Origin of the sequence: Onishia taeanensis, from assembly GCF_003268885.1 — a bacterium.
Lineage (GTDB): Bacteria > Pseudomonadota > Gammaproteobacteria > Pseudomonadales > Halomonadaceae > Onishia > Onishia taeanensis_A.
In genome coordinates, this window is the sequence record NZ_QLSX01000010.1 from 1 (window position 1) to 57671 (window position 57671).

The 57671-nt window shown below is 61.9% G+C and carries 45 protein-coding genes, 4 tRNA genes and 1 pseudogene (1 of these 50 running past the window's edge); 29 read left to right on the top strand and 21 right to left on the bottom strand.

What is annotated here, in order from left to right; genetic code table 11:
* Positions 1–323: pseudogene (locus tag BCL93_RS13260) on the top strand (IS3 family transposase); the annotation flags it as partial.
* Positions 324–670: 347 nt separating this feature from the next.
* Here the strand turns inward: BCL93_RS13260 and BCL93_RS13265 are convergent.
* From BCL93_RS13265 to BCL93_RS13285, 5 genes are all read right to left on the bottom strand, one after another.
* Positions 671–1246, bottom strand: a complete 576-nt coding sequence (locus BCL93_RS13265) for an SLATT domain-containing protein (RefSeq protein WP_112055750.1) — start codon at positions 1244–1246, stop codon at positions 671–673.
* Positions 1224–2105, bottom strand: coding sequence for an SMODS domain-containing nucleotidyltransferase (locus BCL93_RS13270; RefSeq protein ID WP_112055751.1), 882 nt, complete (start codon positions 2103–2105; stop codon positions 1224–1226). Before BCL93_RS13270 ends, BCL93_RS13265 begins: the two co-directional genes overlap by 23 nt.
* Positions 2106–2190: 85 nt before the next feature.
* Complete coding sequence (locus tag BCL93_RS13275; RefSeq protein ID WP_112055752.1) at positions 2191–2751, bottom strand: hypothetical protein; 561 nt, start codon at positions 2749–2751, stop codon at positions 2191–2193.
* Positions 2752–3371: 620 nt separating this feature from the next.
* Positions 3372–5087, bottom strand: coding sequence for an AMP-binding protein (locus BCL93_RS13280; RefSeq protein WP_112055753.1), 1716 nt, complete (start codon positions 5085–5087; stop codon positions 3372–3374).
* 235 nt (positions 5088–5322) lie between these two features.
* Positions 5323–5772: a MerR family transcriptional regulator gene (locus BCL93_RS13285; RefSeq protein ID WP_112055754.1), complete on the bottom strand. Its 450-nt coding sequence runs from the start codon at positions 5770–5772 to the stop codon at positions 5323–5325.
* A 381-nt stretch (positions 5773–6153) separates the two neighbouring features.
* Here BCL93_RS13285 and BCL93_RS13290 point away from each other — a divergent pair, with 381 nt between their 5' ends.
* The 6 genes from BCL93_RS13290 to BCL93_RS13315 all read left to right on the top strand — a co-directional run bounded on the left by BCL93_RS13290 (position 6154) and on the right by BCL93_RS13315 (position 13829).
* On the top strand, positions 6154–7320 hold the full coding sequence (locus BCL93_RS13290; protein WP_112055755.1) for an acyl-CoA dehydrogenase family protein: 1167 nt from the start codon (positions 6154–6156) through the stop codon (positions 7318–7320).
* 69 nt (positions 7321–7389) lie between these two features.
* Entirely contained in the window at positions 7390–8505 is a 1116-nt protein-coding gene (locus BCL93_RS13295; protein ID WP_112055756.1) for an enoyl-CoA hydratase/isomerase family protein, read from the top strand.
* Positions 8505–9494 (top strand): 3-hydroxyisobutyrate dehydrogenase, encoded by a 990-nt coding sequence (mmsB, locus tag BCL93_RS13300; RefSeq protein WP_258396577.1) that lies wholly within the window; start codon positions 8505–8507, stop codon positions 9492–9494. The genes BCL93_RS13295 and mmsB overlap by 1 nt, the downstream gene beginning before the upstream one ends.
* 226 nt (positions 9495–9720) lie before the next feature.
* Positions 9721–11121 carry an MATE family efflux transporter gene (locus BCL93_RS13305; protein WP_112055758.1) on the top strand — a complete coding sequence of 467 codons (1401 nt, stop codon included), beginning with the start codon at positions 9721–9723 and terminating at the stop codon, positions 11119–11121.
* An 84-nt stretch (positions 11122–11205) separates the two neighbouring features.
* The gene (locus BCL93_RS13310) at positions 11206–12387 is read left to right on the top strand and encodes an acyl-CoA dehydrogenase (protein WP_112055759.1); all 1182 of its coding nucleotides are present in this window, start codon (positions 11206–11208) and stop codon (positions 12385–12387) included.
* A gap of 236 nt (positions 12388–12623) precedes the next feature.
* On the top strand, positions 12624–13829 hold the full coding sequence (locus BCL93_RS13315) for a CaiB/BaiF CoA transferase family protein (RefSeq protein WP_112055760.1): 1206 nt from the start codon (positions 12624–12626) through the stop codon (positions 13827–13829).
* Positions 13830–13878: 49 nt separating this feature from the next.
* On the opposite strand, the gene ppsR is transcribed toward BCL93_RS13315, so the two are convergent.
* Positions 13879–14712: a posphoenolpyruvate synthetase regulatory kinase/phosphorylase PpsR gene (gene ppsR, locus BCL93_RS13320; protein WP_112055761.1), complete on the bottom strand. Its 834-nt coding sequence runs from the start codon at positions 14710–14712 to the stop codon at positions 13879–13881.
* A gap of 408 nt (positions 14713–15120) precedes the next feature.
* On the opposite strand from ppsR, the gene ppsA reads away from it, so the two are divergent.
* From ppsA to BCL93_RS13340, 4 genes are all read left to right on the top strand, one after another.
* Entirely contained in the window at positions 15121–17493 is a 2373-nt protein-coding gene (gene ppsA, locus BCL93_RS13325) for a phosphoenolpyruvate synthase (protein WP_112055762.1), read from the top strand.
* A gap of 275 nt (positions 17494–17768) precedes the next feature.
* On the top strand, positions 17769–18299 hold the full coding sequence (locus BCL93_RS13330) for a (2Fe-2S)-binding protein (protein WP_112055763.1): 531 nt from the start codon (positions 17769–17771) through the stop codon (positions 18297–18299).
* On the top strand, positions 18286–20634 hold the full coding sequence (locus tag BCL93_RS13335; protein ID WP_112055764.1) for a xanthine dehydrogenase family protein molybdopterin-binding subunit: 2349 nt from the start codon (positions 18286–18288) through the stop codon (positions 20632–20634). The genes BCL93_RS13330 and BCL93_RS13335 overlap by 14 nt, the downstream gene beginning before the upstream one ends.
* An 88-nt stretch (positions 20635–20722) precedes the next feature.
* Positions 20723–21730, top strand: coding sequence for an XdhC family protein (locus BCL93_RS13340; RefSeq protein ID WP_112055765.1), 1008 nt, complete (start codon positions 20723–20725; stop codon positions 21728–21730).
* 89 nt (positions 21731–21819) lie between these two features.
* On the opposite strand, the gene BCL93_RS13345 is transcribed toward BCL93_RS13340, so the two are convergent.
* The gene (locus BCL93_RS13345; RefSeq protein WP_112055766.1) at positions 21820–22713 is read right to left on the bottom strand and encodes a glycine betaine ABC transporter substrate-binding protein; all 894 of its coding nucleotides are present in this window, start codon (positions 22711–22713) and stop codon (positions 21820–21822) included.
* 151 nt (positions 22714–22864) lie between these two features.
* Between BCL93_RS13345 and BCL93_RS13350 the strand changes: the two genes are divergently transcribed.
* Positions 22865–23434, top strand: a complete 570-nt coding sequence (locus BCL93_RS13350; protein ID WP_112055767.1) for an anti-virulence regulator CigR family protein — start codon at positions 22865–22867, stop codon at positions 23432–23434.
* 128 nt (positions 23435–23562) lie between these two features.
* Here the strand turns inward: BCL93_RS13350 and rraA are convergent, their stop codons facing one another.
* The 3 genes from rraA to acnB form a co-directional block, all read right to left on the bottom strand.
* Positions 23563–24051, bottom strand: a complete 489-nt coding sequence (gene rraA / locus BCL93_RS13355) for a ribonuclease E activity regulator RraA (protein WP_112055768.1) — start codon at positions 24049–24051, stop codon at positions 23563–23565.
* A gap of 126 nt (positions 24052–24177) precedes the next feature.
* Complete coding sequence (locus BCL93_RS13360; protein WP_112055769.1) at positions 24178–24777, bottom strand: porin family protein; 600 nt, start codon at positions 24775–24777, stop codon at positions 24178–24180.
* 334 nt (positions 24778–25111) lie between these two features.
* On the bottom strand, positions 25112–27712 hold the full coding sequence (gene acnB / locus BCL93_RS13365; RefSeq protein WP_112055770.1) for a bifunctional aconitate hydratase 2/2-methylisocitrate dehydratase: 2601 nt from the start codon (positions 27710–27712) through the stop codon (positions 25112–25114).
* 358 nt (positions 27713–28070) lie between these two features.
* On the opposite strand from acnB, the gene BCL93_RS13370 reads away from it, so the two are divergent.
* The 3 genes from BCL93_RS13370 to BCL93_RS13380 all read left to right on the top strand — a co-directional run bounded on the left by BCL93_RS13370 (position 28071) and on the right by BCL93_RS13380 (position 33459).
* Positions 28071–28505 carry a DUF1289 domain-containing protein gene (locus BCL93_RS13370; protein ID WP_112055771.1) on the top strand — a complete coding sequence of 145 codons (435 nt, stop codon included), beginning with the start codon at positions 28071–28073 and terminating at the stop codon, positions 28503–28505.
* Positions 28506–28701: 196 nt separating this feature from the next.
* Positions 28702–29340: a tRNA-(ms[2]io[6]A)-hydroxylase gene (locus BCL93_RS13375; RefSeq protein ID WP_112055772.1), complete on the top strand. Its 639-nt coding sequence runs from the start codon at positions 28702–28704 to the stop codon at positions 29338–29340.
* Between the two features lie 192 nt (positions 29341–29532).
* Positions 29533–33459 carry an AAA family ATPase gene (locus tag BCL93_RS13380; RefSeq protein ID WP_112055773.1) on the top strand — a complete coding sequence of 1309 codons (3927 nt, stop codon included), beginning with the start codon at positions 29533–29535 and terminating at the stop codon, positions 33457–33459.
* A 191-nt stretch (positions 33460–33650) separates the two neighbouring features.
* Here the strand turns inward: BCL93_RS13380 and BCL93_RS13385 are convergent, their stop codons facing one another.
* From BCL93_RS13385 to queC, 4 genes are read right to left on the bottom strand one after another with little or no spacing between them, the layout of a single operon-like run.
* Positions 33651–33956 carry a YkgJ family cysteine cluster protein gene (locus BCL93_RS13385; RefSeq protein ID WP_112055774.1) on the bottom strand — a complete coding sequence of 102 codons (306 nt, stop codon included), beginning with the start codon at positions 33954–33956 and terminating at the stop codon, positions 33651–33653.
* Positions 33953–34792, bottom strand: coding sequence for a 6-carboxytetrahydropterin synthase (locus BCL93_RS13390; RefSeq protein WP_112055775.1), 840 nt, complete (start codon positions 34790–34792; stop codon positions 33953–33955). Before BCL93_RS13390 ends, BCL93_RS13385 begins: the two co-directional genes overlap by 4 nt.
* Positions 34792–35433 carry a 7-carboxy-7-deazaguanine synthase gene (gene queE / locus BCL93_RS13395; RefSeq protein ID WP_112055776.1) on the bottom strand — a complete coding sequence of 214 codons (642 nt, stop codon included), beginning with the start codon at positions 35431–35433 and terminating at the stop codon, positions 34792–34794. Before queE ends, BCL93_RS13390 begins: the two co-directional genes overlap by 1 nt.
* Positions 35426–36196 (bottom strand): 7-cyano-7-deazaguanine synthase QueC, encoded by a 771-nt coding sequence (queC, locus tag BCL93_RS13400; protein WP_112055777.1) that lies wholly within the window; start codon positions 36194–36196, stop codon positions 35426–35428. Before queC ends, queE begins: the two co-directional genes overlap by 8 nt.
* A gap of 140 nt (positions 36197–36336) precedes the next feature.
* On the opposite strand from queC, the gene BCL93_RS13405 reads away from it, so the two are divergent.
* Both BCL93_RS13405 and BCL93_RS13410 read left to right on the top strand, forming a co-directional pair.
* Entirely contained in the window at positions 36337–38091 is a 1755-nt protein-coding gene (locus BCL93_RS13405; RefSeq protein WP_258396554.1) for a lysophospholipid acyltransferase family protein, read from the top strand.
* A gap of 249 nt (positions 38092–38340) precedes the next feature.
* Positions 38341–38751, top strand: coding sequence for an SRPBCC family protein (locus BCL93_RS13410; protein ID WP_112055778.1), 411 nt, complete (start codon positions 38341–38343; stop codon positions 38749–38751).
* Between the two features lie 49 nt (positions 38752–38800).
* Here BCL93_RS13410 and BCL93_RS13415 read toward each other — a convergent pair whose 3' ends face one another.
* The 6 genes from BCL93_RS13415 to folD form a co-directional block, all read right to left on the bottom strand.
* Positions 38801–39037, bottom strand: a complete 237-nt coding sequence (locus BCL93_RS13415) for a DUF2789 domain-containing protein (RefSeq protein WP_112055779.1) — start codon at positions 39035–39037, stop codon at positions 38801–38803.
* A gap of 224 nt (positions 39038–39261) precedes the next feature.
* On the bottom strand, positions 39262–40305 hold the full coding sequence (locus tag BCL93_RS13420) for an asparaginase (RefSeq protein ID WP_112055780.1): 1044 nt from the start codon (positions 40303–40305) through the stop codon (positions 39262–39264).
* A gap of 11 nt (positions 40306–40316) precedes the next feature.
* A complete protein-coding gene (locus BCL93_RS13425; RefSeq protein WP_112055781.1) occupies positions 40317–41276 on the bottom strand; it encodes an alpha/beta hydrolase in 960 nt (319 codons plus the stop codon).
* A 196-nt stretch (positions 41277–41472) separates the two neighbouring features.
* A complete protein-coding gene (mtnN, locus tag BCL93_RS13430) occupies positions 41473–42222 on the bottom strand; it encodes a 5'-methylthioadenosine/S-adenosylhomocysteine nucleosidase (RefSeq protein WP_112055782.1) in 750 nt (249 codons plus the stop codon).
* A 24-nt stretch (positions 42223–42246) separates the two neighbouring features.
* A complete protein-coding gene (locus BCL93_RS13435; RefSeq protein ID WP_112055783.1) occupies positions 42247–42714 on the bottom strand; it encodes an S-ribosylhomocysteine lyase in 468 nt (155 codons plus the stop codon).
* Positions 42715–42833: 119 nt separating this feature from the next.
* A complete protein-coding gene (gene folD / locus BCL93_RS13440) occupies positions 42834–43700 on the bottom strand; it encodes a bifunctional methylenetetrahydrofolate dehydrogenase/methenyltetrahydrofolate cyclohydrolase FolD (RefSeq protein WP_112055784.1) in 867 nt (288 codons plus the stop codon).
* A 220-nt stretch (positions 43701–43920) separates the two neighbouring features.
* On the opposite strand from folD, the gene BCL93_RS13445 reads away from it, so the two are divergent.
* The 10 genes from BCL93_RS13445 (at position 43921) to BCL93_RS13490 (ending at position 53277) form a co-directional block, all read left to right on the top strand.
* Positions 43921–43997: transfer RNA gene (locus tag BCL93_RS13445), tRNA-Pro, on the top strand.
* A 71-nt stretch (positions 43998–44068) separates the two neighbouring features.
* Positions 44069–44145, top strand: a tRNA-Arg gene (locus BCL93_RS13450).
* 55 nt (positions 44146–44200) lie between these two features.
* Positions 44201–44275, top strand: a tRNA-His gene (locus BCL93_RS13455).
* A 29-nt stretch (positions 44276–44304) separates the two neighbouring features.
* Positions 44305–44379: transfer RNA gene (locus BCL93_RS13460), tRNA-His, on the top strand.
* Between the two features lie 339 nt (positions 44380–44718).
* Positions 44719–46065, top strand: coding sequence for a trigger factor (tig, locus tag BCL93_RS13465; protein WP_112055785.1), 1347 nt, complete (start codon positions 44719–44721; stop codon positions 46063–46065).
* A 119-nt stretch (positions 46066–46184) separates the two neighbouring features.
* Positions 46185–46805 carry an ATP-dependent Clp endopeptidase proteolytic subunit ClpP gene (gene clpP, locus BCL93_RS13470; protein WP_112055786.1) on the top strand — a complete coding sequence of 207 codons (621 nt, stop codon included), beginning with the start codon at positions 46185–46187 and terminating at the stop codon, positions 46803–46805.
* A 77-nt stretch (positions 46806–46882) separates the two neighbouring features.
* Complete coding sequence (clpX, locus tag BCL93_RS13475) at positions 46883–48163, top strand: ATP-dependent Clp protease ATP-binding subunit ClpX (RefSeq protein WP_112055787.1); 1281 nt, start codon at positions 46883–46885, stop codon at positions 48161–48163.
* 145 nt (positions 48164–48308) lie between these two features.
* Positions 48309–50717 carry an endopeptidase La gene (gene lon, locus BCL93_RS13480; protein WP_112055788.1) on the top strand — a complete coding sequence of 803 codons (2409 nt, stop codon included), beginning with the start codon at positions 48309–48311 and terminating at the stop codon, positions 50715–50717.
* 176 nt (positions 50718–50893) lie between these two features.
* Positions 50894–51166 (top strand): nucleoid-associated protein HU-beta, encoded by a 273-nt coding sequence (gene hupB / locus BCL93_RS13485; RefSeq protein WP_092528694.1) that lies wholly within the window; start codon positions 50894–50896, stop codon positions 51164–51166.
* A 290-nt stretch (positions 51167–51456) separates the two neighbouring features.
* A complete protein-coding gene (locus BCL93_RS13490; protein ID WP_112055789.1) occupies positions 51457–53277 on the top strand; it encodes a SurA N-terminal domain-containing protein in 1821 nt (606 codons plus the stop codon).
* A gap of 141 nt (positions 53278–53418) precedes the next feature.
* On the opposite strand, the gene BCL93_RS13495 is transcribed toward BCL93_RS13490, so the two are convergent.
* Positions 53419–54558, bottom strand: coding sequence for a histone deacetylase family protein (locus tag BCL93_RS13495; RefSeq protein WP_112055790.1), 1140 nt, complete (start codon positions 54556–54558; stop codon positions 53419–53421).
* 279 nt (positions 54559–54837) lie between these two features.
* Between BCL93_RS13495 and BCL93_RS13500 the strand changes: the two genes are divergently transcribed.
* Together BCL93_RS13500 and gyrA are read left to right on the top strand one after the other, a co-directional pair.
* Positions 54838–55923, top strand: coding sequence for a CobW family GTP-binding protein (locus BCL93_RS13500; protein WP_258396555.1), 1086 nt, complete (start codon positions 54838–54840; stop codon positions 55921–55923).
* Positions 55924–56043: 120 nt separating this feature from the next.
* A protein-coding gene (gyrA, locus tag BCL93_RS13505; protein WP_112055792.1) for a DNA gyrase subunit A crosses the window boundary here: on the top strand, positions 56044–57671 show its 5' portion. It continues 1096 nt past the right edge of the window; only the first 1628 of its 2724 coding nucleotides appear in the window; the start codon lies at positions 56044–56046; its stop codon lies off the right edge, out of view.

Below are 57671 nucleotides of genomic sequence, written 5' to 3' on the forward strand. Positions count from 1 at the left end.
TGTTCCGCACCGTTAAGTACTGTCCAGCGTGGCCAGCGAAGGGCTTTTCCTCACTGGCCGTTGTGCGGGAATGGATGTTGTCGTTCGAGCACGCCTACAATGAACAACACCTTCACAGTGGCATTAACTTCGTCACGCCTGCCGACCGGCATCGTGGCACGGATACTAAGCGCTTGGCCGAGCGAAAAGGGGTTTATGAACGCGCAAAGCGCCTGAATCCCAAGCGCTGGTCTGGCGACGTTCGACGCTGGGAGGCCATCGGACAAGTATCGCTCAATCCTGGCAAGCCGCAGGAAAAAGAACGGAATCAGAAAGCTGCTTAATGGAAGCGATTTGGACAACTGGGTTGAAAACTACCGAGAGAATGAGTCTACTGTATAGCCAGAAGGCATGTAATCCTTATTTAGACCATGGTGAATGAGAGGTTGGTTTTCTCGCTGAGAAATATAATTATGACCAACCAGTTCTATTCCCCTCTCATCTAAACAGGCAATCTCTTCAATTAGCCCTTTTATTATTCTCTTTTTAATATGCTCAAACAATTTATATGTTTCCTACTTTGAATGGTCGCAGAGTATCGTGTTCAGTAGAGTGCTAACGCTTGGTTTAGCGGCGGCCTGTCAAGGCCGTCCGGTGGAGGCCCTAGGCCGAAACAAACTACAACCACTTGTTAGCACTTTTTCAGACTCTTTGGCAAAAATGCGTCAATTTCCTCATCGGAAAAAGTCATATCTTCAAGGCTCTTCAGGGCTTCTTGTGCTTTTTTATATGCTTTGAAGTTAGTGCTGGGCGCACCTAAATAAAGAGCATGTAACTCGGTTAATAAGTGATCTCTCTTTTCTCGCAACTCATCTTCACTGCCTGAATTGGAACGCAAGTCGGTCAGAAGGGAGAGATACTGCTCGCGAATCAGCCAGAGGTCAGCAGCAGCTTGACGGTGCTTCTGCGCCAATTGACCGAGGTCGTAATCTTTTGTGTACCCATTTAGAACAAGTAATGCAACCGACACTAGGCCGCCAGCAATCGCGCCAACTTCCCCAGTTCCAAAAATTATCGAAACGAAACCAGCTGTACTAAGAGCAGACAATATAATTTGTGCAATCTTTATATTTGAAAGCCGACTCAGAAGAATATCGGCGCATTTCTCATGTGTTTTATGCGAATAAACGACCCGGCCATAACACTCCCGAATTTGCTCTTCGAGGTATGCCAGCACGTTATTGCTAGCTTGGGAATTTGGTTCCAAAAATCTCTCTCCAGCTCTGTTTGGCTGACCATTCACGCTTAGGGTCTGCTGACTCGTGTTTACAAGCCTCTATTGCGATATTGCAACAACGTCTCGCTTTCCATTGGAACAAATCCTTGCCATAAACGTACTGACCACTACCGGGGGCTTTCCAGTACTCCTTTGTTTTATCCTGATTTGCCATAAAATTAAAAAAGTCGCGACACATCCAATCATAGTACACAAATGATTTATCTCTATGTTCCCAATTTTCAATAAATTGGTAGGCCAACGTGTCTATCAGCAAGCCTCCTATTGGAACATCCCATTTTCTTTTCCAAATACGCATCATCCTACAAAGCCAAATCAGGTTTTTGTTACACTGGTTGTTCCTCGCCCTGATTGCTTCAATTTCTGGTTTTGGATTGGTGGTACGCCAACGGCCCCCATTATTTGCATCAGGATAGGTGAAGCTATCATCTTTATTAACAAATGCAGGAACAACCTCGTAAGTCAGACCATCATCAAATGGAACCAGAATCACTTGACCGTCACCACGAATCTTGGTGGTAGCATAAGTTCGCTCTATGGAGCGCTTTACTTCCTGGAGCAATGCTGACTGGCCGTTTCCATTGTAATTGTTGTATCGTTCGTAGACGCTATATGGCAAACGAAATAACATATCAAGATCACTAAAGCCCCCCACGGCAGTGTTTCTACCATAGGAGCCGACATAAAGACTGTGCGAAGTGTCAGAAGCTGTATCCCAAAAATCAGTATTCAGCCTTCTTGTAATAGCTTTATACCGTCTTGATATTGAGTCCTTATTGCTGACCTTGATATTCCCACAAAATGTGCTGAACCAATCTCCTACGGCCATCTTTACTCCTTCGTGCTAACGCAGAGCTCAGCCGCGGCGAAGCCGTCGGCTGCAGCGCCTCGTTAGGCTACTGTTCATGTTGACCTTATGCCAATTCTTCATCGTAGGTCTTCCAGTACTTCTCATGGTAGGGCGAACTCTTCATTGGAGCCACCGCCCAATGGTAGCGAACCCCGCGGCCTATCATCAGCGCTGCCCGAAGCTCATCCTTCGGAACATACTCATAACTAGCCCGACGACGCTCCATCTGAACATTTTTCAAAGGAGCGCAACCGTATATTTCTTTAAACTCCTGAAGGAGGTAGGCCTCTAGATCTTGATATGCAAGACGGTTATTTCTGACTCTTGGGATGCATATACCGACCTGAAACGAGAAGTCTCTAACGAGATCAGCCAACTCACCCAGCCAGTTCTTATGCTGGATTATCCTACTTTTGAAATTGCCCTCTCCAATGTATAGAGTCGGCGAGATCCCGAGCGGATACTGAATGGCAAACAAACCGTTTACCCGAATGACGTAAACGCAACGATCGAGTTGTTCCTCCCTAAGGTCAAGCTCGACGAGCTGGGAGACGATGTCCTTGGACCATGTGTAGCCCGGCTCCCAATCTAGCCATTTCCACTTGACTGTAACCTGCGTGCTCACCCCTACCGTTCTCCTTTGCCTAACAGTGATTAGACTGCGCGCGCGTTCAAGTCAATAAACGAGCGCGCTATACTCTATATAAATCCTTGATAAAAAAGGTTTCCAAGAATGAGTAGGCTACCTATGCAGAATTCGCACGCCTGCGCGTTTTGCCGGATCCAATAATACTGTGTATTCATCCATGGTCCGAGGTGGTCGGATGTGTGTGCGCAATGCATACCACTTCCGGTGATAGGTCAGGTGGAGCGGTCATGCATCTGAAGTGCCGCAGGTATCGTCCGTTAGGTTTGAATCCTGTGGCAGGAAAAGCGGTAAGCCACCAGGCACGCTACCGCCCCTACTTGGGCATGGTGTGATGGCATCCTGCCATCCATGCAGTAGTCCTTCCCCTGGCGCGATGCTGCCGATCATTGCTTGGCTGTTACTGACTGTGAACGGTTAGCCTATTCATTAGTCGCTCTGGATGCAAAAGACGTCGCTCAATTCCACTACGCGAAGGTGAGCCGGTCGGTTTCAGCTGTCTCAAATGGAAACACCCTGAAAGCTGGGGCCCAGCTTTCAGGGTGTGATTGAGGTCTTGCGGGTAGCAGGAATTGCACGGTTCCTATTGGCAGGCGGCGTTACAGCCCCAGCTCATGGGTGGCTTCTTCGCGCATCTTGAACTTCTGGATCTTGCCGGTAACGGTCATCGGGAAGGCGTCGACGAACTTCACGTAGCGGGGAATCTTGAAGTGGGCGATCTTGCCCTGGCAGAAGCCCCTCAGGCTTTCTTCATCCAGCTCTTCGCCCTCGATGAGCTTGACCCAGGCCATCACTTCTTCGCCGTACTTGGCATCGGGTACGCCGATCACCTGCACGTCTGAGATGGCAGGGTGGGTGTAGAGGAAGTCTTCGATCTCGCGGGGATAGATGTTTTCCCCACCGCGAATGATCATGTCCTTGATGCGACCGACAATCGCCACGTAGCCGTCTTCGTCCATGGTGGCGAGATCGCCGGTGTGCATCCAGCGGCTGGCGTCGATGGATTTGGCGGTCGCTTCGGGGTTGTCCCAGTAGCCGAGCATCACGCTATAGCCGCGGGTACACAGTTCGCCGCGCTCGCCGCGTGGCACCACGGCGCCGTTGGAAGGATCGACCAGCTTGACCTCCAAGTGCGGGTGAATGGTGCCCACTGTGGTGACGCGCTTCTCGAGCGGGGCATCGGTGAGGGTCTGGAAGCTGACCGGGCTCGTTTCGGTCATGCCGTAGCAGATGGTCACGCCTTCCATGTGCATCTTGTCGATCACCTGACGCATCACTTCGATGGGGCAGATGGAGCCGGCCATGATGCCGGTGCGCAGGGTCGAGAGGTCGAACTCGGCAAAGCGCGGGTGCTCCAGTTCGGCGATGAACATCGTCGGCACGCCGAAGAGGGCGGTGGCGCGCTCGTTTTCCACGGCCGTAAGCGTCGCTTCGGCGTCGAAGCCGTCTCCGGGATAGATCATGGTCGCGCCATGGGTCATGCAGCCCAGGTTGCCCATCACCATGCCGAAGCAGTGATAGAGCGGCACCGGAATCACCAGCCGGTCGGCCTCAGAGAACCCCATGGCGCGGGCCACGAAGAAGCCGTTGTTGAGAATGTTGTGGTGGGAAAGCGTCGCGCCCTTGGGTGAGCCGGTGGTCCCAGAGGTGTACTGGATGTTGATCGGCTCATCGAACTGCAGCGCCCCCTGAACCTCGGCGAGTTGTGCCGGGCTGACCGTCTCGGCACCTTCCAGTAGGCCTTGCCAGGTAAGCATGCCGGGCAGGGCATCGGCGGTATCCAGGCAGATCACCTGCTTGAGCGCCGGCAGGTGAGGGCAGTTCAGGCCGCCTTCTTGCGGCTTGGCGAGCTCCGGGGCCAACTCGGCGATCATCTGCACGTAGTTCGAGGCCTTGAAGCGCCCCTGCAGAATCAGGGTCGCGGTGGCGGACTGGGTGAGGGCGTATTCCAGCTCGTGGGTGCGATAGCTCGGGTTCAGGTTGACCAGGATGGCGCCGATCTTGGCGGTGGCGAACTGGGTGATGGTCCATTCGGCCCGGTTGGGCGCCCAGATACCGACCCGCTCGCCCTGCACCACACCGGCGGCGAGCAGCGCGCGGGCGGCCTTGTCGACTTCGGCCTGCAGTTCCCGCCAGCTATAGCGCAGCCCCTGGTGCAGGCTTAGCAGGGCATCGCGGTCGGGTACCCGCGCGACAGTGGCATCGAAACAGTCGCCGATGGTCTGGCCCTTGAGGGGCGTGTCGCTGGTGCCACTGACATAGCTTGCTACGGGCGGGGTGGTGGGCGAATCCGGGGTGGGGCGTTGGCGTGTCATGCTGGCTCCTATGGTTATTGTGCTTTTAGGCCCTGTCCGAAAACTGGCTGCGCTCGACCATACGGCGTTAAAAATCAGCTCAAAATGCTCATTTACAGTACGTAAACTCCGCTTTTTCCCTGATTTTTGCCTTGTCTGATCTTCGCTCGCCGACTTTTCGCACAGAGCCTAGAACCGGAGCGCCGCGCCCGCCACACGGGGCGCGTTTTGCTGGTATTCCAGGCTAAGGCCCGGGTTAAGGGTCCAGGCGCTCCAGCACCGCCCGGCAGCGCGTCTCGACGTCATCGAGCTCATGCTGCATCAGGCGGATATCCTCGAGGCGTTGCTCCATATCGGCCCGTTTCTCGGCGAGAATTTCGAGCATGCGATGAAGCTGGCGGGTGTTACCGCCGGGCATGGCATCGTAGAGCTCGACGACCTCGCGAATCTCGGCCAGCGTGAAACCGAGCCGCTTGCCGCGCAGCGTCAGCTTCAGCCGCACCCGGTCCTTGTCATGATAGATGCGTCGTTGGCCCTTGCGCTCAGGCGACAGCAACCCTTCCTGCTCGTAGAAGCGGATGGTGCGGGGCGTTACCTCGAACATCTCGGCCAGCTCACCGATCGCGAAGGTTCGCTTGCGCCTCACGGCTCCCGCGGCGGCATCGGCCGGGGTTGCCTGGGACTCGGTCTGGCTGGGCTTGGGCATAGTGACGTTCCTTGGCGTTAGCGATGCTGTTGCGATGCATTGGTCGGTGACGGAATGATCGCATGAACGCCGTGGCGCTTCGACTCTCCCAGATTAGTTATGCTTGACGTTAACGTAAAGGGAATATATTGCTGTTGGCCTTAGACCAAGGGGTGGCTTGCGCCCGACCAAGCAAATGCTAGGTTGGTGGCATTGCCCGGCGAGGCCGCGGCCGCCCCGTCATTCTTGCTGTCATTCATGCTACGGAAAGCGTTATGGCCGGGCCGACGTGAATACCGACTGTTTGTACGGCGCCTTTCGTTAACGCCAACTTAGTTAACGCTGGCCCGTTTCAGACGATGTCGGGACGCCTGCCGGCCGGTGACGTCAGAGGAGATCACCATGGATTTTGCACTCACCGAGGACCAGTACGCCCTGCAGCAGGCGGCTGCGGACTTCTGCCGTGCCGAACTCGCCGACCATGCCGCCGACTGGGATGCCCGTTCGCACTTTCCGGTGGATGTCATCAAGCGTGCCGGTGAAGCCGGCTTTCTGGGCATCTATATCGATGAGGAGCGGGGCGGGCTGGGGCTCTCGCGGCTCGAGGCTTCGCTGATCTTCGAGCAGCTCGCCCAGGGCTGCATCTCGACCACTGCCTATCTGACCATTCACAACATGGCCAGTTGGATGATCGCCAACTGGGGCAGCGAGGCGCTGCGCAAGACCTGGCTCGAGCGGCTGATCAGCGGCGAGCTGCTGGCCTCCTATTGCCTGACCGAGCCGGGCGCCGGTTCGGATGCGGCCAACCTGCGCAGCAAGGCAGTACGCGAGGGTGATGAGTACAGAATCAGCGGCTCGAAGATGTTCATTTCTGGGGCCGGGTCTACCGACGTGCTGGTGGTGATGGCGCGCACCGGGGCGTCTGATTCCGGCGCTGGCGGTATCTCCGCGTTCCTGGTGCCTGCCGATAGTGCCGGTATCGAATACGGCAAGAACGAAGAAAAGATGGGCTGGAAGAGCCAGCCAACGCGGCTGGTCAGCTTCGATGATGTGCGGGTGCCGGTCGGGAATCGTCTCGGCGAAGAAGGCGAGGGCTTCCGCCTGGCCATGAAGGGTCTCGACGGTGGGCGGCTCAACATCGCCAGTTGCTCGCTGGGTGCCGCCCAGCAGGCGCTGACGCTGTCTCGCGACTATCTAGGCCAGCGCAAGCAGTTCGGCCGCGAGCTCTCAAGCTTCCAGGCCCTGCAGTTCAAGTTGGCCGACATGGCAAGCGACTTGGTGGCATCGCGGCTGATGGTGCGCCATGCGGCCTGGCGTCTCGACCAGAATGATCCCGAGGCTACCGCCCACTGTGCGATGGCCAAGCGGGTCGCCACCGACATGGGCTTCAACGTCTGCAACGAGGCCCTGCAGCTGCACGGCGGCTATGGCTACATCAAGGAATATCCGCTGGAGCGACTGGTCCGTGACACCCGCGTGCACCAGATCCTCGAGGGCACTAACGAGATCATGCGCGTGATCAGCGCCCGGCGCCTGCTCGCCGATGGCGTGATCGAGTCGCTGCAGTGAGGCGCGCCCGACGCTACCTATCCACCACCTTTCAGTTTCTCCGATAACGACCGACAAGGAGCCCGATCGATGACCGATGCACCCGTGCTGTTCGAGGAGCGCCCGACCCGCGAGGGGCACCTTATCGGGGTGGCGACCCTCAATGCCCCAAGGGCGCTGAACGCCCTGTCGCTTGCCATGATCGAGCAGCTCTCGGCCCGCCTGACGCAATGGGCCGATGACGAGCGGGTGGTCGCCGTCTGGCTGGAAGGCGCCGGCGAGAAAGCGTTCTGCGCCGGCGGTGACATCGTTGCGCTTTACAAGGCGATTCAGGCCGGGGAGGGCGGCGCCCTTGCCGAGACCTACTTCACCGGCGAATACGGCCTCGACTACCAGATCCATTGCTATGAGAAGCCGCTGCTGGTGTGGGGCGACGGCATCGTGATGGGCGGCGGCATGGGGCTGATGGCCGGTGCCGGTCACCGCCTGGTCACCGAGACCTCGCTGCTGGCGATGCCTGAGATCAGCATCGGCCTTTATCCGGACATCGGTGCCAGTTGGTTCCTCAACCGCATGCCGCCGGGCATCGGCGCCTACCTGGGCCTGACCGGCGCCCAGCTCAATGCGCGAGACGCCTTAGACCTGGGCCTTGCCGACCGCTTCGTGCCTCGGGCAAGCCGCGAGGCCTTGTTCGAAGCGCTGCTATCTGCCGACTTTGATGAGGCCGATGACACCCGGGCGCTGCAGGCGGTGGTGGGGCGTGTGCTCGACCGTTTCGAGAATCGGGGCCAGGCACCGGCTGCCCAGCTGTGGCCGCATCGCGATCACCTGCAGCGCCTCACCGCCTGCGCATCGGCCACGGATGCCGCCGCGCGCATCCTTGACGATGACCATCAGGATGACTGGCTCGCCGCCAATCGGGCGCGGCTCGCCGCTGGCTGCCCGCTGAGCGCGCAGCTGGTCTGGCAGATGATCCGGCGTCATTCCCGCACCGGCCTCGCCGAGGCCTTCCGTGAAGAGCTCAACCTCTCGGTGCAGTGCTGTCTGAAGGGCGATCTCGCCGAGGGCGTGCGGGCGCTTCTTATCGACAAGGACAAGACCCCGCGCTGGTCGCATTCAAGCGTTGGCGCGGTGCCCAAGGCCGATGTCGAGGCCCTGCTACGACCGCTGTGGAACCCTGAGACGCACCCGCTGCGCGAGCTGTAATACAGCGATGCAGCAACGATAACGGCAACAACAACGCAACAACGCAACAACAACAACGATCACATAACCACCCAATAAGGAGCCACGCCATGCGTATCGCCTTCATCGGTCTTGGCAACATGGGGGGCCCCATGGCCACCAATCTCGTCAAGGCTGGCCATGATGTCTGCGTCTTCGATCTCTCGGATCAGGCCATGCAAACCCTCGAGGACGCCGGCGCTAGCCGTGCCGCAAGCGCCGAGGCGGTGACCAAGGAGGCCGAGGTGGTAGTATCCATGCTGCCAGCCGGCGCCCATGTGAAGGGGCTCTACTTGGGCAACGACGGTGCCCCGGGGCTGCTGGATACCCTCGCCGGTAACCCGCTGATCATCGATGCTTCGACCATCGCCCCGGATGATTCCCGCACCGTGGGTGCCGCCGCCGCCGAGCGCGGGTTTGCCTTCGTGGATGCTCCCGTGTCCGGCGGGGTGGGCGGTGCGGTCGCCGGCACCTTGTCTTTCATCGTCGGTGGCAGCGACGAGGGCTTCGAGCGGGCCAAGCCGGTTCTCGAGGCCATGGGCAAGAACATCTTCCACGCCGGCGAAACCGGCGCCGGTCAGGTGGCCAAGATCTGCAACAACATGCTGCTCGGCATTCTCATGAGCGGCACGGCAGAGGCCCTGGCGCTGGGCGTCGAGAACGGCCTCGACCCGGCGGTGCTCTCCGAGGTCATGAAGCAGAGCAGCGGCGGCAACTGGGCGCTCAATGGCTACAACCCCTGGCCTGGAGTGATGGAGAAAGCGCCGGCCTCCAACGACTACCAAGGTGGCTTTCATACCGACCTGATGGCCAAGGATCTGGGGCTCGCCTGGGAGCTGGCGCTGGGGTCAAAGTCGACGGTGCCGATGGGGTCTCAGGCGCGTAACCTCTTTGCCCTGCATGCGGCCAATGGCAACGGCGGGCTCGATTTCTCGAGCATTCAGCGCCTGTATCGCCGCGACGAGGACTAAGGTGAGAGGCGGCGAGGAATGAGAAGCTCAGAGCAGTGAGAGGTACGTAAGAGTGCAGTGAGAGATACGTAAATAGAGATAGCTGGGGAAATAGAGATAGCTGGAGAAATAGAGATAGCTGGAGAAATAGAGAGGGCCGGCGACGTCATACGCTGCCGGCCCTTGCTCACATTGGGGCCTTGGCCTGAGTGGGGCACAATGACGTCCCCTTTCGACCGAGGTTGCCATGACGTCGACATCTTCTTCCCAGTCACCCGCCCGGCGCGGCTCGATGCTCGAAGCGCCCATCGCCCGCACGCTGGTGCGCAAGACTCTGCCGGTGATCGGCGGCATGCTGGCGATGATGACCTTCAACCTGGTCGATGCCTGGTACATCGCCAGCCTCGGCACTGCGCCGCTGGCGGCGGTATCCTTTACCTTTCCTGTCGTCTTTGCGGTGATCAGCCTGGCGATCGGGCTCGGCATCGGCACCTCGGCGGTGGTGGGGCGCTTGCTCGGCCAGGGCCGTCACGACCTATTGGCACGCCGCGCCACGGATGCGGTGCTGCTGTCGCTGCTCGTCGGGGCTCTGGTGACACTTGCCGGGCTGCCAAGCATCGAGTCGCTGTTCTCGCTGCTGGGGGCCGACGCCACCCTGATGCCCTATCTCGAAGCCTACATGGGCGTGTGGTACTGGGGGGCCGCCCTGGTGATCGCGCCGCGCATCATCAACAGCGTGTTACGTGCTCACGGCAATACCCTGGCGGCGGGGCTGTCGATGGGCGTTGCCGCGATTCTCAATCTGGCGCTCGACCCGCTGTTGATCTTCGGCGCTGGGCCGGTGCCGGCGATGGGTGTGGCCGGGGCGGCACTCGCCACAGTGCTGAGCTGGGGGCTGATGACGCTGGGCCTGATCTGTCAGCCGCGGCTGCGCGGCCTGATTGCCTTTCGGGGTCTTACCCTTGGTGCGCTGGTGGAGTCCTGGCGCGTACTTGGGCGCATTGCCTTGCCAGCGGCGGTGACCAGCCTGTTCACGCCGGTGGCCATGGCGCTGGTGACCCGCATCGTCGCCGACCACGGCCATGCGGCGGTGGCGGCCTTCGGGGTCGGATCGCGGCTGGATGCCATCGCCCAGATCGTGGTGCTGGCGCTTTCAATGACGCTGTCGCCGCTGGTCAGCCAGAACCTGGGCGCCGGCCAGCTCGCGCGGGTGCGCCGGGCTATCGGCGGCTGCCTGGGCTTTGTCCTGGTCTGGCAGCTGGCGATCTGGGCGGGGCTGCAGGGCCTGGCGCCCTGGCTGACCGCTCGCTATGCCGAGGGGCCGGAGGTCGGCGAGGTGCTGCGCGACTTTATCTGGCTGGTGCCGCTGGGGCTTGGCGCCCAGGGGGTGGTGATCCTCTCGGTGTCGTCGCTCAATGCCCTGCATCGGCCCCGGGATGCCATGGCGCTTTCCGTGGTGCGCCTCTTCGTGCTGTTCGTGCCGCTGGCCTGGCTGGGCAGCCGGTTGGACGGGCCGCATGGCATCTTCACCGGTATGCTGACGGCTAACCTGATCATGGCGGGCATTGCCTGGTGGCGGCTGAGGGCAGTGTTGGCACGCCAGCGTCAGTCGCAAGGCCATGATGAATCGCAGGGCCAGCTCCAGTAAGCGGCCGCGACCAAGGTCGGCTTGGCAGGGCAGGATGCTTGATCTACATTGCATTTAAATGTCGACATTATTGAGGAGCTCCCCATGAGCCAGATCACGCCTATTACCTGGGACGACCCCTTCCGCCTCATCGACCAGCTCGACGAGGACGAGCGCATGGTGCAGCGCACCGCCCACGACTACTGCCAGGACAAGCTTCTGCCGCGGGTGATCCAGGCCAACCGCCATGAGCATTTCGATCGCGAGATCATGAACGAGATGGGCGAGCTGGGGCTGCTCGGGGCGACGCTCGATGGCTACGGCGGGGCGGGCCTCAACTATGTCAGCTACGGCCTGATCGCCCGGGAAGTGGAGCGGGTGGACTCCGGCTATCGCTCGGCGATGAGCGTGCAGTCGAGCCTGGTCATGTACCCGATCCATGCCTTCGGCAGCGAGGCGCAGCGCGAGAAATACCTGCCCAAACTGGCCAGCGGCGAGTGGGTCGGCTGCTTCGGCCTCACCGAGCCGGACCATGGCTCCGATCCCGGCGGCATGAGCACTCGGGCGGTGCGCACGGAAAGCGGCTGGCGCCTCAACGGCAGCAAGACCTGGATTACCAATTCGCCGATCGCCGATGTGTTCGTGGTATGGGCCAAGGACGAAGAGGGCATCCTGCGCGGCTTCATCCTCGAGAAGGGCACGCCCGGCCTTACCGCCCCCAAGATCGAGGGCAAGTTCAGCCTGCGGGCCTCGATCACCGGCCAGATCATGCTGAGCGATGTTGAGGTCGGCGAAGAGGCCTGCCTGCCCAACGTCACCGGCCTGAAGGGACCCTTCTCGTGTCTCAATCGTGCCCGCTACGGTATCGCCTGGGGCGCCATGGGCGCCGCCGAGGCCTGCTGGCATGCCGGTCGTCAGTACACCCTGGATCGCAAGCAGTTCGGCCGCCCGCTGGCCGCCAATCAGCTGATCCAGAAGAAGCTCGCCGACATGCAGACCGAAATTGCCCTTGGCTTGCAGGCGGCGCTGCGGGTCGGGCGGATGATCGATGACGGCCAGCTGGTGCCGGAGGCGATCTCGCTGATCAAGCGCAACAACGCCGGCAAGGCGCTGGATATTGCCCGCGTCGCCCGGGACATGCACGGCGGCAACGGTATCAGCGACGAGTACCACGTCATCCGCCACGTGATGAACCTCGAGGCGGTCAACACCTACGAGGGCACCCACGATATTCACGCCCTGATTCTCGGTCGTGCCCAGACCGGTATCCAGGCCTTTACCGGCTAACGAGTCGACACCAGAGAAGATCAAGCGGGGCGTCGGGAACAAGCCGAAGAGGAGGTCCTGCGCCATGGGTGAGGAGCACCGCTCCGAACGGGCTGGCCATGGATGGCCAGCACCGGCCCTGCGAGCGGCGCAGGATGCGAGAGCGCCGCAGGGCGCAGGTAGCTTACAGGGAGGTATTCATAGCGCCTCCTCATTGGCTTGTTGCCGAATCAACCCGAGCGACCAAGGAGCTCAAGATGAGCGGACCCCTGGAAGGGCGCGTCGTGCTGGATATGTCGCGGGTGCTGGCCGGCCCCTGGGCCGGGCAGCTGCTGGCCGACCTGGGTGCCAGGGTGATCAAGATCGAGCATCCAGGCCGCGGCGATGATACCCGCGCCTGGGGGCCGCCATGGCTCGAGGACGTCGCCGGCGACCCGGTCGAAGCGGCCTATTACCTGTGCGCCAACCGCGGCAAGCAGTCGCTGGCCGTGGATATCGCTCGGCCCGAGGGCCAGGCGCTGATCCGCGCGTTGGCGGGCCGCGCCGATATCCTGATCGAGAACTTCAAGGTCGGGGGGCTTGCGCGTTACGGCCTCGACCACGAGAGCCTCAAGGCCGAGAACCCGGAGCTGATCGGCTGCTCGATCACTGGTTTCGGCCAGGATGGCCCTTATGCCGGGCGGCCCGGCTACGACTTCATGATTCAGGCCATGGGCGGGCTGATGAGCCTCACCGGCGAGCCGGACGGCATGCCGATGAAGACCGGCGTGGCGATCACCGACGTGATGACCGGGCTATATGCCACGGTGGGGGTGCTGGCGGCGCTGGACGAGCGCTCCCGCACCGGTCGCGGGCGCTACATCGACGTGGCGCTACTCGACGTGCAGCTGGCTACCCTGGCCAATCAGGCGCTGAACACCCTGGTCAGCGGTCGGGCGCCCGAGCGTTATGGCAATGCGCATCCCAATATCGTGCCCTATCAGGCCTTTGCCTGCGCCGACGGCCATCTGGTGCTGACGGTGGGTAATGACGCCCAGTTCGCGCGGCTCGCCGCGCTGCTTGAATACCCTGAATGGGCCCAGGACCCGGCTTACGCCACCAATGCCGCCCGGGTTGCCCATCGCGAGACGCTGGTGGAAAAGGTCGCCGAGTGCCTGGCGACTCGCTCACGGGACGCTTGGCTGGCAGCCTTCGAGGCGCACGGCATTCCGGCGGGGCCGATCCACAGCGTGGCCGAGGCCCTCGAGGATGCCCAGGTGCGTCATCGCGGCCTGGTCAGGACCCTCGAGCGTGGCGGTCAGGACGTGCCCCAGGTGGCCAACCCGCTGCGTTTCGACGGGGTATCCTGCACCAGCGAGGTGGCGCCGCCGGCGCTGGGGGCCGACAGCGATGCGGTGCTCACCGAGATGGGGCTGTCGGCCGAAGACATCGCCAAGCTGCGCGACCTGGGCGTAGTGCGTTAAGTGTTGCGCTGAGTGGCGCGCTGAGCAGCGGCCTCGGGGTGGTGTTGGCTCAGCGCGGGCTGAAGCGACGGTGCAGGCCGGCCTCGGCAATCATCCGGGTGGAGATTTCCTCGATCGAGAAGCGCGTGGTATCGATGTAGGGGATATGCATCTGGCGATACAGCCCCTCGGCCTGGGCGACTTCCTGCATGCACTGATCCATCGAGCAATAGCGGCTGTTGGGACGCCGCTCGCTGCGGATCGCCGCCAGGCGGGGCGGGGCGATGGTCAGGCCAAACAGCTTGTGGCGGTAGGGCGCCAGCGCGCGCGGCATCTTGAGAGTGCCGTCCTCGTCGTAGTCGTCTTCGGTGAGCGGGTAGTTGGCGGCGCGGATGCCGAACTGCAGCGCTAGGTACAGCGAGGTGGGGGTCTTGCCGCAGCGTGAGACGCCGATCAGGATGACGTCGGCCTTGTCGTACTGGTTGAGCCGCGCGCCGTCGTCGTTGTCCAGGGCGAAGTGCACCGAGTCGATGCGGTTCATGTAGACATCGTCCTGGCCGATCGAGTGAGTGCGCCCCACGGTATAGGTGGAGTGGGTGGCAAGCTCTTCTTCCAGCGGCTTTAAGAAGGTCGAGAAGATGTCGACCTTGAAGCCGGGGGCCGTGGAGACGATGCGCCGCACGTCCTCGTCGACGATGGTGTCGATGATGATCGGCTGCTCGCCGTCTCGGGCGGCGGTGGCATTGATGCTGTCCACCAGCGCCTGCGCCTTCTCGGTGTCATCGATGTAGGGCTTGGTGATCATGCGGATCTCGACGCTCTCGAACTGCGCCAGCAGGCTGCGGCCCAGCGTTTCGGCGGTGATGCCGGTGCCATCGGAGATGAAAAAGGCGGTACGTGGCATGAGGGAACCTTCGGTTCTTGTCGTGACGACTGGTTAGCGGCGACGGGTTAGTTGTGACTGAATTAGTTGTAACTAGTGAGTTGTGATTGATTTACGGCGACGGTTAGGTAGTGGCGCCTGAATGGCTCGATTGTCTCGGCTGACGGGCGGCGCGGCAAGCGCCATGCGGCCCCGCGGCGCTTTCGTCCGGTAGGTTTTGGTGGCGTCATCTCAGCCTGACTACAAAAAGGCGGCCAAAAGACGCCGTGTTGTAAAAATCCTCCAATGACTTCGCTATTAGACCAATGGCGAACATCCCCGACCCTTGATAGGGTGCTTAGCATCCAGCTATGGCGGCCGTCGATCGCGATGCGGCGATCGTTGCCAGTGAGTGTCACCAGTCGACAAGGGGGTCGCGTGAAAGAGTCCGTGAATCAGTACATTGAGTGGTTCGACCAGCTCGGCATGAACGACGTCGAGCGCGTGGGCGGCAAGAACGCCTCGCTCGGCGAGATGATCTCCAATCTGGCCAATGCGGGCGTCAGCGTGCCTGGCGGCTTTGCCACCACCGCTCATGCCTATCGCGAATTCCTCGCTCACGACGGCCTCAACGAGCGCATCAATCAGGCGCTGGCGCGGCTCGACGTCGATGACGTCGAGGCCCTGGCCAAGACCGGCGCCGAGATTCGTCAGTGGGTGATCGACACGCCGCTGCCGCCGTCCTTCGAAGCGGCGCTTGGCGAGGCCTACGATGCCATGGTCGCCCAGCACCCCAGCCTCAAGGTCGCGGTGAGAAGCTCTGCCACCGCCGAAGACCTGCCGGATGCCTCTTTCGCCGGCCAGCAGGAAACCTTCCTCAACATCGAAGGCTTCGCCAACATCAAGCGCGCCGTGCATGAGGTGTTCGCCTCGCTGTTCAACGACCGGGCGATCTCCTATCGGGTACACCGCGGCTATGCCCACGAGAACGTGGCGCTGTCTGCCGGCATCCAGAAGATGGTGCGCTCCGAGACCGGCGCGTCAGGGGTGATGTTTACCCTCGACACCGAATCCGGTTTCCGCGACGCCGTGTTCGTGACGGCCTCCTGGGGGCTCGGCGAGACGGTGGTGCAGGGCGCGGTCAACCCCGACGAGTTCTACGTCCACAAGCCGACCCTGGACGCCGGTCGCCCGGCGGTGCTGCGGCGCAACCTGGGCTCCAAGCTGATCAAGATGATCTACACCGGCGATGCCAGCGCCGGCAAGTCGGTGGAAACCGTGGACGTGCCGCTGTCCGATCGCGGTCGCTTCTGCGTCAACGATGAGCAGGTCATGGAGCTTGCACGTCAGGCGATGATCATCGAGCGCCACTACCAGCGTCCGATGGACATCGAGTGGGCCCTGGACGGCGACGATGGCCAGGTCTACATCGTGCAGGCCCGCCCCGAAACGGTGGTGTCCCAGACCGAGGGCGGCAAGCTCGAGCGCTTCCACCTGCGCGAGAAGGGACGCAACCTGATCTCCGGGCGTGCCATCGGTCAGCGCATCGGCAGTGGCGAGGTCAAGGTGATCATGACCCCGGACGAGATGGGCAAGATCAACGAGGGCGACGTGCTGGTCACCGACATGACCGACCCGGACTGGGAACCGATCATGAAGCGTGCCTCGGCGGTGGTCACCAACCGTGGCGGGCGCACCTGCCATGCGGCGATCATCGCTCGCGAGCTGGGCATCCCGGCGGTGGTCGGCTCCGGCGACGCCACCAGTGTGCTGCGTGACGGCCAAGAGGTCACTGTATCCTGCTCCGAAGGCGATACCGGTCATGTCTACGAGGGGCTGCTGGACTTCGAGTGCAAGACCACCAGTGTCGACAGCATGCCCGAGCTGCCCTTCAAGATCATGATGAACGTCGGTAACCCGGATCGCGCCTTCAACTTCTCGAGCCTGCCCAATGCTGGCGTCGGCCTGGCGCGCCTCGAGTTCATCATCAACCGCATGATCGGCGTGCACCCCAAGGCGCTGCTCGACTTCGACACCCTGCCGGTAGAGCTTCAGCAGACCATCGAGCAGCGCACCGCGGGCTATGATGACCCGGTGAGCTTCTACGTCGACAAGCTGGTCGAGGGGATTTCGACCCTGGCCGCGGCGTTCTACCCGCAGAAGGTCATCGTGCGGCTGTCGGACTTCAAGTCCAACGAGTACGAGAACCTCATCGGCGGCAAGAACTACGAGCCCGGCGAAGAGAACCCCATGCTCGGCTTCCGCGGCGCCTCCCGTTATCTGTCGGAATCCTTCCGCCCGTGTTTCGATCTGGAGTGCCAGGCGCTCAAGCGTGTGCGCGATGTGATGGGCTTCGACAACGTCCAGATCATGGTGCCCTTCGTGCGCACCACCGACGAGGCCCGCGGTGTGATCGACATCTTGTCCGAGAATGGCCTCAAGCGCGGTGAGAACGGTCTCAAGGTGATCATGATGTGCGAGCTGCCGGCCAACGCGCTGCTCGCCGATGAGTTCCTCGAGCACTTCGACGGCTTCTCGATCGGCTCCAACGACTTGACCCAGTTGACCCTGGGGCTGGACCGGGATTCCGGGGTGATCGCTCACCTGTTCGATGAGCGCAACCCGGCGGTGCTCAAGCTGCTGTCGATGGCCATCCAGGCCTGTAAGGCTCAGGGCAAGTATGTGGGCATCTGTGGCCAGGGGCCCTCGGACCATCCGGATCTTGCCAAGTGGCTGATGGAGCAGGGCATCGATTCGGTGTCGCTGAACCCGGATGCCGTTCTTGAGACCTGGTTCATGCTGGCCGGAGAAACTATCGGCTAGGTTGCCGCGCGTCGCGCTCGATCCAGAACCCCGCCCTTCGAGGCGGGGTTTTTCGTTTGGGTGCGTGGTGTATGGATGATGGGGGCGTGGTGTATGCCTGCTGCCTGTGTAGTGGATGTGAGGCGGGAGCGTGGAATGGACGTCACGGGCCGAGAGTCGACACCAACCTTCAGCCTGCTAACATTGTGTACGATACAATCTTGCACATGAGACGCCGGCTCACGGCGCGGATGCGGCGCAACGCGCCGCCGATGACTACCTCAGGAGAATTCCCCTTGGCCAGCTTCACTCTGAACGGCAAGCCGGTCAGCGTCGAGGTGTCTCCGCAGACCCCACTGCTGTGGGTGTTGCGGGATCACCTTGGCATGACAGGCACCAAGTTTGGCTGCGGCATCGCCCAGTGCGGCGCTTGCACCGTCCATCTCAACGGCAGCGCCACGCGTACCTGCGTGCTGCCGGTATCCGGCGCCGAAGGCGCCGATATCGTCACTATCGAAGGACTGTCAGACAACGATGACCACCCGCTGCAGCAGGCCTGGCGTGAGCATCAGGTGCCGCAGTGCGGTTACTGTCAGTCGGGTCAGATCATGCAGGCCGCTGACTTCCTGAGCCGCACCCCGGACCCTAGCGACGAGGAGGTCACCCAGGCCATGGCCGGGAATCTCTGCCGCTGCATGGCCTATGTGCGCATCCATCGAGCGGTCAAGCGTGCCGCCGAGATCGGCAGGGCCAGCCAGGCATCCACCGCCGGCGTTGGCGTTTTCGACCCGACCCATGATCAGGAGGTGACCCATGGCCAGGTTTGAAGACCAGCTGGCGGCCGTCGAGGCCAATGGCAGCGACGCTCAGGGCAACGAGAACAATGATGCCCAGGGCATCACGCGCCGCGGCTTTCTGATCGGCACCATGGCCGGCTCGGCGATGATGGCCTTCGGCCTTTCCGGTGTCGCCAGCGCGGCGAGCGGTGGCTCGGCGAGCGAATCGCTGGCTGCGGGTCGCTATGAGCCGACGATCTGGTATGCCATCGCCCCCGACGGCACTGTGACCGTGCATATCACCAAGGCTGAAATGGGCCAGCACGTCGCCACCAGCCTGGCCCGCCTGGTCGCCGAAGAGCTCGAGGCAGACTGGTCCTCCATCGAGGTCGTCTACGTCGATAGCGACCCGAAGTGGGGCTATATGGTCACCGGCGGTAGCTGGTCGGTACACCACAGCTATCTGCCGCTGTCCCGTGCCGGCGCGGCTGGCCGTATTGCCCTGATCGAGGCCGGCGCCAAGCTGCTGGGCGTTGATCCGGCCGATTGCCGTGCCCGCCAGGGCCAGGTGATCAGCGGTGATACGTCGATCAGCTATGGCGAGATCGTGGCTCAGGCGGGTCTCGAGCGCACCTTCTCCGAGGACGAGCTCAAGCAGATCAGCCTGAAGCCTGCCAGCGAGCGCCGTGTGCTGGGCACCAAGGGCGATGCTCTGGACGTGCCGGCCAAGGTCAACGGCGAGGCGATCTATGGCATCGACGTCACCGTCGACAAGATGCTCTATGCCCGCCCTGTGCTGCCGCCGACCCGCTTCGGCTCAAAGCCGACGTCGGTGGACGACAGCGCCGCCCGGCAGATCGAGGGCTATCGCCAGACCATAGAGCTGGACGATCCGTCTGGCGTCTGCCAGGGCTGGCTTGCCGTGATCGCCGACAGCTATTCCTCGGCGATGCGCGCGACCGATGCCCTCAAGGTCGAGTGGCAGCGGGGTGACAGCTACGACATCAGCGAGGCAGATATCCAGCAGCAGGGCCATGCCCTGGTCAAGGCGCCGAGCCGGGATAATGGCTCGCTGTTCGTCGATATCGGCGAGGTGGCCTCGGGTCTCGAGGGCGCGAGTCAGGTGATCGAGTCCACCTACACCACCTCGAGCGTGTTGCACTTCCAGCTCGAACCGGTCAACGCCACCGTGGTCGAGGAAGACGGCCATTGGCACGTGCACTGCGGCAACCAGCAGCAGTCGCTGGCGGTACCGATGCTGGCCAAGGCCCTCGAGGTCGATGCCAGCAAGATTACCCTGCATCAGTATTATCTGGGCGGTGGCTTCGGTCGGCGCCTCTACGGCGACTACACCATTCCGGCGGCACTGGCGGCCAAGGCCCTGGGGCGGCCGGTGAAGATGCTCTTCACGCGGCCCGACGACACCCGTCTAGACTGCGTGCGCTCGCCCTCGGTGCAGCGCCTGCGCTCAGGCCTCGACGGCAACGGCAAGGTGGTAGCCTCCGAGCATGCCGCGGCTGCCGGTTGGCCCTCTGCCGCCATGGCGCCGGCCTTCCTCGCCGAGACGGTCGAGAACGGTGGCAAGGTCGATTCCTTCGCCATCAGCGGTGCCGATCACTGGTATGACGTCGGCGCCCAGCGGGTCTGGGCACAGCAGAACCACACGGCGCATGAGGTCTTCGTGCCGGGCTATCTGCGCTCGGTCGGGCCGGGCTGGACGACCTGGGCCGTGGAGCAGCATATCGACGAGTTGGCACTGGCCGCCGGCCAGGACCCGGCACGTTTCCGGCTCGGCCTGCTCAAGGCCGAGGGTCGCAATTCGGGCCAGGCGCCACACAGCGTCGGCGGTGCTGATCGCCTCAAGGCGGTGCTCAAGCGGGCCATGGACAAGGCCGACTGGGACAGCCGCGACAGCCTGCCCGAGGATGTGGGCATGGGCGTGGCGCTGACCTTCGGCCAGGAGCGCAACATGCCGACCTGGGTCGCCTGTATCGCCCGGGTCAAGGTCGATCGCGGCGATGGGTCGGTCAAGGTCGAGCGTCTGACCACGGTGGCCGATGCCGGCACCCTTGCGCATCCCGACGGTGCCATGGCGCAGCTCGAGGGCTCACTCTTGTGGGGACTTTCCATGGCGCTCTTTGAGGGCACCGAATACGAGAAGGGCAAGCCGAAGGCGCTTAACCTGGGCGCCTACACGCCGCTGCGCATGAACCAAGTGCCAGAGATGGATCTCGAGTTCGTCGACACCGATGCCATGCCGGTGGGCCTGGGTGAGCCGGGCACCACGGTGGTAGCGCCCGCCATCGCCAATGCCATCCAGCATGCCGTCGGCGTTCGCCTGCGCGACATGCCGATGCGCGCCGAGGCGCTCAAGGCCGCCCTCTAGGGCAAGCCTTGCCTCTTGATCCAGTAACGCTGTCCCAGAAGCCCCGTTCCGGCACGTCCGGGCGGGGCCTTCCCGAGTGAGACCTATCATGCAACACCTTGATCTGACGGTGATCCGCCAGGCCCTTGCCTGGGCGCAAGAGGGGCAGACGCTGTGGCTGTGCACGGTGCTCTCGACCTTCGGCTCCTCGCCCAGAGAGCCCGGCGCCTGGCTGGTGGCGCTTCGAGACGGTCGCCATGTGGGCTCGCTTTCCGGCGGCTGCGTCGAGGAAGACTTCCTGGCGCGGCTGTCCGATGGCGCCTTTCAGGCGCCGGTGCAGTGTGTGCGCTATGGCGACGTTGATGGTGAGGAAGGGGGGCTGGACGGGCCCGGTGTCTCGCTTCCCTGCGGCGGTATCCTCGATGTGCTGGTCGAACGCCTGTCACCGGGTGAAGAGACCCTTGAACACCTCACGGCCCTGGAGGCCGCGCTGACGGGCCAGCGGCCGCAGCTTCGTCACGTTGATCTGGCCAGCGGCCAGTCGCAGCTCGAAGACGATTCTGGCCTTGGCGAGCGGGTGGTGCTGCCGGCAGTGGGCAGCGAAGAGGCACCGGGTCAGGTGCAACTGCGCGTCGGCCCGGCGGCCCGGCTGGTACTGGCCGGTATGTCCCCGGTGGCGGAGGCCTGCGCCGAGTTTGCCGTGCGGCTGGGGTTCGAGGTCATCCTCTGTGATCCCCGTCCCGATATCTTCGCAGGAGTCTCGCTGCCCGGCGTCGAGCGGGTCGAGACGCTGCCCTCGGCCTTCATCGCCGGGGGCGGCTGTCACGGGGCCACCGCAGTGGTGGCGCTGACCCATGATCCGCGTATCGATGATCTGGCAATGATCGAGGCCGTCAGAACCGAGGCCTTCTACATTGGCGTGATGGGCTCACAGAAGACTTCCGCGGCTAGGGCCGAGCGCCTGAAACGCAGCGGTGGCCTGAGGGAAGCCGAGCTTGCGCGCATCCAGATGCCGATCGGGCTTAAGCTCGGCAGCAAGACGCCGGCGGAAATCGCCCTCGCGGTGATGGCCGATATCGTGCGGGTGCGCCGGGGGCGGGAGCGTACCGACCTATAAGCATGTTGACGCTTCCAATCAAAAGCGCCCGACCAATTCAATTGGCCGGGCGCTTTTCGTTCTTCGCCACGTCATGCGGCAATGTGGCGTCAGTCGTCGTTGTTGAGACTCTCGTCGACGTTCTGTTCGACGCTATCGCCAACGCTATTGCCGAGCCAGGTAGCGACGAGGTCCGGGTGCGAGTCGACCCAGGCCCGGGCGTTGGCCTCATAGTCGCCGTTGGCCTGGTTGGCGGCCATCAAATCCTGCATGTCCGCGAGGGTCCACTGAAAACGATCGAGGATGGCGGTGATGCCTGGCTTCTCCTCGGCGAGTCCCCTGCGGGTCACGGTGTGGATCTGTTCGTTGCTTGAATAGATGCCCTGGGGATCGTCGAGGTAGCGCAGCGAATGGTCCGAAAAGACCGGATGCGGGGCCCAGGCGGTGACGACGATCGGCTCTTTGCGTGACATTGCGGTCTTGAGGGTTTGGCTCATGGCCGCATCGCTGCCCGCGACCAGCTGCCAGTCCTCGATGCCGTAGGCGTCCATTGCCTGTTCGGTCAGACTCATGATGCCGGCGCCCGGGTCGATGCCGTGGATGCGCTGGCCAAACGTCTCACCGGCGTCCGACAGGTCGGCGATCGAGGTGGCGTCCGCGTAGCTCGGCACGGCCAGGCCGACGCGGGCATCGGTAAGGTTGGGGCCAAGGTCATCGATCTTATCGGCCATGCCTTCGAGGTAGCTGGCCTGAGTGACCGGCAGCCAGGCGCCGCTGAAGGCATCCAGTTCGCCGACTGAGAGTCCCTGCCAGATGGCGGCGAGGCTCACCGAACTAACATCCACTTGATGGCCAGCGTCCTCGAGGACCGCTTTCAAGACATAGGTGCTGGCCTGGCCGGTGGCCCATTCGCCTATGCCAAGACGCAGGCTGTCGGCCTGGGCCAGGGGGCTGACGGCGCCGAGAACAAGGCCGGCAGCAGCGAGCAGTGAGCGACAATACATCAAACAATCTCCAGCAGTAGACAGTAGGAGGAACACCACGTAACGAGTCGACAATGATAACGGTTCTTTGCTGATGACGATGCCGTTCTTGCACTTTCTCGGCCCAATCTGGAACTAGACTGTGGGTATGTCTTCCCATCGTAGGTGTGTAATGAAACGCAAAGGATTCTTTTCTGCTCTGCTGCTTGGCGCTGCCCTAGGGCTGGTACTTGCGTCTGGCCCACTGCTGGCCAAGCCTGACCACGGTCAGGGCGAAGGCCAGGCATCCTGGAAAGCCCCGGGCGATGGACATGACAAGGGGCATCGCGGCCAAGAAAGAGGGCACGGCGGGGGCCAGCACGGTCAGGGCCTGGCCGGTGAGGGGGATCGTTATCGCGATGAATCCCGGGAGCGAGACCGCTACCAGTATCACGAGCGCGAGCGTGATCAGGACGGTATGTGGGGGCCGAGGTTCGACGAGCGCGAGATACGCGAGATCTTCCGCAGCCGGCGAGAGTACCTGGAGCATGACGACCGCGATAGCCTGCCGCCCGGCATCCGCATGAACCTGGAGCGCGGCAAGCCGCTGCCTCCCGGCATTGCCAGAAACTTCGATGAACGCGTGCGCCGTGAGCTGCCTTATTACGACGACTATGAGTGGCGCCGTGTGGGAAGGGATGCCGTGTTGGTCGACCCTGCCAATGAGATCATTCTTGAAGTGATCCGCGACATCCTGCGCTGACCTAGCCTAATCATGACCGAGCCTAACCAGATCAGCGGCGCCGGACAGGCGCCGCTGAGGGCGAAAGCGCAGTTTCTTCCACCATGCGATGCGCGATCACGGTGCTCGAGTAGCTTGCCACGATTGGGTCAGCCCTTCAGGTTAAGCTGCTCCTTGGCGATCAGGATGCCGTTGTTGTCGGCGTAAAGCCATTGCCCGGGGGTGATGGTCACGCCGGCGAAGCTCACGGTGATATCTCGCTGACCTTCACCGCGCTTCTCGCTCTTGCGGGGATGGGCAGCGAGGGCCTGGACGCCGATATCGGTCTCGGCCAGCACATCGACATCGCGCACGCAGCCGTACATCACCACGCCCGCCCAGCCGTTACTGGCCGCCTGCTCGGCCAGCATGTCGCCAAGCATCGCGCAGCGCAGCGAGCCACCGGCATCCACTACCAGCACGGCGCCGTTACCTGGCTCGGCGACGGCCTCCTTGACCCGCGAGTTGTCCTCGAAGCACTTGACGGTGCGCACCGGGCCGCCAAAGGCGTCGCGACCGCCGACGTTGACGAAGATCGGTTCGAGCACCTCGACGTCCGGGTAGGCGTCGCAGATATCGGGCGTGATGATGGAAGTCATGGGATTCTCCTTGAGCTGGAACCCTGATGGTGCCACAACCTTGGCGTTGTGGAACCCCGCGATGGGACATAGAAACGCCGGGCCTGGGCCCGGCGTGTTCTGTTCCGCTGGCCTATCTTCGCGTGATCAGAAGCGCAGGCCTGCCGAGGCGGTGAAGGTGTCGATCTGGTAGTCGCTGTCCAGGTCGTAGCGCTCGTATTCGGCACGGACCAGGAAAGGATCGAAGTTGAACTGAGCGCCGACGCCATAGACCGGATCGGTGCCGTCGTTATCCTCGAGATCCAGGCTGGAGTTGCCAAGGTTGCCATCGACGTTGGTTTCCCACTTTGCCAAGCCGGCTTTGGCGAAGGCCGTGAACCAGGGGGTGATCGGCAGCTGGCCGACAACGTTGACGCCGTAAGCGTTGGACTCGAGGTCGGTGTTGGCGACGTTGTTGCCTTTCAGGCGGGTGCGGCCAAGGTCGGCGTAGAAGACCTCGGTGGCGAAATACGGGTTGAGCTCATAGCCGACGAATCCCTTGAAGACATTGTCATCGTCGTCGACATCGAAGTCTTCGGAGCCGGACTTGATGAAGTTGTCGACGTCCTCCCGGTCATTCTCCAGCGAGCTGAAACCCGTGCCAAGGCCCAGGTAGAGGCCTTCGGCACTCGGAGCGGCGAGCACGGCCGGTGCTGAAACGCACAGGCCAGTGGCGAGTGAGGCTGTAAACAGAGTACGGAGTTTCATGGGCTTCTCCTTGATGGCGATATCTGGGTTGACCTAGGCGTCCCAGCGTTGGTGCATCTTGCCGAGGAAACACGGGCAGTACGGTTGATTGACTAGCCCTCGGAATATAAGCAGAACACTGTTCGATAACAAGGTTTGCTCGGTAACGTCGGGTGAGTTTTTGTTGTGATTGATGGCGCATCGCCAACGCACATGGTCAAAAAAAAGCGCCCCGCAGGGCGGGGCGCTTCGGTCATCGACTCCGGGTTATCTTTACTGACTGCAACGTGAATACGTCAGCAGCGTGATAAACCGGCGATGGTGCGAGCATCGTCGATTAGTGTGATGTCCGGTCTCAGGCTTCGGCGACCGGAATCACGTTCGAGGCAGCCTTCTGGAACTCCTCGATTTCATGGAAGTTCATATAGCGATAGATTTCACCGGCCATCGCATCGAACTCGCCCATGTAGCCCTGGTATTCCTCGACCGTCGGCAGGCGGCCTTCTACCGCTGCCACTGCGGCAAGCTCAGCAGAGGCGAGGAAGACGTCAGCGCCGTCGCCCAGGCGGTTGGGGAAGTTACGCGTAGAGGTGGATACCACGGTGGACTTCGGCGCCACGCGCGCCTGGTTACCCATGCACAGCGAGCAGCCCGGCATTTCCATGCGGGCGCCGGCGCGGCCGTAAATGCCGTAGTAGCCTTCCTCGGTCAGCTGGTGCTGGTCCATCTTGGTCGGCGGTGCCAGCCATAGCTTGGTCTTCAGGCTGCCGGCGGGCTGCTTCTCGAGCAGTTTGCCGGCGGCGCGGAAGTGGCCGATGTTGGTCATGCACGAGCCGATAAAGACTTCGTCGATCTGGCGGCCGGCGACCTCGGACAGCAGGCGGGCATCGTCCGGATCGTTCGGGGCGCACAGTACCGGTTCCTTGACGTCTTCGAGATCAATCTCGATGACTTCGGCGTACTCAGCGTCCTTGTCGGCGCGCATCAGGCTCGGATCGGCCAGCCACTCTTCCATGGCCAGGATACGGCGCTCGATGGTGCGACGGTCGCCGTAACCAGCGTCGATCATCCACTTGAGCAGGGTGATGTTGGACTTCAGGTACTCGGAGACCGAATCCTCACCCAGGGTGATGGTGCAACCGGCGGCGCTACGCTCGGCGCTGGCGTCGGACAGCTCGAAGGCCTGCTCGACGGTCAGGTCTTCAAGGCCTTCGATTTCCAGCACACGACCGGAGAAGGCGTTCTTCTTGCCGGACTTGTCGACGGTCAGCAGACCCTTCTGGATGGCGTAGTAGGGAATGGCGTGAACCAGGTCACGCAGGGTCACGCCCGGCTGGCGCTTGCCCTTGAAACGCACCAGTACCGATTCCGGCATGTCCAGCGGCATGACGCCGGTGGCGGCGGCGAAGGCCACCAAACCCGAGCCCGCCGGGAAAGAGATGCCCATCGGGAAGCGTGTGTGGGAATCGCCGCCGGTGCCGACGGTGTCGGGCAGCAGCATGCGGTTCAGCCAGGAGTGGATGATGCCGTCGCCCGGGCGCAGCGAGACGCCGCCGCGGTTCATGATGAAGTCGGGCAGGGTGTGGTGGGTTTCCACGTCGACCGGCTTCGGATAGGCGCTGGTGTGGCAGAACGACTGCATCACCAGATCGGACTGGAAGCCGAGGCAGGCCAGGTCCTTGAGCTCATCGCGGGTCATCGGACCGGTGGTGTCCTGAGAGCCCACGGTGGTCATCTTCGGCTCGCAGTACATGCCCGGACGCACGCCGTCCAGCCCGCAGGCCTTGCCAACCATCTTCTGGGCCAGGGTGAAGCCCTTGCCGGTGTCGACCGGCTGCTCGGGCAGGCGGAAGACGTCGGACGGCTCGAGGCCCAGGGATTCACGGGCCTTGCCGGTCAGGCCGCGGCCGATGATCAGCGGGATACGGCCGCCGGCGCGGACTTCGTCGAGGATCAGCTGGGTCTTGAGCTCGAAGGTGCTGACCACTTCGTTTGTACCGTGCTTGCAGACCTTGCCTTCGTACGGATAGACGTCGATGACGTCGCCCATCTCGAGTTTCTCGACGTCCATCTCGACGGGCAGGGCGCCGGAATCTTCCATGGTGTTGAAGAAGATCGGGGCAATCTTGCCGCCGAAGCAGAAGCCGCCGGCGCGCTTGTTGGGCACGTTGGGGATGTCGTCGCCGAAGAACCACAGCACGGAGTTGGTAGCGGACTTGCGCGATGAGCCGGTGCCGACCACGTCGCCGACGTAGGCGACCGGGAAGCCCTTGGCCTTCACTTCCTCGATCTGCTTGAGCGGGCCGGTGGTGCCGGGCTCTTCCGGGTTGATGCCGTCGCGCGGGTTCTTGAGCATGGCGTTGGCATGCAGCGGAATATCCGGGCGTGACCAGGCATCCGGGGCCGGGGAGAGGTCATCGGTGTTGGTCTCGCCGGGCACCTTGAAGACGCTCAGGGTGATCTTCTCTTCGAGGGCCGGCTTGGCCAGGAACCACTCGGCGTCGGCCCAGGACTGGATGATGTCTTTGGCCACGGCATTGCCTGCCTTGGCGCGCTCTTCCACGTCGTGGAAGGCATCGAACATCAGCAGGGTGTGCTTGAGCTGTTCGCCCACTTCCTTGGCCAGGCTCTCGTCGTCGAGCAGCTCGACCAGCGAGACGATGTTGTAACCGCCCTGCATGGTGCCAAGCAGCTTGACCGCGTGGGTCTTGTCGATCAGCGGGGACTCGGCTTCGCCCTTGGTGATGGCGGTCAGGAAGCCTGCCTTCACGTAAGCGGCCTCGTCGACGCCCGGCGGCACGCGATCGGTCAGCAGCTCGAGCAGGAACTCTTCTTCGCCGGCCGGCGGATTCTTCAAAAGCTCGATCAGTGCGGCGGTCTGCTCGGCATTCAGCGGCTTGGGCGGCACGCCCTGGCTGGCGCGTTCTTCGACATGTTGGCGATAGGCTTCAAGCACGGAGGGACCCTCATCAAGTTGATCTTCCAGAGCGTGGCCTGCCGACGACACATGGCAAAAAATGATCGTCGATCGTGACGCTCCGGGACTTTCGTTATGCGTCTTGCGGGAGGCATAAAAGTTTACCTGAGTTTGTCGACAATGTTAAGCAAGCCCCCGTTGTCAGGCCTCGTACCTTGGTCGTGGGGTTGGCAAGTGACGCCCGGATGACGCGGCCTTGCATGGCCTGCTGTGCTTTCGGTGCGATGCGGGCCCCAAGCGCGATCGAGCACTAGCAAGAGCCCTGACAAGGGACACGGCAAGAGTGTCGTGGAACCGTCGAGCCGGGTAAGATAGCGGGCAGCAAAGAAGGAGAGTCATGACACGCCGAATCATTTCGCCCTGCGTCGGGCTGTGTTCGACCACCGTCGGTGACGATGTCTGCCGGGGCTGCCAGCGCCATTCCGACGAAATCCGCGACTGGCCTACCTATGAGTTTGATGAGCGGGACCTGCGTCTTGCCGAGCTGGATGCGCTGCGGGTGGCGGCGGCCGGGGAGCTGCTGCGGGTGGTCGATGCCGACATGCTCAAGACCCAGCTAGATCGTCATCGCATCCGTCATCGCGACGACCAGCCGCCGCTTTCTCAGGCGGTGGAGCTTCTGCGGGTGGGGCGCGATCGCATCAATGACCTGTCACGCTACGGACTCGAGGCGGTGGGAGAGGGGCAGGGTCTGTCGCCCGCCGCGCTGCACGCCCAGCTGGTGCCGCGTTTGATGGCAGTGGCCGAGGCCCGGCGTCAGGCATCGACCTGATTCTTGTCATGACAGACCCTCGCCATGCCCCGGCACTCATGATGACGATGACTCAGCCTTTTTTATTGAGCCCTTTTTCATAGAGCCTTGTTGGTAGGGATTGGTTGATAGAGCCCACGTTTGATCGCCCTGATCAATGACCCTGACTATCGCCCTCACTATCATCCTCACTATCACCCTGACGATCTGAGAGACAATGCAAGATACTGTGGAAGACCTGCTACCCGCCGAACTGCGGGACTTTCTGACCTGCGAGACGCCTGATGCCTGGATCGAAGCGGCGCTTGCCCACCCGGACCTGCTGCTGATCGATCATGCGCAGTGCGAAAAGAAGGCCGCCTCGACGGCGATGAGCCTGATGTATCGCTATGTCGATCGTCCGCTTTTGTTGACCAAGATGTCGCAGCTGGCGCGGGAGGAGCTTCTGCACTTCGAGCAGGTGATTCGTGTGATGGAGGCTCGCGGCATCGAGTATCGCCACCTCAGCGCGTCACGCTACGCCGAGGGGCTGCGTCGTCATGTGCGCCGCGAGGACCCGGAGCGGCTGGTGGATATCCTGATTATCGGTGCCTATATAGAGGCGCGCAGCTGCGAGCGATTCGCTCGTCTGATCCCTCATCTCGATGTCGAGCTTGCCAAGTTCTATCGCAGTCTGGTTAAGTCAGAAGGACGCCATTACGAAGATTATCTGATGCTGGCCCGTCGCTATGCCGCAGAGGCGAATGATAAGAGCGTGGAAACGCGCATTACTTTCTTCGCCGACTGCGAACGCCAGCTGATCTGTGAGCCGGATGAGGTATTCCGTTTTCACAGTGGCGTACCTGCCGCAGCCTGAGGGAGTGCCTGCGTTAAGGTGGTGAGACAGCAAGAAGACGCGCGTGAAGGCCAGCCAGAGATGTGACCCGGTCAAGGATACCGGGGACGATACGCAGCCGCGTAAACACAACAAAGGGTTCGGCAGGCTCACTTCGCGTAAGGGTGTCGTAGTTGTCCGAGCCAGCAAGATAATAACGCAGGTACCAACACGATGCGGGAACCCTCAGTCAACGAGCAGTTAGCGCTTTTCGGACACTTTTCCCTGACCCTGGGTGAGGACTGCCTGACCCAGTTCAGCTATGACAAGGTCAAGGCCCTGCTGGTCTACCTCCTGCTCCATGACCAGCCGGTCAACCGAGCGACCCTGGCCGAGCTTCTCTGGCCGGATCAGGGCCTGTCATCCGGCCGAACCAATCTGCGTCATGCCCTTCACTGTCTTCGCCAGTCACTGGGTGACGAGGCCGACCAGGTGCTGGTGGTCTCCCGCCAGACGATCGCCTTCAAGCTGCCCGAGCACTGGGCCTTCGACCTTCATGAGCTGCATGATCTGCTCGATGGGGTGGCGAATATTCCCACGCTGGAAGCCATTCTCGACGCCTATCGTGGCGATCTCGTCGAGGAGCTGCAGCTCACCCCCTGCGCTGAGTTTCAGCGCTGGCTCCTCCAGGTGCGCAACGAGTGGCGCCAGCGGGTCATCGCCTTCGCCGAAACGGTCATCGAAGAACATGACGATGTGCCGGAGTCGCTGCTGCGAACCCTGGTCAGCCGGTTTTCCGGCTACGGCCCCTTCCACGAATGCTTGGTGCGACAACTGGCCGAGCAGGGGCAGTCGGCGGCCGCTCATGAAGAGTACAACGCCTATCTGCAGCTGTTGGCGCTGTCCGGTCAGCAGCCTGACCTCAGCTTTCTCCAGCTGGCCAGGTACTGGTCCGACAGCCAGTCAGAGCTTTCGCCGATCACGCCGCAGGGTGCTTTCTCTCGGGCCATGGCCGCCGACAGTACGCCTCTTCAGGAAGATGAAATCGAGCAGCGACAGCTGTCGGTCATGGCGATTCGCCTGAAGCTTGAAGGCGACTGGCAGGACCGCTCGGAGACCTGCGCCTGCTTGCGCCTGCAGATAGAGCTGCTGCGCTGGCTGGAAGAGCAATGTCATCACCTGGGCGGCTTCTGGCTGACCGGCGCTACCGGTGGGCTGGGCCTTGCCTGCTTCGGCACGCATGGCCCGGCGCATCAGCTCGCTGAACTGGTCGCGCTCTACGAGCACTGCCGTACCACGCTGCCCGAAGAAAGTCAGCGGCGCTGGTCCGGTGAAGGCGAGATGCCGCGATTCACTCTGTCTGCCGGGCTCAACAGCGGTCGGGTGGTCTATGTGCCTGAACGCCAGCTGGTGGACCCGCTCGGTCAGGTAACCCAGCGTTCTCTGGAACTGATGGGCGCGGCCGATGGCAGTGAGCTGGTGATCTCTCATGAATCCAGCCAGCACATGCCGCCGGCGCTGGATCTTCAGCCTCGACTGACCTCGCGGCTGGTGGCCTGCGACGGCAAGGTCCAGCTGCGGGCGCTGGTCCTTGGGGTCAACGAGGGCGGCCGCGATGCGATGCCGCCGAGCCTGGTGGGGCGCGAGTCCGATCTGCGCAAGCTGCGCGACGCCCTCGCTCGGGCAGGCATCGGCCTGCGCCAGAGCGTGTTGGTGCGCGGCCCCTCGGGCATGGGCAAGTCGGCGCTGATGGTGGCGTTTCGCCAGCTCGAACAGAGCCGTGAAGCGGCCATCTGCTGGCAGCCTGCGACACGCATGGCTGCCCAGACGCCCTACAGCGTGGCGCGCACCCTGCTGCGCTGGCACCTGGAAGCAGAGCCCAGCGAAGCGCTGCTGGATGAGTTGCTGGAGGGGTATCCGGCGCTGGAGATCGATGACAACCAGCGCCGGCTGCTGGCCGAGGCTCTGGGCATCTGCCACAGCGACGAGGCGATACTGATCCAGAGCGGCGAGGCGGTCGAACTGGTGGCCAGGTTGCTGCAGCAGCTGATCGAGGCCTTGACCCAGGACTGTCCGCTGGTCTTGATGCTCGATGATCTGCAGTGGCTCGATGAGCCGTCCTACAAGGTGCTCGCCGCTCTGCAGACGCGTTTGCCGATCAACTGTCCGCTGCTGCTGGTGGCAAGCCACCACGGTCGCGAATCGTTGCCTTCCAAGCTGCACTGGGACCAGCAGATCACGCTGGGTCGCCTGGACAATCAGCAGTCTTCGAACCTGCTTTCGCAGCTGGCGCGACGCTACCGTTTGCATCTCAGCCCGCGCCTGCGCAGCCAGTTGATCGAGCGCTGCGATGGGGTGCCGCTGTATTTGCAGGAGATCTGTCGTCGCCTGGACATGGAGCGTCGCGAAGGGCGTAGCGTGCAGATCGATGAGTTGCCGCAGGGCTTGCTGGGCCTGTTGGCGAGCCGTATCGATCAGCTTGACGCCGACCGGGAGGTGGCCCAGATCGCCGCCGTGCTGGGGCGTCAGTTCCGCATGGACTTTCTTGCGGAGTGCAGCGGCTGGGAGGCCGCGCGACTCAAGCAGGCACTTGAACAGATGTTGCGCCTCGAGGTCATCGAACCCTGCACGTCCTCGCCCGAGTGCGAATACCAGTTCAGCCACCAGCTCCTTCAGGAAGCCGCGTACCTTTCATGCCCGCGGGATGTCAGGGTGTCCATTCATCGCCAGGTGGTCAGCCTGATCGAAGAGCGCTTCCCGATCTGGATCAGCCGCCATCCGGGCGACTTTGCCACTCATCTGCGACGCAGCGGGCACTATGCTCGCGGTGCCCGTTACTTCGAGCTGGCGGCCCGCGAGGCGCTCAAGGTCAGTGCCAATCGTACGGCCCTGAAGATGGCCGACGAGGGCTTGGCCAGTCTGCGCCAGGTCGAAGACAGCGCCGAGCGAGAGATCAGCCTGCTGACCGTGCGCGGTCAGGCGGCTTTCGCCATGGAAGGGCATGCCTCGCCCACTGCGCATGAAAGCTTCGTGCGAGCGCGAGACTTGCTGGCGGCCCAGCAGGAATCTCAGGAAGCGTCGCAGGAGGCCTCTCAGCAGGAGCAGGCCGACGATGAGAGCGATCTCGAGCAGCGCTTCCTGGTCAAATGGGGGCTCTGGGTCGGCTGCAGTCAGCGGCATGCCCATGCCGATGCCTTCTCGCTGGCCTCTCAGCTGGCGGGGCTGGCTGCTCGTCTCGAAGACCCTCGCTATCTGCGTCTGGCCGACTATGCCCGAGCCAGCTGCGAATACTGGGCCGGAAGCATCCGTCAGGCCTACGCTCACCTGGAAGAGGTCGATCCGCTGCATCAGCCGATGATGATCGAGTGGCTGCCGTTCTCCGATCATCCTCAGGTGGCTGCTGCCTGCTATCAGGGCTGGGCGCTGTGCCTGCGTGGCGACTATCGCCGAGCAGAGGTGCAGGCAGAGGCGGCGATTCGTCTCGCCGAAAGCCTCAATCATCCGGGCTCGCTTGCCATGGCCTTGATGTATGCCGCTGCCGTCTATCGACAGCTGGGGCATGTGCATCTGGTCAGTCGCCGTGCGCAGCGTGCCTTCGAACTCACTGGCACGCCGGATCTGCACTTATGGCAGATGTCGTCCCAGAGTCTCTTGGGGTGGGAGAAGGCGCTGGCGGGTGATCGTGAAGGGCTCAAGGTGATCGAGGCCTGCATGGAGGAGTTCGATGCCATTTCTGGCCGTCATCGCTACCAGACGCCGATGTTGTGGTGGATCGATGCGCTGGTCGTGTGTGAAGAGTTCGAGCGCGCCGAAGACTATCTCGATCAGTGCCTGCTGGTGGCGCAGGAGCGCAGCTCGCTCTACATGCCGGAGCTGGCCATTCAGCTGGCGCGGGTGCGCCACCGTCTTGGCCATCCGGTCGAGGAAGTGCGCCGTCTGGCCGAGCAGGCGCTGGAGCAGGCCCGCGAGCACGATAACCTCCATCAACAGCTGAATGCCCTGGAGCTTTGGCTGACGCTGGTGGACCCGCAGGATGTGGCCGCGCGTGATGCGTTCCGCAAGCTTTTGGGTAGCGTGAGCGTCAGCGATGCGCCGGTACTCATGCGCTGGCGGACCCTGCTTGATCATCGGCTGGAGGCGCCGGCGCGGGCGGAAAGCTAGCGGCGACCTGAGACCTGGGACGCGAGCTGAGGGCAAGACCCTCGGCGCACCTACCGCGCTTGGCGAGTATCAAGAAAATAGTGCGCATGAAGGAAATAGTGCGCATGACGAAAAACGGCCCATCCGCCTGGCGGATGGGCCGTTGTGTTGCTGGGCGAAAAGCATCGGTCGGGTGGAAGCGCCTCGGTGTGTCAGGTCATGGTTTCCCAGGCGGCGATTCGTGCCAGCGCTTCTTCGCGATCGCTGCCGCAAAGCTCCTGATCGAAGTCGAAACGCGCGCAGACGGCAGGGCGGCTCGGGTCGCCAAACAATCGGCAGAGGTTGTCATCATCGAGCTGCACGCAGCGCACGCCGGCCGGCTTGCCCTCAGGCATGCCGGGAATCGCTGAGCTGATCGAGGGGGCGATGCAGCAGGCACCGCAGCCCGGGCGGCATTCGCCGGTGGCGTGAGCGGAGGTAGACGCCGCGGCCTGGGTACTGGCAATCAGTCGGCTCATGGCGTTCGCTCCGCAATGGCTCCCTTGCCGATGCCCTCGAAGGCCTGGACCCGCGTGACCTGGCCGGTTTCCGCAGCGATCTCGCCGGCAAGCCAGGCGGCGATCTGCTCGATGGTGGTGGCCGTCGGCAGGATCAGGCAGCGCTCGCGGGGCAGGCGCAGCAGGAAGTCGCCCTGGGGCGCGCGATAGCGCGTCGTGAGCTCACCCTGAGCAACGCCCTCGTCCTCGATATCGCCTGCATCGACCAGATAACGATCCGCCATGCGGCCGGCCCATTCGGCCTCAAGCGCCGGGGCGCGTTCGCCTGTTTGCCAGATATGGAGCGGCGAACGATGCCCGTGGGCGATGCGCTGGCAGTTACCTGCGTGGCGGCGCAGTCCGTGGCTATAGGTGTAGGCAGCACCCGACAGGGCTTCATCCTCGAAGGTGAGGCGAATCGCGCTGACCCGCGGCGGTGGGTCTTGCAGCATCTCCTCGCTGAAGCGCTCGGCAAGCCCTGTCGGTGTGATCTCCGCCCAGGGCACCAGAGTGAAGGCCTGGTGCGGGCCGCGCACCTCCATGGCGTAGGGCGTGGTGGTGCGGATCGCGAGGCCTTCCGGGCATTCGCTGACCGTCACGCCCGGCGCCTCGGTCGGTACGATCAGGGTGTGGTCGGCACCGTCGTCCAGCCGCGACTTGATCCACGGCTTGACGTGGCCGAAATCAAACAGCATGCCATCCTCGCCGAGTTCGCCGTCGAGTTCGGCATTCACCTGCCAACTGACACCGATCAGGCCACGTGTTGGGCACCACAGCGAGGCGTCGAGATGGGTCAGGCCATTGACGAAGAGGGTCATCAGTCGATCCCCGCGATCTTGTGAGCCTGCAGTGACAGCTGCCATTGAGGTGCACTCAGGCAGTAGTCAACGACGTCGGCCATGGTATTGCCGTCTCCGCCCAGCGGGCCGAGGTCCATGGGCTGCAGATAGAAGTGGCGAAAGTTGAGCCCGGCGAAACGCTCGGGTGGGGCGTGCTGTTGCGGATAGACCAGCTTCAGCTCGTCGCCTGCCATGATGGCAAGCGAGGTATCGCCCTTGGGGCTGACACACAGCCAGTCGATACCGGTCGGCGGGGTGAGCGTGCCGTTGGTCTCCACCGCGACCTCGAAATCGCGGGCATGCAGCGCCTCGATCAACGGTGAGTCCAGTTGCAGCAGCGGCTCACCGCCGGTGAAGACTACGTAGCGCTGGCCGCCGGGCACCGCGGGCCAAAGCGCGGCGAGATGATCGGCGAGCCCTTCAGCGTCGTGAAAGCGACCGCCATTCTGCCCGTCGGTACCGACGAAGTCGGTATCGCAGAAGCGGCAGGCGCTGGTGGCTCGATCCTGTTCGCGCCCCGACCAGAGATTGCAGCCGGAGAAGCGGCAGAAAACGCTGGCACGCCCGGCCCGGGCCCCTTCGCCCTGCAGGGTATAGAAGGCCTCTTTGACGCTATACATCGTGGCGCCCTTCGCCTGAGTCAGCGCTGGTTTCTGCGTCAGAGCCGGGCCGCTGTGATGTGGCAGCTTTTTCATCCGAGCCGGATCGCTGTGAAGAGGAATAGCCCAGCGGGTCGCTCAAGCCATGGTGAGCAAAGGCGGCCAGGCGCTCTCGGCAGCTGCCACACTCGCCGCATGCCAGGGTCTCGCCCAGGTAGCAGGTCCAGGTGTTGGCGTAGTCCAGCCCCATGGCGAGGCCGTCGGCCAGGATCTCGTGCTTGCCCTTGTGCAGATAGGGCGCCTCGATGGTCACCGGAGAGAAATTGGCGATGGCCGCGACGTCGTTCATCTTTTCTACGAACTCGGGCCGGCAATCCGGATACAGCACGTGATCGCCGCCGTGGGCGCCGTAGAAAACGCGATCGGCGCCGATGTTCACCGCCTGAGCGATGGCCAGCGACAAAAGGATCATATTGCGGTTCGGCACCACGGTGGCGCTCAGGTTGTCGGCATCGTAGTCGCCGCCGGGCAGTGCCTGGGAGGCGTCGGTGAGAGCTGAGCTATCTATCAGGCCGTGAATGGCGCGGATATCGACGATCTGATGGGCGATCCCGAGTTGCTCACAGACCTGTTTGGCGGTGTCGAGTTCACGGGCGTGCCGCTGCCCGTAGTTGAACGACAGGGCGTGGAGCTCATAGCCCTCGCGGCGGGCCCGGTGCAGCACCGTATAGGAGTCCATGCCGCCGGAGTAGATCACCACGGCACGGGGAGTTGAAGAGGTCATGGAGATGTCCTTTCGGAGAATTTGTTTAGGCCGCAGCCTGGCGGCGCGGACGCCCGGGATCCGGTCCGGACGAGCCGCGCATTGTAGAGACTGGCGTCGCCGCTGTCATGCCTTCGCCATGTCTCTGACATGGGGTCGTCATGGCATTTGCCGAGGATATCGACATCACCGGAGGAACCCTGATGCTCGATATCGAACGCCTGATCGACGACAAGTACCCCGCCCTCAATGGTCGCGCGCCCCTGGTGCGCCAGCCAGCCATGGGGTTGTTGCGACGCTTGATGCATGAGGATGAGGTCAACGACTTTCTGGCGCGGCACCGCGACGCTGGCCCTTTCGAGTTCGTTGATCATGTGCTGGAGCATTTCCGCTTCAGCTACATGGCCTCGGCCAGGGATCGATGCAACATCCCCAGCGAAGGGCGAGTCGTGATCGTCGCCAACCATCCGCTGGGGACCCTGGATGGCCTGGCGCTGCTCAAGCTGGTGGGAGAGGTGCGCCGCGACGTCAAGGTGATGGTCAACGATCTGCTGTGGGAGTTCGTGCCGCTGCGGCCCTTGCTGCTGCCGGTCGACAACCTGACCGGCAAGGGGTACCGGAAGACTGCGCGCGCCGGAAATGAAGCGCTGATGGCAGAGCAAGCGGTCATCGTCTTCCCCGCCGGTGAGGTGTCCCGGGCAGGGCCCTCGGGGATCAAGGATGGTCCCTGGCTTAGTGGTTTCCTGCACCTGGCCCGCAAGACGAATGCCCCGATCCTGCCGGTGCATGTGGGCGGGCGCAATTCCGCGTTGTTCTATTCGCTTTCGATGATCTATCGGCCGCTGGGCGGGCTGCTGCTGGTCAATGAGATGTTCAAGAAGCACGCCATGGATCTGCCTATCCGAATCGGGGAGCCCATTCCCCTGGCGCGCTTCGATTTGCCGACGCTGCCCAACCGCACCAAGCTCAAGCTGCTGCGCAAGCACGTCTATCGGCTAGCCAAGAATCGCTCTCCGCTTTTTGTCACCGAACGGCCGATCGCTCACCCGGAGCCGCGCCAGGCCTTGCGTGCCGAGCTGGATCAGGCGCAGTGCCTGGGTATGACCAAGGAGGGCATGCGGATTCTTCTGCACGACTATCGCGCGGACTCGGTGGTGATGCGCGAGTTGGGGCGATTGCGCGAGCTGACCTTCAGACGCGTGGGAGAGGGGACCGGTGAGCACCGTGATCTGGATGACTATGATCGCCATTATCAGCACCTGCTGGTATGGGACGACAAGGCCATGGAGATAGCCGGTGCCTACCGTCTGGCGAGGGTGGGTGAGGTATTGAACACCCATGGCGTCGAAGGCCTCTATTCGGCGTCGTTATTCGACTGTTCAGGGGAGTGGCTGGCGAGTGTCGGTGAGGGTATCGAGCTGGGGCGCAGCTTCGTGCAGCCTCGCTACTGGGGGCGGCGCAGTCTGGACCTGCTCTGGTTTGGCATCGGCGCCTACTTGAAGGCGAATCCGTCGATCGCCTGGATGGTCGGCCCGGTATCGCTCTCCAATGCCATTCCACGAGCTGCCCTGGAGTTGCTGGTGTACTACTACCAGCACTATTACGGCGCCAATGAGTCAGGCGTGCGCGCCCGCGCGCCGTTTCGGGTGTCGTCGGCGACGGTTGAGGAGGCCAGTGCGCTGTTTTGCCACGAGGATGCTGTTGCCGACTTCAAGGTGCTCAAGCAACAGCTCGGCATGCATGGTGTGACGGTGCCGGCGCTCTACAAGCATTACACCGAGCTGTGCACGTCAGGCGGTGTGCAGTTCCTGGATTTCAGCGTCGATGCCGACTTTGGTTACTGCGTGGACGGTCTGGTTCGGGTCGAGGTCGCAAAGGTGAAGGCCAAGAAGCGGGCGCGCTATATGGGCGAGTGAGACTGGTTAATTGGAACTGGGTTAGACAGACAGGCTTGGGCGGAACCGGTGGGCGGCGAGGCAGAGCAGGGCGCAACAAAGCAGGTCGAGAAATAGCAGGTCGAGCAATAGCGGGGCCAGGCGAAAGTAGGCTGAACCGTATCGCAGCTGCTAGCCGCGCAAAGAGGCCGGTGGTGCAAGGATGCTGGTCTTGATGAGGCGGGCTGGTTACCCTCGGGGTATCTGCGCACCAGCAACCGGAACTCGAATATGGCCACTATCGAACACAGCGCGACATTGCCGGCGACGCCGGAGCGGGTCTTCGAGCTACTCAAGAGGGTCGAGGACTTCGCCGAGTATTCTGACCTGATCGAGTCCATCGAGCCCCTTGGGGATGACCGCTACCGCTGGCATGTCAGGGCGGTCGGCGTCGACTGGACCTTCGACGTGGCGATTACAGAATCCCGTGCGCCGGAGCGGTTGGCCTGGGAGTCCATCGACGGGGTGAAGAATCAGGGCTGTTATCGACTGACGCCGGTGCCTGAAGGGACGCATGTTTCCCTCACGCTCGACTACGTGATCAAGAATCGCCTGGTGGAGCGGGCCGTCAACAAGGCGGCCCGCCCGCTGGTGAGCAGGGTCAGCCGACAGATTCTCGAACGCGTCGAGGCGCGGCTATGACCTTGATCGGCCCGTCGAGCTCGACGGGCTTTTCATCACGGGCTTTTCATCAGGCCCCGCGCAGCGCCGCATTCAACTGATCGACCACTTCTGCCCAGTCGGCGTCTTCTTCCAGGGCGCTGCGAATCAGCTCTGCCTGTGACTGGTTCCAGAAGGGGGCTTCGGCCAGCCCCACGTCGTCGGGAAGTGGCGCATGACGCTCGATAAAGGCCTGGATGGAGGCGTTGTCGGCGGGAAGGCCGAGCTGTTCAAAGAGTTCACTGAAGGGGTGTACGCCATGTTCCATATTGATGCTCCTTGTGATCAGTCAAGACTGAGTCGGTGATTCCGTGTCTTCAGGATTGTGTGTCGTGAGGGCTACTTACCTTGAGTATCGTGCCACTCGGTGTGATATCGAGCGTTGTTGCTTTCGTCTTTGTGACGTCAAAGTGGCAGCCTGCCAGCCTTTCTCTCTCTGGCGCCACCTGTTCATGCCTGCGACAGGCAGCCTTCTATAATAGGCCCTTCGGCTCAGCGTTCGCCGATAAGGCTCGTCAGGAAATGCCGGCGCCGTTCGGCGTCGCTCAGCGGCTGGGCCAGCAGGTGAATCAGCTTGGTCATGGCGGCCTCGGGGGTCATGTCATCGCCTGAGAGCACTTCTGCATCCATGAGCCCCTGGCCGGCCGCGTAGGTGCCGATCTCGATTCGTCCCTGCGGGCATTGGCTGATGGCAGCGACCAGCTTGCCTTCACCCCTGGCCTGGGCGAGCACCTCGACCAATGCCGGGTCATCGGCAATATTGCCTCCTCCCCAGACCTCCAGCAGGGCGCCGCTGACGGTGTCGTCGAGCAGCATCGCGCCGAGCTGTCGTGCGGTCATGCCCGGCCATAGCGTGATTCTTACCACTGGCGAAGGGCCTAGTACACGATAGTCAGGCAGCTCGAAGCGCTGGGCGCCGCGCTGGTGGTCGGCCAGTCCGCGGCCGGGGTAGAGCACTGGCGCGCCGTCGACCAGTTCGCCGAGCAGCGGATAGTTGGGGCTGATGAAGGCATCTTCGGCCTGTGTTTGCCACTTGCGGGTGCGCACGCCGCGAAGCAGGCGTCCAGCGAAGTAGAGCGCGACTTCCTGGAGTTCTGGCTGGGCGGCGAAGCGCAGGGCGCCCTCGACATTGGCGAGCGCATCGCTGTGCTCGGCTTCCAGCGGGTGCATAGCGCCGGTCACGACCACCGCTTTATCGATGCCCTGAAGCTGAAAGGCCAGGCTGCTGGCGGTCCAGCTCAGGGTGTCGGTGCCGTGGAGAATGACGATGCCTGAATAGGTCTGCTGATAGGCCTCGATCAAGGCCGCAAGGGCCTGCCAGTCGGACGGACAGGCGCTGCTGGAGTCGATGGGCGAGGCAGTTGCCAGGAAGTCGAAGGCAGGCAGGCTGGTGCGCCGAGCCGGTGTCAGGGTTTTCAGCTTATCGCGCAGCCGAGACTCGAAATTATCGCCCGGTGCGAGGCCGTGAGGGGTCTCGACCATGCCGAGAGTGCCGCCCGTATAGATGACCAATAAAGGGGAGCGGGACGCGTGCATGGGGACTCCTGTCAGCGGTTAGGGGAAGGTGCCATGATACCCGATGCGGACTTTGCTGTGATCGGGGGTGGCGCCAGTTGGTGGTCGAGGAAATCAAGCCCCGCCTCGATGGCCGGGCCGGCCGTGAGGAAGGTGGTGTAGTGGCCGCGCAATGTTAGCCGATACAGCGTATTGGGAATGCCGCGAGCGTCCAGGGCAGCATGGAAGACGTCGGCTTGCTCAATCGGCACCAGGCCGTCGAGGTTGCCATGAAAGAGGAAGAAGGGTGGGGCGCTGTCGCCAAGCTGGAGTAGCGGTGACGCTTGGCGATAGCGAGCCGGGTACTCGGCCTGAGTGCCGCCAATGAAGTCGGTAAGCAGACGTCCGTCGTCGAACCGCAGAAGGTCGGTCGGCGTGCCGCCGGCCAGCACGCCGGCAAGCCGTGTCTCTGGGCCTCCGTAGGGGCTGTCCAGTGGGTTGTCGGCATGCATCACGCCCAGCAAGCTGATGAGATGTGCGCCGGAGGAGTAGCCGACGCCGATGATGCGATCGGTATCGATACGCAAGCGTTCTGCCTGGTCACTGATCCAGTGCATGGCCTGCTGAAGGTCATGAAGCTGTGCAGGAAAGCGGTAGGTCGGTGCAAATCGGTAGTCGATGTTGACGGCCACGTAGCCGCGCTGAGCGAGGCGCTCGGCGATGGCGTCCATGTCGGCCCGCTCGCGACGCTGCCAGCCTCCTCCATGAACGACCAGGGCGGCGGGCCTGAGCTCGGCGTCATCCGCGGTGGCCGGCAGGTAAACATCCGCCTGCAGGGGCTCTGGCCAGTTCTGTGGCGTGTAGGTGACGGCGTCGAGGCGACGTGTGTCGAGGGCGGCGGGTGTCTCGTCGAGGCCCAGCGGATAAGCCGCGCAGCCAGCTAGCAGCAGTGAATGCAGTAGCAACAGGAGTGGAATGGCCAGGCGGCGCGATAGCCGGGAAGCGACATGCATGGCGGGGCTCCGTAAGTCAGGAAACGAGCCTAATGTAAAACCCTTGTATCGATCTTGTACAGACTGGCACAAAAAAGGCGCCATATCGGCGCCTTCCTCGTGAAGCGGTGTTCTGTCTCTAATGCTGTCTCGAGCGTACTCTCTCGAACGTACTGTTTCTAACGTACTGCCGCGAACGGGCTCTCGACAGTCTGCCTCAGGCGTCCGTCAGAGCCTTCTGTCGGGGTTTCTCTGACATGCTGTCAATGCTGCCCAGGCGGGCGACCATGGCTTCGACCATCTGTGCCGAATGCTCGGCGGCCTGATCGATGAACGCCTTGAAGGAGATGTTGGACTCCTGTCCTGCGATGTCCGACAGGGCACGAATGACCACGAAGGGGCATCCGTAGAGATGGCAGGTCTGTGCGATGGCCGCAGCCTCCATCTCGGCGGCGAGCATGGTCGGAAAGCGGTCTCGGGTACGTGATACTGCTTCCGGGCAGGACATGAAGATGTCGCCGGTCGCGATCAGCCCTTCGACGACCCTCAGTTCGCCCAGGGATTCGATACATTCCCTGGCGATGGCGACCAGCCGGCTATCGGGAAGATAGGCGGCCGGCATCTGCGGGACCTGGCCATGCTCATAGCCGAAGACCACGGCGTCCACATCGTGATGACGTACCTCGGAGGAAATCACCACATCGCCTACGGCGAGGTCTTCGCCGAAGCCACCGGCGGAGCCGGTATTGATGACCACGTCGGGCTTGTAAACGTCCAGCAGCAGGGTGGTGCCTACCGCTGCATTCACCTTGCCGATGCCTGATTGCAGGATCACCACCTCAACGCCCTGAAGGCGTCCGGTGTGGAAGGTGCAACCAACATGCTCACGGGTGCGTCGATCCTCCAGGTGGGAGGCCAGCAGCGCTACCTCTTCGGCCATGGCGCCGATGATGCCAATCTTTTTCATGCGTGTGTCGCCTTGGTCATCGGATCAGTCAAAAATGAGCTGCCATTCGTCGCGCTTGGCGAGGAAGCCGCGAGCGATCTCTTTGGCGCCTTCGAGGCTGTGGCTAGCGGCCCACCCGCACTGCATCTCGTTGCAGGCCGGCACTTCCTTAGCCTCGAGTACGTCCTCGAGCGTCTTTTCGATCAGCGTGAGGATACCGTCGTAGTCGTCGTGGTTGATCATCGCCCAGTAGAAACCGGTCTGACAGCCCATCGGGCTGATGTCGACGACCTTGTCGGTGTGGTTGCGCGACATTTCTGCCATCAGGTGTTCGAGGGAGTGTAGCCCCGGCATGTCCATGTGGTTCTGGTTCGGCTGGCAGATGCGCATGTCGTACTTGTAGATCTCGTCGCCATGCAGGCCGACGGTAACGCCGGCCAGGCGGACGTAGGGCGCTTTGACCTTGGTGTGGTCGAGATTGAAACTTTCGACGTTCATCTTCTGGTCGCTCATGTCACCTGACCTCGTCTAGCAAGTTGATTAGCTATTCCCCCAGTGACGAAACCACTAGGGCGAAAAAAGGGGATTCTAACGTAATGAGCCGGCTGGCGCCTACTCAGGGCCGCTGCGCGTCATTCGGCCTTCATGGGATCATGGAGTTCCGCGGCGTAGAGAGTGTTCTCGAGCAGCGAGGCGACCGTCATCGGACCGACGCCGCCGGGGACCGGCGTGATGTAGCTGGCGCGTTCGGCGGCCGGGGTGAACTCCACGTCGCCGATCAGCTTGCCGTCATCATTGCGGTTGATACCTACGTCAATGACGATAGCGCCTTCCTTCACCCACTCGCCCTTGACCAGCCCCGGCTTGCCTACTGCCACCACCAACAGGTCGGCGCGGCGCACCTGAGCCTCGAGGTCCTTGGTAAAACGGTGGCAGACGGTGGTGGTGCAGCCGGCCAGCATCAGCTCCAGGGCCATCGGTCGGCCGACGATGTTGGAGGCGCCAACGATGGTGGCGTCCAGTCCGCGCACGTTGAGGCCAGATTCCTGCAGCAGGGTCATAACACCCTTTGGCGTGCAGGGGCGCAGCAGTGGTAGGCGCTGAGCCAGGCGGCCGAGGTTGTAGGGGTGGAAGCCGTCGACGTCCTTGTCGGGCTTAATGCGCTCGAGAATAGGGCGCGGATCCAGGTGCTCGGGCAGCGGCAGCTGTACCAGGATGCCGTCAACGCGCTCATCGGCATTCAGCTCGTCGACCAGCGCCTCCAGATCGGCTTGGCTGGTGTCCGCGGGCAACTGGTGGCGAAAGGAGATAATGCCGGCTTCTTCGCATGCGCGATGCTTGTTGCGGACATAGATTTCGGATGCCGCATCTTCACCGACCAGCACCACGGCCAGGCCTGGACTGCGTGCGCTGGATTCGTGACGGGCCGCTACCTGGCGGGCAACCTGTTGACGAACATGAGCGGCAATGGCCTTGCCATCGATCAGTTGGGCGGTCATCGGCGTTTCCTAAAAAAGTTAAGTCGGCGGGCCGGCGGGGTATACCTGCAGCGGGCGACGAAAGATTGAGGGTGCTGATTTTCGCATGAGCTGGCCTCGAGTCAAAGCATGCTTGTGGGAGAGTGTGCGCTAAGGGCTTGACCAGCGGGCAAGGATGCGTAAAATACGCTCCGCATTGAGGCGGCAGTTTTCGCGTCAATGTTGTGCAGCTTGATGCCGACGGGATGTAGCGCAGTCTGGTAGCGCGCCTGCTTTGGGAGCAGGATGTCGGGGGTTCGAATCCCTCCATCCCGACCATGTAACCTTTTGATTTTTTTACATAAAGGTCTTGGCAAGGGTTGCAGGTAAGAGTCTAGAGGCTTTAGAATGCGCTCATAGCTCAATCGGATAGAGCAACGGCCTTCTAAGCCGTAGGTTGCAGGTTCGAGTCCTGCTGGGCGCGCCACTGGAAATTCGAGTGGTCGGCAGCAAGGCGAGTACCTGGCAAGCGAGTCGATATGGTGGATGTAGCTCAGTGGTAGAGCCCCGGATTGTGGTTCCGGCTGTCGTGGGTTCGATCCCCATCATCCACCCCATTCGTCGCTTGTAGTGTGTTTTGGTAGTGGTGGATGTAGCTCAGTGGTAGAGCCCCGGATTGTGGTTCCGGTTGTCGTGGGTTCGATCCCCATCATCCACCCCATTACCTTCCCTCCTGATATTCCTTACCCCTTCTTATTCTTAGGTTCGCGGCCAGCGGTCACGGGTCGTTTTTGTGTGCCTGAGTTTTGTGTGTCTGGGTTTTGTGTGCCTTGATGTTGCGCCTATGGCGTCTTGGCCTGGGCGTCATCTCCGCAAGGTGGCCGGGTCGTCATTTTTAATGCCGTGAGCCCAAGGTTTTTGCCGCAATCCCCCTTGTAACAGGCAACAGCGCCCCCATAGTCATGGCATCGCGCTTGCCAGCGTGCATCGGGGTTCTTAGAATTGATCCCCTTTGACCATTCAACGCTTTTTCGAACGCCCCAGTGGTAGAGGACTATTCATGCAAGTTTCCGTCGAAACGACCTCCCAGATCGAACGTCGCGTCAAGGTTCAAGTGCCAGCGGCCGAGATCGATCAGGCCGTCGAGGCTCGCCTCAAGGACACCGCCAAGAACGCTCGCCTGAATGGCTTCCGCCCGGGCAAAGTGCCGATGGCCGTGGTCCGTCAGCGCTATGGGCAAGATGCGCGCAACGAAGTGGTGGGCGAGGTGATGCGTGAGCGTTACGTTCAGGCGATTACCCAGGAAAACCTCAACCCGGCGGGTTACCCGCAGATCGAGCCGACCGTCAATGAAAGCGGCCAGGATCTCGAGTTCGTCGCGACGCTGGAGATTTATCCGGAAGTCCAGCTGGCCGGCATCGAAGGCGCCGAAGTCGAGCGTCCGGTGGTCGAGGTGACTGATGCCGACGTCGAACAGATGATCGAGACGCTGCGCAAGCAGAATGCCTCCTGGGCTGAAGTCGATCGCGCCGCCGAAGACGGCGATCAGGTCACCCTCGACTTCCAGGGCTTCCTGGGCGACGAGCCGTTCGAAGGCGGCAGTGCCGAGAACCATGATCTGGTGATCGGTTCCGGCAGCTTCATTCCGGGCTTCGAAGAGCAGCTGGTCGGCGCCAAGGCCGGTGACGATACCGAGATCAAGGTGACCTTCCCGGAAGATTACCAGTCCGAGAACCTGGCCGGTCAGGATGCGACCTTCAAGGTCAAGGTCCACAAGGTCAGCGGGCAAGAGCTGCCGGCGATCGACGAAGCCTTTATCCAGCAGTTTGGTGTTGAAGGTGGCGATGTCGATACCTTCCGCGCCGAGATCAAGAAGAACATGACCCGCGAAGCCGCTCAGGCCGTCGACAACCGCGTCAAGCAGCAGGTACTAGACGCGCTGAAGAAGGCCAACGACATCCCGGCGCCGCAGGCTCTGGTTCAGCAGGAAACCGATGCCCTCAAGCGCCAGGCCGCTCAGCAGTTTGGTCTGGGTGAAGACTTCGACGTTTCTCAGCTGCCCAACGAGCTGTTCGCCGAGCAGGCCAAGAGCCGCGTTCAGGTTGGCCTGCTGCTGGCAGAGGTCATCAAGGTCCACGAAGCCGATGCGTCTGACGATGAGATCAAGGCCAAGGTCGAGGAACTGTCTCAGCAGTACCAGGATCCGCAGCAGGTCATCGATTACTACATGAGCAACGATCAGCTCAAGAACCAGCTGAAGTCGTCGATTCTGGAAGAGAAGGCCGTGGCGGTTCTGCTCGAGCAGGCCACCGTGAAGGATGTCGAGATGTCCTACGAGCAGGCCCTGCAGGCGGCTCAGCAGCAAGCTGAAGCGGCCGAGGAAGAAGAGGACGACGCCAAGGCGTGATCGACGACGGCAGTCGTTGGCAGTCCGGCTTCGGTCGGGCTGCCAGGCATGCTTTACTGTCTCCATGACGCCGCATAGGCGGGGTCGTAATCCAGTCATCGGATGAAGGACGTCACACAATGGGCAACGAGTTCGATATTCAAAACGCTGGCGGCCTGGTGCCGATGGTGGTCGAGCAGAGCGCACGCGGTGAGCGCTCCTACGACATCTACTCGCGCCTGCTCAAGGAGCGTGTGATCTTCTTGGTGGGACCGGTGGAAGACTACACGGCCAACTTGGTAGTAGCGCAGCTGCTGTTCCTGGAGTCCGAGAATCCGGACAAGGACATTCACCTGTACATCAACTCACCGGGTGGGTCCGTCACGGCGGGTATGTCGATCTATGACACCATGCAGTTCATCAAGCCGGACGTTTCCACCGTCTGTATCGGTCAGGCGGCGAGCATGGGTGCGCTGCTGCTGACCGGTGGCGCCGCAGGCAAGCGTTATTGCCTGCCGAATTCACGCATGATGATCCACCAGCCGCTGGGCGGTTATCAGGGTCAGGCCTCGGATATCGAGATCCATACCAAGGAAATTCTCAGTATCCGTCAGCGTCTGAACCAGATCCTTGCCGATCATACCGGCCAGGATATCGAGACCATTGCCAAGGACACCGACCGTGATAACTTCATGACGGGTGCCCAGGCTACGGAATACGGTCTGATCGATGCCATGCTGGAGAAACGCCCGGCATCCTGATAGCGTGGAAATCATCTCCAGCCACGATATGCAACTCCGGCGGCCCTTAAGGCCGCCGTCCGTAGAGAGGTACGCAAATGGCCGACGGCAAAGGTAAGGACGAGAGCGGCAAGCTGCTGTACTGCTCGTTTTGTGGCAAGAACCAGAACGAAGTTCGGAAGCTGATCGCCGGCCCGTCCGTCTATATCTGCGATGAGTGCGTCGACCTGTGCAACGACATCATCCGCGAGGAGGTCCTCGAGGCCGATGCCGAAAGCGATGAAGATCGCCTGCCGGCACCGCGGGAGATTCGGCACACCCTCGATGATTATGTGATCGGCCAGGACCGCGCCAAGATGGTGCTGTCGGTGGCGGTTTACAATCATTACAAGCGTCTGCGTGCCGAAGTGAAGAGCGACGAGGTGGAGCTTGGCAAGTCCAATATCCTCCTGATCGGCCCTACCGGCAGCGGCAAGACGCTGCTTGCCGAGACGCTGGCGCGCTTGCTCAATGTTCCCTTCACCATCGCCGATGCCACGACCCTCACTGAGGCGGGCTATGTCGGTGAGGATGTCGAGAACATCATCCAGAAGCTGCTGCAGAAGTGTGACTACGATGTCGACAAGGCTCAGAAAGGCATTGTTTACATCGACGAGATCGACAAGATCTCGCGCAAGTCGGACAACCCCTCGATTACCCGCGATGTCTCGGGCGAGGGCGTCCAGCAGGCGTTGCTCAAGCTGATCGAGGGCACCACGGCCTCGGTGCCGCCGCAGGGTGGTCGCAAGCATCCGCAGCAAGAGTTCCTGCAGGTTGATACGGGTAACATCCTGTTCATCGTCGGCGGTGCCTTCGCCGGTCTGGACAAGGTGATCCGGGAACGCGCCGAGAAGGGTGGCATCGGCTTCAATGCCGAGGTCAAGAGCAAGGACGAGAGCAAGGGTGTGGGTGATGTGCTGCTCGACGTCGAACCCGATGATCTGGTCAAGTTTGGCCTGATTCCCGAGTTCGTGGGTCGCCTGCCAGTCATCGCGACACTCACCGAGCTCTCCGAGGATGCCCTGATCCAGATCCTCACCGAGCCCAAGAACTCGCTTGTCAAGCAGTATGTCAAGCTGTTCGAGATGGAAGGTGTGGAGCTCGACTTCCGCGAGGAGGCGCTGCGCGCCGTCGCCGAAAAGGCCATGGCTCGCAAGACCGGAGCGCGCGGACTGCGTTCGATCCTCGAGGCGGTGCTGCTTGATACCATGTACGAGATTCCGTCGCTTGAGGGTGTCACCAAGGTGGTGATCGATGACTCCGTGATTCGCGGAGAAAGCGAGCCGCTGCTGATCTACTCCCAGCAGGAAGACAGCAAGGTGGCGGGCAAAGACGGCTAAGGCCGTTCCCCTCCGGAGCAGGGGCCGCATCTGCGGCCCCTTTTTTTCGCGCTCTTTTGTCCTGGCGGCCTGTGGCCGCGCTTGTAAAGGACGCCCGTTGCCCCCATCACCTGTTCAATCATTCGAGCATTGAGGAACGTCTGCGATGCAGCAGAACGCCGAACAGACCCAGAGTCTGCCCCTATTGCCGCTTCGCGATGTGGTGGTTTACCCGCAGATGGTGATTCCGCTGTTCGTGGGGCGAGAGAAATCCATTCAGGCGCTTGAGGCGGCCATGGCCGCCGACAAGCGCATCCTGCTTGTCGCTCAACGTGAAGCCGGTCAGGACGAGCCTGATACCAGCGACCTGTTCGCGGTGGGTACCGTCGCCGAGATCATGCAGCTGCTGAAGTTGCCCGATGGCACCGTGAAGGTGCTGATCGAAGGTGCCGCCCGAGCCGATGTCGGTGATATCACCGTGGTCGATGAGGGCTATAGCCGGGCCGAAGTGACCCTGCGCGAAAGCGAGCCGCTCACCGAGCGGGAGCAGGAATCGCTGGTGCGCGTGCTGCTCAATCAGTTCGAGCAATACGTCAAGTTGTCCAAGAAGGTCCCCAATGAGGTGCTCAACTCTCTGTCCGGGATCGAAGACCCCAGTCGACTGGTCGATACCATCTGCGCCCACCTGTCGCTGAAAATTGGCGACAAGCAGCAGCTCCTCGAGATGGATCGTGTGCGCGACCGTATCGAGCACCTGATGGCGCTGATCGAGTCTGAGATCGATCTGCTGCAGGTCGAGAAGCGCATCCGGTCGCGGGTCAAGGACCAGATGGAGAAGTCGCAGCGCGAGTACTATCTCAACGAGCAGATGAAGGCCATCCAGAAAGAGATGGGTGAGCTCGACAACGTGCCCAATGAGGCCGAGAAGTACGAGCAGGCGATCGAAGAATCCGGCATGCCCGACGAGGCCCGCGAGAAGGCCACTCAGGAGCTTGGCAAGCTGAAGATGATGGGGCCGACCTCCGCCGAGGCGACGGTGGTGCGCTCCTATCTTGATTGGCTGATCGCGGTGCCCTGGAAGAAGCGTACCCGGGTCAAGCACGATCTGCTGCGGGCCCAGAAGGTCCTCGATGAAGACCACTACGGGCTCGAGGAGGTCAAGGAACGTATTCTCGAGTATCTGGCTGTCCAGAAACGGGTCAAGAAGCTCAAGGGCCCGGTGCTGTGCCTGGTGGGCCCGCCTGGGGTGGGCAAGACCTCTCTGGGTCAGTCGATTGCCCGAGCGACCAACCGCAAGTACGTGCGGCTGGCGCTGGGTGGCGTCCGTGACGAATCCGAGATTCGCGGCCATCGCCGTACCTACATCGGTTCGCTGCCGGGCAAGGTGGTGCAGCGCATGAGCAAGGCCGGGGTCAAGAACCCGCTGTTCCTGCTTGATGAAGTCGACAAGATCGGCATGGATCATCGTGGCGATCCGTCTTCTGCATTGCTTGAGGTGCTGGATCCGGAGCAGAACGACAAGTTCAGCGATCACTATCTCGAGCTTGATTACGATCTGTCCGAAACCATGTTCATCTGCACCGCCAACTCGATGAACATTCCGGGCCCGTTGATGGATCGCATGGAGATCATTCGTCTGCCGGGCTACACCGAGGACGAGAAGCTGGCGATCGCCAAGCGTTACCTGATCCCCAAGCAGCTCAAGGCTAATGGCCTGAAGGACGACGAGCTCTCCTTCGAAGATGATGCGGTGCTCGAGCTGATTCGCTACTACACCCGAGAAGCGGGGGTGCGCGAGCTGGAGCGTCAGGTCGCGAAGGTTTGCCGCAAAGTGTTGCGTGAACGTATCGAAGCGCAGGGCAAGGAAGGCGCCCAGGCGCCCCAGCAGCTGGCTGCTGAAGGCATTGAGCGTCACGCCGGCGTGCGTCGCTTCAGCTATGGGCTCGCCGACCAGGAAGATCAGATCGGGCGCGTGACCGGGCTCGCCTGGACGTCGGTGGGCGGCGAGCTGCTGACCATCGAGTCCGTGCTGACCCCGGGCAAGGGCCGGATCAACAAGACTGGCTCTCTCGGTGATGTGATGAAAGAGTCCGTGAGCGCCGCGCAGACCGTGGTGCGTGCCCGGGCCAAGGCGCTGGGAATCGATCCTGAGCGCTTCGAGAAGGAAGACCTGCACATCCATGTGCCTGAGGGGGCGACGCCGAAGGACGGTCCCAGTGCCGGCATTGCCATGGTCACCGCGATGGTATCCGCCTTCACCGGACGGGCGGTTCGTTGCGACGTGGCGATGACCGGCGAAGTCAATCTGCGCGGCGAGGTGATGCCGATCGGTGGCCTCAAGGAGAAATTGCTGGCTGCTAGGCGCGGTGGTATAAAGACCGTGCTAATTCCCGAGGAAAATCGTCGAGACCTCAAAGAAGTGCCGGACAATATCAAGGAAGCATTGGATATTCGTCCTGTGCGTTGGATTGATGAGGTGCTAGAGGTTGCTCTCGCCAAAAAGTCTACCCTCGAATCTGATAAAAATCGTCCGGATGACTCTGCCTCTTCCCAGACGGTGATCAGCACTCACTAGTGGTGATTTTTACTGCCATGCCAAGGTCAAAACCTTGGCATGGTGGGGCTTGGGACCAATAGTTGCTTGACGATCTTTTGCGGCATTGCTATAAATTACGCTTTGCTGTGATCGTTTAAGCCGCCTCAAGATAGCGCCGATTTCCAGTAATTTCTGAAACAGTCAAGGGGTGAAGTGTGAACAAATCCGAGCTGATCGAAGCCATTGCCGCGTCTGCCGATATTCCCAAGGCGGCTGCAAGCCGTGCGCTCGACGCCATGGTCGATAGCGTCACTGAAAGCCTGAAGCAGGGTGATTCCGTCTCTCTGGTAGGGTTTGGCACTTTCTCCATCAAGGAGCGTGCTGCGCGCACCGGCCGTAACCCGCAGACCGGTCAGCCGATCGAAATCAGTGCCGCCAAGGTGCCCAGCTTCAAGGCAGGCAAGGCGCTCAAGGATTCCGTCAACTGAGACGCTGGGCTTTGCCTAGCGGACTGACGGTCCTCTGTATGGCGCATCGCTTAGCGGTGCGCCTTTTTATTGGGCGCGATTCCCGTGGTGTCCTGGACGTAGCGCTGAGACGCAGTGCCAGAGACATGATGCTCAAGAGATGGCATTTAAGCCATTGAGCCATGGTGTTTGAGTCATAGCACTTGAAACATGGCACTTGAGTTACAGTCTCTGAGTCACGGTTGCCCCAGGCCCGTATCAGGCGCCTATAATGAACCGTTTTTTCTGCCAATCTCCAGCCGAGGCCAGTAATGCTGCAACGTATCCGGGACCGCTCCACCAGCTGGGGCGCCAAGATCATCATCGGCGCGGTGATCGCGACCATGGCCCTTTTTGGGGTCGACTCTCTGGTCGGTCTGCTGTCGTCCGACGGGGATGATGTCGCCACCGTCAATGGGCAGTCGATCACCCGCCAGCAGGTCGAAGTGCAAGTCCAGCGTGCGATCCGCAGTGGCCAGGTGCCTCCGGAACAGGAGCGTCAGCTGCGTGGCCAGGTGATCGATCAACTGATCCGTACCTCATTGCTGGATCAATACGTGGAAGAGGGTGGCCTGCATCTCTCCGAGAGTCAGCTCGACAAGCTGATCGTCTCGTTGCCTGAATTCCAGGACCAAGATGGCAACTTCTCCCGGGAATTGTTCAAGAACCGCCTGGCCAGTGCCGGCTATACGCCGCTGGCATTCCGGGCACAGCTGCGCAATGACATGCAGCGTCAGCAGCTTCAGCAGGGCCTTTCCGCTAGCGAGTTCATGCTCGACGATGAGCAGCAGCGATTGGCAGCCCTGCAGAACCAGACGCGTCGCTATCGCTACCAGCAGCTCAATGCCTCGGATCTCGAAGAGACCCCTCAAGTTAGCGAGGCGGACCTGGAAGCCTATTACCAGAATCACCGTGATGACTACCAGCGTCCCGAGCAGGTGAAGCTGGCCTATCTGGTGCTCGATCGTCGAGAGCTGGCCGATCAGGTCGAGGTTGACGACGCGCAGTTGCGCTCGCTCTATGCCGAGCGGGCCAGCAACGCCGAGCGTCGTGTCTCGCACATCATGCTGACCTTTGGCGACCAGCGCAGTCGTGAGGAAGCGGTGGCGCGTCTCGATAAGGTCAAAGAGCGTCTGGCCGCAGGTGAGTCTTTTGCGTCGCTTGCCAAGGAGGTGTCGGATGATACGTCAACCAGCGATAGCGGCGGCGATCTGGGCGTGATCAGCCGCGGCTTCTTCGGCGAAGCCTTCGAGAACGCAGTGTATTCCCTCGACCAGGGGCAGGTTTCGGATATCGTCGAAACCGACAACGGACTGCACCTGCTCAAGGTCACCGAAATCGAAATCCCGTCCTTCGATGAGCTGCGCAGTGAACTTCGCGACCAGGCAGCCATGGCCGATGTGGATGACCTCTTCAACGAGCGAGTCCAGCAGCTGATTGATGAAAGCTTCGCTGCCGACGACCTGGCGAGTATCGCCACGGATGTCGGCGCCGAGCTGCAGGCCAGCGACTGGGTGTCGGCCGACGGCGCCCAAGGGGTGCTGTCTGAGCCTGGGGTAATGGATGCCGCGTTCACGACGGACGTGCTCGAGGAAGGCTTCAACAGTGAGGTGATCGAGCTGGATGATGATCGCCGTCTGGTGCTGCGTGTGCGCGATCATCGCCCGGCGACCACGCTGGCCCTTGATGAGGTGCGCGAGCGCGTGACTGCTGCAGTCGAGAAGCTCAAGGTGCAGGAAGCGCTCACAGCACTTGCCGAGGAGCGTGTGGCTGCGCTGCGTGATGGCTCAGTAGAGGCCGTCGATTGGCAGCAGGTCGAGTCTGCTACACGTCAGAATGGCGGCGATGTGCCTGCGGCGGTGAACACGCTGGCTTTCCGGCTGCCGAATCCGGAAGGTGAAGCGCCGGTGTATGGCCAGACCGCCGTCCAGAACGGAGTGGCGCTGGTGGCCCTGGATGCCGTGCAAGAGGGTGACACGTCTGATGCTGCCGAGTCTCGAGTGGCTCAACTGGTCGAACGCCTGCGCGCACAGGCGACGGTCAGCGGGCTGCTCGAGCAACTGCGCAACGATGCCGAGATCGAGCGTCTCTAGTGCGAGTAGCCGGGTAGAATGACCCGATGCTTAACCGCGCAGTTAAAAACGCGACCCGCTAGGGTCGCGTTTTTTTGTGGGCTCGGCTTTCGTTGGCTCAATGCATTTGTTGGCCGCATGTGTTGATGTTTCGGTGGCTCGTCAGGGCTCGGTCGGTGGTTCAGGGTCCGTCAATGGCGAGTCGGATGTAAAGGCCGTTTTATGGTATTCGCTCGCGGCCGCGACCTCGGCGAGGCCAATTTCCTCTGGGGTGGGCGCCTCGCCACCGGCCAGAACCTGCAAGACGGTGTGGACGCCCTCGGATAGGGACTCGAGGTGATAGCCGCCTTCGAGCACCAGCGCGAGCCTTCCTTCGCAGTGCTGGTCGGCCAGGCCCTGAACGATCTCGGTCATGGCGGCAAACCCTTCGTAGCTCACGTTCAAACAGAGATCGAGCCGGTGAGCATCGAAGCCGGCCGAGACCAGGATCAGGTCCGGCTGGAACCAGGCGGCGGCTGGTACCAGGATGTCGCGAAAGGCCATCAGCATGGCCTGGTCCCCAGACCCGCCCGGCAATGGCACGTTGACGGTGGTGCCTTCGCCGAGGCCGGCGCCGATGTCCTCTAGCCGGCCCGAGCCTGGATAGAAGGGGGCCGCACGGTGAGTGTCGAACAGCATGACGTCTGGCGAGGCCCAGAAGATATCCTGAGTGCCGTTGGCATGGTGGGCGTCCCAGTCGACGATTAAGACGCGCTCCATGCCTAACTCCTGCTGGGCATGGGCAGCGGCGACCGCCACATTATTGAAGAAACAGAAGCCGCGAGAGCGAGCCGGTTCAGCATGATGCCCGGGGGGGCGACATAGTGCGAAGGCGCTTTGGGCCCGGCCCTTGCAGACAGCTTCCACGGCGGCGATAGCGGCGCCGGCAGCCACCTCGGCGGCCTCGATGCTGCCGGGGGATACTGCCGTGGTGTCGACATCCAGCCAGGCGTTCTTGCCCCGCATGCGCTCGATTTCCCGGAGGTGGGCGTCGGTGTGTACGCGGCCGAGCTGTTCTCGCGTGGCAGGTTCAGCGGTCTCGAAGCTCACGCCCAGAATGGGTTCGGCGGTGAGCCGCTCGGTGATGGCGGTGAGCCTTCCTGGATGTTCGGGATATTTCCACTGCACGGCAAGGCCGTTGAGGATCTCCCTGACTCGTCGATCCAGGCGCCCTGGCAGGAAGGGGTCCTGGATGTCGGGCTGATGGTTAAGCATGCGGTCGTCATTGATCACCAGCACTGAGCGGTCGCCGATCACGAGCATTCTCCGTCACGTTGGGTGGTGCCCGACCGGTGCGCCGGGAGGGCTGTTTGATTCAGTGTCGTCCTCTCCTGCGTCTCAAGCAATTCGGCTTATGTACAGCGAATGGCTTTTCAGCCTTTCAGTGTGGTGTGCAGCGGACTGTTGAATCGGATTTTGTGTTATAAAGTAACATAATTGTGCTTGCTTCATATTTGCCGACGTCATCGAGGATCCGTGCCAGTGCCTTCTCCATTGCCTTCATCCGCTTCTCGTTCTAGCACGCCCCTGTCAGGTGTCCCCGTGCATGTGATTACCGGGTTTCTCGGCAGTGGCAAGAGCACGCTGATTCGCCACTTGCTGGCCCATAAGCCTGTTGATGAGCGTTGGGTGTTAGTGATCAACGAGTTCGGTCAGATCGGTATCGATCAGACCATGTTCGACGAGCGCGAGGATGTGGTCGTCAAGGGGTTGCCGGGTGGCTGTCTGTGTTGCCAGTTGGCCTTCGTGCTGCAGGCCTCGCTGGTCAATCTGCTGCATCGCCATCGACCTGATCGGCTGATCATCGAGCCTTCGGGGCTTGGCCATCCCGCGGGCCTTCTGGACCTGCTGCGTAGTGATGCCTTCGCCGAGGTGCTGGAGGTGCGCGATATCATTGCGTTGCTAGATCCACGCCGGCTCTCTGATCCGCGTTCACGAGAGCATGAGACCTTTCGCGATCAGTTGGAGATGGCCGATGGCGTGGCGCTGACCATGACCGACTTGGCCACGGATCAGCAGTGCCGGGAAGCCCAGACGTATCTCGCCGATTTATGGCCTGCCAAGCGCTGGGTCGAGGAGGCGCCACACGGGCAGCTGTCGGTGTCGCGTTTGCTCGGCGACCCTGTGCGAGGGGATGACCCGACGGGAGCCGGCGTTACCCATAGTACTTTCGTTAATCAAAGTACAGGTGCCACGGTGCCGTCACGGCCGATGCCGCACTCCAGAGCTCATGAAGGACAGGTTCCGGTCACGCTGGATACCTTCGCTTATCGTGAGCCTGCCCCTGGGGCGCCAGTGTGTGATGAAGGAGGGTCGCTCGGCTTTCGCAGCCTGGGATGGCGCTTTCATGCCAACGACGTGTTTTCGCTGGATGCGCTGGCTCAGCTGCTGGAGTCGCTGCCCGCAGCGCTGCGTATCAAGGCGGTGGTGCACACTGAATCAGGTTGGAAGTGCTACAACCGGGCCGCGGGGCGGGTGACGCTTACGGCGGCCAGTTGGAGGCGGGATTCTCGCCTCGAGCTGATCATGGAAGCGGGCAGCCAAGGCTTGCCCGAGGCAGCGTCGCTAGAAGCGAGTCTGCTGGCCTGTCGAGAAGAGGGAGAATCTGCGCTGAACTCGCTCCGCTAGGGGCGCTGACGCTGCCTTTAGGGGGCGGTGGGTGGTACAATTTCGCATTGCTATCACGAAGCTAGCCTTGCCAGCCTCACGTAGCGCCAAACAGTCGCAGTGCAAAGGATTTGACGACCCATGGGTGACATCGCCAGAGAGATTCTGCCAGTCAACATCGAGGACGAGCTCAAGCAGTCGTATCTCGATTACGCCATGAGCGTGATCATCGGCCGGGCGCTGCCCGACGTGCGTGATGGCCTCAAGCCGGTGCACCGGCGTGTGCTGTTCGCCATGCACGAATTGAACAACGACTGGAACAAACCCTACAAGAAGTCGGCCCGTGTAGTCGGTGACGTCATCGGTAAGTATCACCCGCATGGTGATAGTGCGGTGTACGACACCATCGTACGCATGGCGCAGGATTTCTCGATGCGCCACGTGCTGGTCGACGGTCAGGGTAACTTCGGTTCCATCGACGGTGATAACGCCGCCGCCATGCGTTATACCGAGGTGCGCATGGCCAAGCTCTCTCATGAGCTGCTGGCCGATCTCGAGAAGGATACCGTCGACTGGGTCGACAACTATGACGGCACCGAGCGGATTCCCGAGGTGCTGCCGACCAAGGTTCCCAACCTGCTGATCAATGGCAGCTCCGGTATTGCCGTGGGCATGGCCACCAACATCCCTCCCCACAACATGAACGAGGTGATCAGCGGCTGCCTGGCGTTGATCGACGACCACACGCTGTCGATCGATGACCTGATGGAATACATCCAGGCGCCTGACTTCCCCACCGGGGGCATCATCAACGGTAAGGCCGGGATTCTCGATGCGTACCGTACCGGTCGTGGGCGCATTTATGTGCGCGCGCGTCACACCATCGAGCATGATGACAAGACCGGCCGGGACCACATCATCGTCAACGAGCTGCCGTATCAGGTAAACAAGGCCCGCTTGATCGAAAAGATTGCCGAACTGGTCAAGGACAAGAGGATCGACGGCATCGCCGAGCTGCGCGACGAGTCCGACAAGGACGGCCTGCGCGTGGTGATCGAGGTCAAGCGCGGCGAGAGCGGTGAGGTGGTGGTCAATAACCTCTTCGCCCAGACGCAGCTGCAGAACGTTTTCGGCATCAACATGGTCGCGCTGTCTGACGGCCAGCCGAAGACGCTTAACCTCAAGCAGATGCTCGAGGCCTTCATTCGCCACCGTCGCGAAGTCGTCACCCGCCGTACGCTCTTCGAACTGCGCAAGGCTCGTGAACGCGGTCATATTCTCGAGGGCCTGGCGGTCGCGATCTCCAACATCGACGAGGTGATCGAGCTGATCAAGGCCTCGCCGTCGGCCGCTGAAGCCAAGGACAAGCTGCTGGCCCGTGACTGGCAGCCGGGTCAGGTGACCGGCATGCTGGAGCGTGCCGGTGCGACTTCCTGCAAGCCCGAGGACCTGGAAGAAGGCTTCGGTCTCGACCAGGCAGGCCAGCAATATCGCCTCTCGCCGGCCCAGGCCCAGGCCATTCTCGAGCTGCGCCTGCATCGCCTGACCGGTCTCGAGACCGAGAAACTGCTCAACGAGTACCTGGGCATCCTCGAGAAAATTGCCGAGCTAACCGCGATTCTGGCCTCTGCCGACCGCCTGCTCGAGGTGATTCGCGAGGAGCTCGAAGCGATCCGCGATCAGTATGGCGACGCGCGCCGCACCGAAATCCAGATCAGTCACCTCGACCTGCATATCGAAGACCTGATCGCCGAAGAAGACATGGTGGT

What these genes read in the sequence shown, in the direction of transcription:
- queC (WP_112055777.1), bottom strand. Translation starts at nt 36,196, where the DNA reads ATGACCTCTTCAACTCCCCGTGCCGTGGTGATCTACTCCGGCGGCATG.
- BCL93_RS13375 (WP_112055772.1), top strand. Translation starts at nt 28,702, where the DNA reads ATGCAAGATACTGTGGAAGACCTGCTACCCGCCGAACTGCGGGACTTT.
- BCL93_RS13370 (WP_112055771.1), top strand. Translation starts at nt 28,071, where the DNA reads ATGACACGCCGAATCATTTCGCCCTGCGTCGGGCTGTGTTCGACCACC.
- BCL93_RS13285 (WP_112055754.1), bottom strand. Translation starts at nt 5,772, where the DNA reads ATGCCCAAGCCCAGCCAGACCGAGTCCCAGGCAACCCCGGCCGATGCC.
- BCL93_RS13305 (WP_112055758.1), top strand. Translation starts at nt 9,721, where the DNA reads ATGACGTCGACATCTTCTTCCCAGTCACCCGCCCGGCGCGGCTCGATG.
- BCL93_RS13390 (WP_112055775.1), bottom strand. Translation starts at nt 34,792, where the DNA reads ATGACCCTCTTCGTCAATGGCCTGACCCATCTCGACGCCTCGCTGTGG.
- BCL93_RS13340 (WP_112055765.1), top strand. Translation starts at nt 20,723, where the DNA reads ATGCAACACCTTGATCTGACGGTGATCCGCCAGGCCCTTGCCTGGGCG.
- BCL93_RS13335 (WP_112055764.1), top strand. Translation starts at nt 18,286, where the DNA reads ATGGCCAGGTTTGAAGACCAGCTGGCGGCCGTCGAGGCCAATGGCAGC.
- BCL93_RS13310 (WP_112055759.1), top strand. Translation starts at nt 11,206, where the DNA reads ATGAGCCAGATCACGCCTATTACCTGGGACGACCCCTTCCGCCTCATC.
- rraA (WP_112055768.1), bottom strand. Translation starts at nt 24,051, where the DNA reads ATGACTTCCATCATCACGCCCGATATCTGCGACGCCTACCCGGACGTC.
- mtnN (WP_112055782.1), bottom strand. Translation starts at nt 42,222, where the DNA reads ATGAAAAAGATTGGCATCATCGGCGCCATGGCCGAAGAGGTAGCGCTG.
- queE (WP_112055776.1), bottom strand. Translation starts at nt 35,433, where the DNA reads ATGTATAGCGTCAAAGAGGCCTTCTATACCCTGCAGGGCGAAGGGGCC.
- BCL93_RS13315 (WP_112055760.1), top strand. Translation starts at nt 12,624, where the DNA reads ATGAGCGGACCCCTGGAAGGGCGCGTCGTGCTGGATATGTCGCGGGTG.
- BCL93_RS13490 (WP_112055789.1), top strand. Translation starts at nt 51,457, where the DNA reads ATGCTGCAACGTATCCGGGACCGCTCCACCAGCTGGGGCGCCAAGATC.
- BCL93_RS13410 (WP_112055778.1), top strand. Translation starts at nt 38,341, where the DNA reads ATGGCCACTATCGAACACAGCGCGACATTGCCGGCGACGCCGGAGCGG.
- clpX (WP_112055787.1), top strand. Translation starts at nt 46,883, where the DNA reads ATGGCCGACGGCAAAGGTAAGGACGAGAGCGGCAAGCTGCTGTACTGC.
- BCL93_RS13290 (WP_112055755.1), top strand. Translation starts at nt 6,154, where the DNA reads ATGGATTTTGCACTCACCGAGGACCAGTACGCCCTGCAGCAGGCGGCT.
- BCL93_RS13420 (WP_112055780.1), bottom strand. Translation starts at nt 40,305, where the DNA reads ATGCACGCGTCCCGCTCCCCTTTATTGGTCATCTATACGGGCGGCACT.
- BCL93_RS13270 (WP_112055751.1), bottom strand. Translation starts at nt 2,105, where the DNA reads ATGGCCGTAGGAGATTGGTTCAGCACATTTTGTGGGAATATCAAGGTC.
- BCL93_RS13280 (WP_112055753.1), bottom strand. Translation starts at nt 5,087, where the DNA reads ATGACACGCCAACGCCCCACCCCGGATTCGCCCACCACCCCGCCCGTA.
- ppsR (WP_112055761.1), bottom strand. Translation starts at nt 14,712, where the DNA reads ATGCCACGTACCGCCTTTTTCATCTCCGATGGCACCGGCATCACCGCC.
- BCL93_RS13495 (WP_112055790.1), bottom strand. Translation starts at nt 54,558, where the DNA reads ATGCTCGTGATCGGCGACCGCTCAGTGCTGGTGATCAATGACGACCGC.
- clpP (WP_112055786.1), top strand. Translation starts at nt 46,185, where the DNA reads ATGGGCAACGAGTTCGATATTCAAAACGCTGGCGGCCTGGTGCCGATG.
- BCL93_RS13380 (WP_112055773.1), top strand. Translation starts at nt 29,533, where the DNA reads ATGCGGGAACCCTCAGTCAACGAGCAGTTAGCGCTTTTCGGACACTTT.
- BCL93_RS13435 (WP_112055783.1), bottom strand. Translation starts at nt 42,714, where the DNA reads ATGAGCGACCAGAAGATGAACGTCGAAAGTTTCAATCTCGACCACACC.
- lon (WP_112055788.1), top strand. Translation starts at nt 48,309, where the DNA reads ATGCAGCAGAACGCCGAACAGACCCAGAGTCTGCCCCTATTGCCGCTT.
- BCL93_RS13350 (WP_112055767.1), top strand. Translation starts at nt 22,865, where the DNA reads ATGAAACGCAAAGGATTCTTTTCTGCTCTGCTGCTTGGCGCTGCCCTA.
- BCL93_RS13295 (WP_112055756.1), top strand. Translation starts at nt 7,390, where the DNA reads ATGACCGATGCACCCGTGCTGTTCGAGGAGCGCCCGACCCGCGAGGGG.
- BCL93_RS13425 (WP_112055781.1), bottom strand. Translation starts at nt 41,276, where the DNA reads ATGCATGTCGCTTCCCGGCTATCGCGCCGCCTGGCCATTCCACTCCTG.
- folD (WP_112055784.1), bottom strand. Translation starts at nt 43,700, where the DNA reads ATGACCGCCCAACTGATCGATGGCAAGGCCATTGCCGCTCATGTTCGT.
- BCL93_RS13405 (WP_258396554.1), top strand. Translation starts at nt 36,337, where the DNA reads ATGGCATTTGCCGAGGATATCGACATCACCGGAGGAACCCTGATGCTC.
- BCL93_RS13360 (WP_112055769.1), bottom strand. Translation starts at nt 24,777, where the DNA reads ATGAAACTCCGTACTCTGTTTACAGCCTCACTCGCCACTGGCCTGTGC.
- BCL93_RS13415 (WP_112055779.1), bottom strand. Translation starts at nt 39,037, where the DNA reads ATGGAACATGGCGTACACCCCTTCAGTGAACTCTTTGAACAGCTCGGC.
- BCL93_RS13385 (WP_112055774.1), bottom strand. Translation starts at nt 33,956, where the DNA reads ATGAGCCGACTGATTGCCAGTACCCAGGCCGCGGCGTCTACCTCCGCT.
- BCL93_RS13345 (WP_112055766.1), bottom strand. Translation starts at nt 22,713, where the DNA reads ATGTATTGTCGCTCACTGCTCGCTGCTGCCGGCCTTGTTCTCGGCGCC.
- tig (WP_112055785.1), top strand. Translation starts at nt 44,719, where the DNA reads ATGCAAGTTTCCGTCGAAACGACCTCCCAGATCGAACGTCGCGTCAAG.